The following is a 56245-nucleotide window of genomic DNA, read 5'->3' as shown; positions in this document are numbered from 1 at the left end:
TTGTCATGGCGGTCGACACCGACATCGCCGTGGTGAACGGCCCGGCCCGGTTGCAGCCAGACCTGCTGGAGATAGCCCTGCGCACGGCGGCGGCACTGCTGCTGCTCGTCGCCTGCCTCTGGCTGCCGTACGGTCCGCGGATCACGCGCGTCAGGCCGCTCCCGGGACTTGCCGTCGTCCTGGCGCTCGCCGCGACCGCGGCATCCGTCGCCAGCCCGGTCATCGACGAGCGGCACGGCTCCGGATCGGCCGCTTGCGTCAAGGGCCGCGTCGAGATCTGCCTGTGGCCCGAGGAACGGAAGTACAAGACGATGGCCCAGGACGTGTTGGCCCGGGCCGAGCACCTGCCGCCGGAACTGGCCATGCCGGAAGCGGTGCACTCCCTCGGCCTCGTCTACGTGGACCGCGGGTGGTCCGGCGGTGACTTCGACCTGGACAGTGGTTCCGTATGGGCGTTGGCTGACGGTGTGACGAGCGCGATCAGCAGGCAGACCTTCGAGGACTGCCAGGACCATGGCTATGAGGCTCAGTCGAAGGCCGACGATCACTCGATCCTCGCCTTGGAGCGGTGGCTTGAGAAGCGGCTGGCCGGTGGCGGTGAGCCGGAGTACTTCGAGACCGGAATGGCGGCATCGCAGGCGAAAGCCGTGGAAACGGGCAAGGAGATGGCTGACCGGCCCGAGTCGGAGCAGAGGGCGTGGGCCACGGCGACAGTGCGGCGCGTCCTCGAGAAGTACTGTGACTGACATCCGCGACGGCACGGACACCGGGGCGATGCCGTCGGCTTGGCGGCCCGGTCGTCCGGGCGGGCGCTTTCACCCGCCGTGCGGCGTGCGGCGGCCGGGGAGCATCCTGCTCGTGGTCCTGCTTGTCGGACTCGCCGTGGCCTGGCTGGGGGACAGGACGACGCCCCTGCCTACCGTGGAGGGTGCGCGGGGTGCGGGAACTCCGGGCTGGCGGATGCTCGCCATGTTCGCGGGAGTCCTGCCGCTGCTGTCCTTGCACAGCCGCATGGCAGGTCTTGAGGCGGTCGGCACCGCCCGCTTTCACCGCGGGAGGGCGTGGCGGCTGACGGTGCTGTGGGCCACGAGCATGGCCGTCTTCACGGGCGTCTGCGCCGTGTCTGTGGAAGGCCGGGTGCTGGAGGTCATGGCTGTCGCTCTGCCGGGCTGGACCGGGCTGGGGCTGCTGGGCGGACGACTGCTCGGCTGGCGGCAGTGCTGGATCCTGCCCGCACAGGTGCTCTGCGTCGTCGGCTACTGGGGCGTCGAGGATGGCGCGGGCGGCTACCCGTGGTGGGACTTCACCCACGCGCCGGTGGCCGAGCGGCCGATGGGTCTCGGGATCAGTCTGGGGCTGCTGGTCGCGGGGATGATTGCCTACTGGGTGACACCCTGGCGCGTGAGGAGTCTGCTCCGGCGGTGGTGACGAGCTGGGCTGACGGGCCCGGCGGTGGCGCTGGGGCTGACGTTGTCCTTCTTCCGGGCCATGCGGGTGATGCCCAGCCGTCGGGCTTGGCGGGCGACTGTGTGTAGCCGTAGGGCTGTGAGCGTCGAGCGCGGCGTGGGTTGCCTCACCGAGGTCGACTACGACCGGCTCGGCCGAGACGGATCCGCGACGTTGTCAGCGTCGCTGGCGAGGGAGCGCAGGAGGGCGGCGAGGGTGCCGGACGTGGTCGTCAGGACGGCGCTCGGGGTGTCGCTCTCACGGAGGTGGATGGAGCCGTCCGGGATGGCGGTGAGATACAGGCAGTTGCTCTCCGGTCCACCGCTGAACGATGACTTCTGCCAGTTCAGGCTGGACATTCTGGGTCTCCTAGAGGGTGTAGAGCAGGTGCTGGATCAGGGCCAAGGAGTCCTTCGCCGCAAGTGACTCAGGGGCGGCGGGCACACCGATCGGCGCGTGCGCGCGCTCCCCTAGACGGTCGAACATATTGCCGTACAAGGCAAGGTGCTCGTCGTCGGCCAGGTATAGCGGTCCAGCGGGATGGTCCAGTACGACAGAGCTCAGCTCTTGAACTGATGGGATTACGTGGAGGAACGTGCCGCTGAGTGCGGCATCCAGGTCGGCCTCGAACGGGAAGATCTGCACGGTGACGTTGGGCAGCTGGGCCATGTCGATGAGGTGGAGTAGTTGGGCGCGCAGGACTGATGTCCCGCCGAACCGCATGTGCAGTGCGGCCTCATGGATCACGGCATGCAGGGTTGGTGGGTTCTCGGCAGTCAGGATGGCCTGTCGCTCGAGGCGGAAGGCGGTTGCCTCATCGATGTCCCGGACGTCCAGCATGGGGTTGGAGAAGACCGTGCGGATGTACCCCTCGGTCTGAAGCAGGCCAGGGACGAAGAGGGTCTCGTGGTTTCGGAGGCACGTGGCGCCGGCTTCCAGTTCGGCGAGGTTCATCGCCGCCGCGCCGACGCTGCCCTTGTAGCTGCTCCACCAACCCTTGCCGCTGGCTTCGGACATCGCAACGAGGGCATCGATATAGGGCACACTTTCGCATCCCAGAGCCCGGCAGAGGTCGCGAAGCCGGTCCGACAGGATCGAGGTGCGGCCGGCCTCGATGTGGCTGAGCTGGCCACGGCCCATGTCGATCCGCTCGGCGGCCTCTCCGGCGGACAGCCCTGCTTGCTCGCGTAGCTTCCTGAGCTCGTACCCGAGTCGGCGCTGGCGTTCGCTGATGGTGGTGCGCATTCCCAAGGGGTGTCTCCTCGCTGGTCTGGCCAAAGTCTGCGCCTGGTAGGGGGAGTTGGTCCACTGATTCCGTGGATCAGGTTGCGCATGTGTGCCGTACATCCCTACCTTGAGTGTGGCGCCGGTCACTCACCGAAACCGCTCAACTCCCCCTGCCCGTAAGCCGACAGAGCACTCACCCTGCCCACCAGGCACGCGTGAGCACCGCCATCGCCCGGCGTGGGGCGCCCGAACCCCAACTCCTGACGGGAGCACCGTCATGCCATCCGACGACGACCAACCCCGCGTCCCGCACTGCCCCACCCAACTCACCTACGAGTACAGCCTCTTCGCCCCGGCCGGGGCGACCTGCCCCAAGGTCTGTCGGGACTTCGTGCGCGGCGTACTCACGACGCTCGGTCGCGAACCCCTCGTCCTGCCCGCGACCCTCTGCACCTCCGAGCTTGTCACCAATGTGCACCTGCACACCAAGGGTTCCGCCATGTTGCGGCTCTGGCTGACCCCCGCCCGCTTCCGCCTGACCGTCTTCGACGAGTGCCCCGACCTGCCGGTCACCCCCTGCCCGGCCGTCGCCACCTGCTGGGGCCGGGGTCTCACCCTCGTCGGCGAGGTCGCGGACCGGTGGGGCGTCGCGGACGGCCGTGCGGGGCGGTATGCGAAGGGGGTCTGGTTCGAGCTGGGCCGCGCGGTGGGCGGTGGCGGCGGTGAATCCTTCCGCCCTCACCGCATCGGGTGACCAGGGGCCGATTCCCCTGGTCAGCCCAGTCGACGTACCTACCGTGATCGCGTTGCTTGTGCCGCAAGGACGCCAAGCCCACACTTGAGAGGAGGTGCCGCCATGACCGCTCTTGCGCACGAGAGGCCCGAGACCATGTCAGAGACCGTGACCGAGGTCGATTCCGGGTCCACCCCTGCTGTTGAACGGGACGAGGTCCTGTGGCAGGCATGGAAGGCCATGGAACTCCCCGAGGGCTACCGCGCTGAGATCATCGAGGGAGCCATCGAGGTGTCACCCACTGGCCGCTTGTCCCATGCCCAGGTCGTCAACCGGTTGCGGGACGCGCTGGTCCCCGTTCTCGCCGACAGCGAGTACGCGGCGTACAACGACACCAATGTGGTTCGCGGTCGGAAGACCTGGATTCCCGACGTCTTGGTCGCGCCCAGGAACCTGGAACCCCACGGTGACGAAGAAGGGGTCGGAGTCAGGGCATCCGCTGTCGGCCTGATCATCGAGGTGGTCTCTCCCGGCCACGAGTGCCGCCGGCGGGACCGGGCCCGAAAGCGCCGCGAGTACGCGCGGGCCGAGATCCCCGTCTACGTGATCGTCGACGACTACGACAACCAAGGGACGGTCACCGTCCTCACCGAGCCCCGTCCCGAGAAGGCGGACTGGGTCGGAGTGCACCGCGTCTCGTACGGCACCGAGGTGACTATCGCCGAAGGCCCTGCGAAGGGCTTCACGATCACCGAGGCGATCACGGGACCGCGCCGCGCCTGAGCCGTCGGCGGTGCACGAGGTTCCGGAATCGGTGGAATTGGGGTGGTTGTCCCGGCGTCCTCTTCGTGACATGCAGCAACATGACGGTGTTGTGGCGGGCGTCGGCGGTGCATCGTGGTTACCGGCACCCCGGTCGACTTCCCCCGTTCGGTCGGGGTGCCTGCCAGCATGGGCCCAGGGGGTGTCGACAGCGGCGGGGGATGAGCTGGTGGCGCACCGGCACGGGGTTGGTGAGCTGTGTGAAGCCGGGGAGCGGGTGTACGCCCAGGCGCTGCGCGCGGGGCGCGTCTCGCGCGCGGACGTGGGTGAGGCCGGCTGCCTGATCGACCTGGCGCTGCTGCATCCCGATCCGGGCGGTGGTGCGGAGTGGCTCGTGCCGACAAGCCCGGGCGAGGTGATGTCACGCCTGCTGCGGGACGTCCAGGGGGAGTTGGCCGCGGCGCACCGTCGTACGGCGGCGGGGGCGGCCGCGTTCGCCCGCTTCGCGAGGGTTGAGGGGGCGGCGCCGAGGGCGGTGCGGGAGCCGATCAGGGTGCTGGAGGGCATACCTCGCATCAACGAGGTCCTGGACGAGGCCAACGCAGCCTGTGACTCCGAGTTGCTGAGTGTGCAGCCGGGCGGTATCCGGCCCGAGAAGGATCTGATGGCCGCGTTGCCCCGGGCGCTGGACCTGCAGCGGCGTGGTGTTCGGATACGGTCGCTGTACACGCATGTGGCACGGCATGGCCGGGGGCTGCACCACTACCTGGAGGCGGTGCGGGGGCAGGGGAGAGGCAGCGAAATCCGGACGCTCGACGAAGTCACCGAGCGACTGTTGATCTTCGACCGGACTGTCGCGTTCATCCCGGCCAATGCCGAGCGCACTCTCGCCTTGGAGCTGCGTCAGCCTGCTCTCGTCGAGTTCCTCGCCGTCATCTTCGAGCGACTGTGGCATCTAGGTGTGCCGCTGGCGGAACAGCCTCCGGTGCGGACAGACGTAGCGGGCGTCAGCCGTCGGGAGCATGCGATCGCGGCTCTCCTGGCGGAGGGTCAGATGGATACCGAGGTGGCGGCGCGGCTCGGCATCAGTGTGCGTACGTGTCGCCACCACATCGCCAAGCTGGCGGAGGCGCTGGGGAGTACGACGCGGGCGCAGTTGGGCGTCCTTATTGCGCGGGCGGGGTTGGACGTGCCGCCGCGCTAAGGGCTACCGAGGTTTTCTCAGTGAGGTTGATCGAGCGAGTACTCGAGGGCGGTCCGAGAGTCCGGTCTGTGCCCTGAACAGCGTGTGAAGGCCCCGGTAGGACGGGTCGTGTCCGCAACTCGTGCCTTCTGTAAGAGGTTTCACGTGATGCCGTACTCTGCCATGCTCGATGTTCCGCGGCCGGTCGTCCAGTACCTGGCCCGGTTGCTGGCCGTTCACCGTCGTGCGCTCGGCACACCCAGTCGCTCACGAGCCCTGGGCTCGTTCCGGCAGGCCGTGGTGGTGTTGCGCTGGTTCCGCGATCACGTCTGTGTGCACTGTCTGGCCCGCGACGCGGGCATCTCCCAGGCCACTGCCTACCGTTACCTTGGCGAAGGCATCGATGTTCTCGCCGCCGAGGTGCCCGACCTGGTCGAGGTCCTGAAGCAATGCCGTGCCAACGGGTTGCCGTTCGTCGTGTTGGACGACACCCTCGTCCGCTGTGACCGTGTGACCGGTGGGACCGAACGCGGAACCGACCTGTGGTACTCGATCCGCATCAAGACTTCGCCGGTAACGTGCAGTTCCTCGCCGCCCCGGACGGCACCCCGTTGTGGGTGTCCGACGTCGAGCCGGGCAGCGTCCACGACCTGGCCGCCGCCTGCACTGCCATCGCTCTACCCGGCGGTCCGCAGCGGCCTCCCCGTCCTGGCCGACATCGGCTACATCCGCGCAGGCGGCGGGCTGCAGATTCCCTTCAGGAAACACCCCGACCTACCCGGAGTCCTCGGCCTCGGCAACGAGACCTCCAACAAGCTCCACCGCGGACTCCGCTTCCCCGTCGAGCGGGCCATGGCCGAGCTCAAACAACGCTGGTGCACCCTGCAGTACGTCACCCTCAGCCCGAACCGGATCGGCACCATTACCCAGGCTGTCCTCCTCCTCAACAACGCCTGGCGACCTTGATCGCCGAGAAACCCTCACTGGGTCTGGTCAAGAAGTTCTGACCGGGCTATCAAATAGCCGAGTTGGGTGCGACTGCTGCTGCCGAGAATGCTGCTGAGCTTGGCGATGTGGGCACGGACTGTGCGGATGTTCATGCCGAGACGGTCGGCTATGGCCTTGTCGGCGTGCCCCTCGATGAGGAGTTCGGCGATGGCGCGCTGCCGTGTGGTGATGCCGTTGGTCGAGGGTAGCTTGGCAGCGAGGGGGTGCATGGGGGTGCCCAGTCGCCACAGTCGCTCGAAGAGCGTGACGAGGTGGGTGACCAGGGCCGGCTGTCGCAGCTCTAGGGCGACGGAACGGTCTTCGCTCGCAGGGATGAACGCCACGGTTCGGTCGAAGATAATGAGCCGCTCGGTGACTTCGTCAAGCGTGCGGACCTCCACGTCGCCGTGCAGCTGCTCGTAGTGCGCCAACGTCGCCGGGGCGTGGCGTGCCGTGTGCTGATAGAGAGTGCGTTGACGGGCACCTCGGTCGAGCAGGTCTTGGACTCGGGGCCGGACTTCGGCGAGTAGCCCGGGCGGACGCGCACCGCCGGGCTGGATGGTGAGCATTTCCTGGCAGGACAAGTCCAGGGCCTGGTTGATGGCTGACGTGATTCTGGTGAGCCCCTCCAGCACGTTGACCATCGATGTACTGGGGGAGGAGGCGTGGTTGGCCGCGCGTGCGATGAGGGGTTCGAACGTCCTGGCCAGCTCCGCCTCGCGACGGCGCTGCCTGGCGATGTCTTGCTCGATGGTTCGCAGTAGACGGGGGAGCGCTACGGCAGGGGCGGTGGGCCGTAACCACCGCATGTCCGCGATGTCGGGGTGCAGCAGACCGAAGTCGATCAAGCAAGGCGCTGCTTCAGCGTCTTGCCGATGGATGCGACCCTCGTCCAGCGCGCGGGCGTACAGACTTGAGCCGACGTCACAGAGTTCCTCGACTCCGTGGTGAGCATGAGGCCGCGCGGGCACGTCTGTTCCTCTCACGTTCACTCGCTCTGGTTCAGAATCCCTGATTGTGCGATGAGGTAGCCGAGTTGGGCGCGGCTGCCGCTGCCGAGTGTGGCGGCGAGCTTGGCGATGTGCGTGCGGCAGGTGCGGACGTTCATTCCGAGGCGGCGGGCGATGGCGTCGTCAACGTGGCCTTCGATGAGGAGCCGGGCTATGGAGCGCTGTATTCCGGTGATTCCGTCGGGGGTACGGACGTGGGGGAGATGGTCGTCCAGCGGGATGGCTCGGTTCCAGAACTCCTCGAAGACGGCTGCGAGGTACTCCACCAGGCCAGGGTGGCGCAGTTCGAGCGCGACCAGGCCGTCTTCGCGCGCGGGGACATAGGCCACCTTGCGGTCGATGATGATCAGGCGGTCGATCAGCTGCTCAAGCGTGCGGATCTCCATCTGCTCGGAGCCGGCCCGTTCTTTGTAGGCTTGGATGCCCTGGCTGTGGCGAGCTGTGTGCTGGTACAGAGTCCGTACCCGCACGCCTCGGGCCAGCAGGGGCTGGACGCGCTCCAGGGCGCGGCTGAGGATGTCGGGGCTGCGGCCGCCACCCGGCTGGAGGGTGAGCAACTCTTTGGAGCACTCGGCCGTGGCGCGACTCAGCGAATCGTCGATTCGGTGGATGCCTTCGAGGACGGTGATGGCGTGCGTGGTCGACGGGTTCTGGGCGCTGATAGCCATGAAGGGCTCAAAGGTGCCACTGAGCGCGATCGTCAGTCGCCGACGCTCCTGTATCTCCTCCTCAAGGGGGAGCAGGAGTTGAGCCAACGCGGCAGTGGGGGGAACCGGACGCAGCCACGCTGCGTCATCGGGGTCCGGGTGCAGCAGGGCGAGGTCTATGAGGCAGGGCGTCGCTGCCACTTCGGACCTGGCGATTCGCCCGGTGCGCAGCGCGCTCGCGTAGAGGCGGGTCCCTTCCTCGCACAACTCCAGGTGACCATGCGGATGCATCGCATCGTCACTGTTTGCCCGCATTTGAACACCCCCCAGGCTCATGAAATTCAGGAACATGATGCACGTACTCAGTGGTGAAACCGCAAGGACTGAGCCATTGTCGTGACTGCGGGGGAGCAAAAACAATCAAGTGAGGTCGAAGCCGCCCATGTCCAAGAAAACGCTTCGCTCGGTGCTTGCTATCGCCTTTGTTGCGGCGGCCGCTGTGGGCGTCGCGGCGCCCGCGGACCCGATCTGGGAGTCGAAGCCAGTCGCGGCCGCGCAGGACCCGATATGGCAGTCGGTCTCGGTCGCGAAGGACCCGATATGGGCTTCGGGCTCGTCCGATGCTGTCGCAAACTCGTCGACGGGGTCGGTCGCATGACGACACCACCTGACGACCGCTCCTTTCGTCGTGAAATGGCCACCGCCTACCGCTCAGGGTGGCACTTCATCGATCTCGTCACGGCGCTGCCCCGCCCAGGCGACTCGTTGATGGTCACCCTCCTCGGGCAGCCGATCGTGGTCGCGCGAGACGAGGACGACGACGACATACGGGCCTATCGCTGCCTGCGTCGACCGAGAGGCGCACCGCACCCCGTGCGCTGTGCCATCCGCTACGGAATGATCTTTGTGAACCTCGACCAGCGTGACCATCAGCTCGTCGAACCCTTGACCAGCTCCGCCACCCCCCGCAGCGCCTGACGCGATTCCCCCGTCGTTATTGATCGCTCAGGCGCTCCCCCCGCAGCGGCGCCATCGTGGACCTGAACGCGATGGCGCCGCTGTGCGTTTGCGTGCCCCCAGATCGCGCCCCGTCTCGCGCCCCTGGCCCGTGCCTCTGTCTCCCGCCCCCGGCTGGCGTTCGGCCTTGAGTGGAATAGACTCAACTTTGTGTACGTTGGTTGAGTCAGACCAGTCAGGGTGGAGGGAGCCCCTCCCCGGGTAAGGAGGAGTGCCGCACGTGGACGCCGAGCTGACGAACCGGAGCCGGGACGCGATCAACGCGGCCACCAGCCGGGCCGTGTCCGGAGGACATCCGGATCTGACCCCCACGCATCTGCTCCTCGCCCTGCTCGAAGGGCAGGACAACGAGAACATCATCGATCTGCTGGCCGCCGTCGAGGCCGACCAGGTCGCCGTGCGGTCCGGCGCCGAGCGGGTGCTCGCCGGGCTGCCCAGCGTGACCGGTTCCACTGTCGCACCGCCGCAGCCGAACCGCGAGATGCTCGCCGTCATCGCGGACGCCGCGCAGCGCGCGAAGGAGCTCGGGGACGACTACCTCTCCACCGAGCACCTGCTCATCGGTATCGCCGCCAAGGGCGGGCAGGCCGGGGACGTACTCTCCCAGCAGGGAGCCAGCGCCAAGAAGCTGCTGGACGCGTTCGAGAAGAGCAGGGGAGGGCGCCGGGTGACGACACCCGACCCGGAGGGGCAGTACAAGGCCCTGGAGAAGTTCGGCACCGACCTCACCGCCGCCGCGCGCGAGGGCAGGCTCGACCCGGTCATCGGGCGGGACCAGGAGATCCGGCGCGTGGTGCAGGTGCTCTCCCGGCGGACCAAGAACAACCCGGTGCTGATCGGCGAGCCGGGCGTCGGCAAGACCGCCGTCGTCGAAGGGCTCGCCCAGCGGATCGTCAAGGGCGACGTACCGGAGTCGCTGCGCGACAAGCGGCTGGTCTCGCTCGACCTCGGCGCGATGGTGGCCGGAGCCAAGTACCGCGGTGAGTTCGAGGAGCGGCTGAAGACCGTCCTCTCCGAGATCAAGGGGAGCGACGGGCAGGTCATCACGTTCATCGACGAGCTGCACACGGTGGTGGGGGCCGGTGCCGGTGGGGACTCGGCGATGGACGCGGGCAACATGCTGAAGCCGATGCTCGCCCGAGGCGAGCTGCGCATGGTCGGCGCCACCACGCTCGACGAGTACCGCGAGCGGATCGAGAAGGACCCCGCCCTGGAGCGCCGCTTCCAGCAGGTGCTGGTCGCCGAGCCGACCGTAGAGGACTCCATCGCCATTCTGCGCGGGCTCAAGGGGCGCTACGAGGCCCACCACAAGGTCCAGATCGCGGACAGCGCCCTGGTCGCCGCCGCCTCGCTCTCCGACCGCTACATCACCTCCCGCTTCCTGCCGGACAAGGCCATCGACCTGGTCGACGAGGCCGCGTCCCGGCTCCGTATGGAGATCGACTCCTCGCCGCTGGAGATCGACGAGCTCCAGCGTGCCGTCGACCGGTTGAAGATGGAGGAGCTGGCGATCGGCAAGGAGTCGGACGCCGCCAGCAGGCAGCGCCTGGAGAAGCTCCGGCGCGACCTCGCCGACAAGGAGGAGGAGCTGCGCGGGCTCACCGCGCGCTGGGAGAAGGAGAAGACCTCCCTCAACCGCGTCGGTGCGCTGAAGGAGCAGTTGGACGAGCTCCGTGGGCAGGCCGAACGGGCGCAGCGCGACGGCGACTTCGACACCGCGTCCAAGCTGCTTTACGGCCAGATTCCCGGCCTGGAGCGAGAGCTGGAGGAGGCCGCGGCCGCCGAGCAGGAGGTCGCCAAGGACACCATGGTCAAGGACGAGGTCGGTCCCGACGACATCGCCGATGTGGTCGGCTCCTGGACCGGCATCCCCGCCGGACGCCTCCTCGAAGGCGAGACGCAGAAGCTGCTGCGGATGGAGCAGGAGCTCGGCAGGCGGCTCATCGGGCAGAGCGAGGCCGTACAGGCCGTCTCCGACGCGGTACGGCGTACCCGCGCCGGGATCGCCGACCCGGACCGGCCCACGGGTTCCTTCCTCTTCCTCGGCCCGACCGGCGTCGGCAAGACCGAGCTCGCCAAGGCGCTCGCGGACTTCCTCTTCGACGACGAGCGGGCCATGGTCCGGATCGACATGAGCGAGTACGGCGAGAAGCACAGCGTCGCCCGGCTGGTCGGCGCGCCGCCCGGCTATGTCGGGTACGAGGAGGGCGGCCAGCTCACCGAGGCCGTACGCCGGCGCCCGTACAGCGTCGTACTCCTCGACGAGGTCGAGAAGGCGCACCCCGAGGTCTTCGACATCCTGCTGCAGGTGCTCGACGACGGACGGCTGACCGACGGGCAGGGGCGGACGGTCGACTTCCGCAACACCATCCTCGTCCTGACGTCGAACCTCGGCAGCCAGTACCTGATGGATCCGCTCACCCCGGCGGACGAGAAGAAGCGGCAGGTCCTGGGGGTCGTACGGGCCTCCTTCAAGCCCGAGTTCCTCAACCGGCTCGACGACCTCGTGGTCTTCTCGGCACTCGACAAGGACGAGCTGGCGCACATCGCCGAGCTCCAGATCAACCGCCTCGCCGAGCGCCTGGCCGAGCGCCGGCTCACCCTGGACGTCACCCCGGCCGCGCTGGCCTGGCTGGCCGAGGAGGGCAACGACCCGGCGTACGGGGCGCGGCCGCTGCGGCGCCTCATCCAGACGGCGATCGGCGACCGGCTCGCCAAGGAGATCCTCGCGGGCGAGGTCACGGACGGGGACACGGTACGGGTGGATGTGGCGGGGGACGGGCTGCTGGTGGGCCCGGCGACGGGAGTCGAGATGAAGAAGCCCCTCTAGGCCTGTCCGGGCCGGGACGGGCCTGTCCGCCTGTCGGGGCCTGTCCCGGCCATCCCGGCTATCCCCGCCATCCTGGCTAACCCGGCCTTTCGGCTTGGCGCTGAAACTCGGCCTTTTCCCGTCCAGGGTTGCGGCACCCCGCCCGGCATGGGGGAGGATGGCGGAATCCGTACGAAGGGACCAAGCACGTGAGCATCGACCCGTCCTCGATTCCGAATTTCGGGGCACAGCCCGACCCTCAGCAGGGTTCAGGACCGGCGGGCCCCGTCGTCCCCGACCAGGACCTGGTCAAGCAGCTCCTGGACCAGATGGAGCTCAAGCACGTCGTCGACGAAGAGGGTGACCTCGCGGCGCCGTGGGAGAACTTCCGCACGTACTTCATGTTCCGCGGCGAGGGTGACCAGCAGGTCTTCTCCGTGCGTACGTTCTACGACCGCCCGCACGCGATCGAGTCCAAGGCGCAGATCCTGGACGCGATCGACGACTGGAACCGGCGCACCCTGTGGCCCAAGGTCTACAGCCACACCCACGAGCAGGAGGGCGAGCCCACCACCGTCCGGCTGATCGGCGAGGCGCAGATGCTGATCGGCACCGGCGTCAGCCTGGAGCACTTCGTCTCCTCGACGGTCAGCTGGGTGCGGGCCGCGATCGAGTTCGACCGCTGGCTGCTGGAGCACCTCGGTCTGGTCGACGAGATCGACTCGGCGGAGAAGCCCGACGACGAGGACTGAGCGGGTTCTGAACCGTGGCGAGGGGCCCGGCCGACACATCGGCCGGGCNGCCGCGATCGAGTTCGACCGCTGGCTGCTGGAGCACCTCGGTCTGGTCGACGAGATCGACTCGGCGGAGAAGCCCGACGACGAGGACTGAGCGGGTTCTGACCCGGGGCGTGGGGCCCGGCCGACACATCGGCCGGGCCCCTCGTCTATTTCGTGAGAGTGGGGGCGCCAAGGGCGATCCGTGTCGCGCAGTCCTCTGACGCCGGGGTGGAGGTGATGCGGAGCCGCAGGACGCCCGAGACATCGAGGTCGACCTTTTCGGCCTTGCCGAGAACGAGGGTCTTGCTCAGCAGCACCTTGTTGTCGCCGTGCACGATCAGTTTCATCGGCCGGTCCTTCGAGGTCTCCGTGAGCCCCGTGGTGAAGTCCAGCGAGGACCACGAGCGGCCGAGGTGGTACGTGGCGGACTTGCTGCCGCTGCACACGTTGTTGAAGTCGGCGATGAGGGCCTCGGGGAACTCCTCGGTGTCGATGGTGGCGCTGCCCTGAGAGAACCACGCCTTGCCATCGAGCAGTTCCAAGTCGGTCAGCGACAGGGTGCCGGAGTCCGCCACTTCTTCGTCAGGTTGTTCGTCTGGCTCCTCGGACGCGGTGGGCGTGGGCGTGGGCGTGGGCGTGGGTGTGGGTACGGGCGTGGGCGTAGCCGTCACCGTGTGGGTCACCGCCGCCTTCGCCGGGGGCTCGCCCTCGGCGTCGCCGTCGGAGGCGAAGCGGGCGCCCGCCCAGGCGCCCACGCCCAGCAGCACCACGGCGGCCGCGGCCAGCCAGGGGAGGGCGCGGCGGCCTTTCCGCTCCGGCTCCGGGCCCGGCGCGGTTGGCGTGGACGGTGCCGGGGAGCCGACCAGCTGCGTGGGCGGATGCGGCGGCGCAGGCGGCACCGCCGTGGCGGCGGCCGGAGCCGGAGCCGTGGCCGCGCGTGCCGACGCCGCGGTGGTCGTGGTGGTCGTGATGACGGCCCGGCGCAGCTGGCGTACCCACCCCACCAGGGAGTCGGGCCGCCCGGCCGGGTCCGCGTCGAACAGGGCCAGCAGGGCGGCGATCTGCTCCGCGGGCAGCCCGTCGAGCTCCGGCAGGGCCGCGAACCGCTCCCGCAACTGCTCCGGCGCACCCGGTGGCGTGTCCCCGCTGAACAGGAAGTAGGCGATGGCACCGAAGGCGTACCGGTCCGCCGCGGCCGAGCGCCGGCCCTCGTACACCTCGGGCGCGGCGAAGCCCGGCGTGAACCACACCTCGGCCGTCTGGTGTTCGGGGGCGAGCTTGCTCAGCCCGAAGTCGACCAGCGTGGACTGCCCGTCGGCGTCCACCATGACGTTGCCGGGCGAGAGATCGCCGTGCACCACCGCGCGCCCCGACGGAGTGGCGCTGCCCGAGTGCAGCCAGTCCAGCACCTCCGCCAGCTGCTCCAGGCTGCGTACCGCCTCCCGGCGCTCGGCGGGCGTCTGGAAGGTCCGTTCGGCGCGCCAGTCCCGCAGGTCGAGACCGTCGACGTGGTTCATCACCAGGCACAGGCAGCGCCCCGCACTCTGCTCGGCCTGCCCCTCGGGGTGCGGCGGCGCCCCCTCGAAGTGCTCCCGGACCCCGACGACGCCGAGCCGGTGCACGAAGCGCAGCAGCTCGGCCTGCTCGCTCCAGGTGGCGCTGATCTTGGCGAACTGCTCGGTGGTCATGGTGGTGCGGGTGTCCAGCACCTTGACCACCACGGGCTCGGTCGCACCGGACAGTTCGAGCTCGGCGAGGTAGAGCACGGCCTCGCCACCGCGTCCGATGGACCGCCGCAGCCGGTACCGGTCCGGCGCCGACGGCGGCCCTACGTACAGACTGGTGCTCGGCCTATTACTCGACGCCACGGCAGCGTTCCCCCCGTTTTCCCTGCGGACCAGTGGACCTGTGGACCTGTGGACCATGAGAGTTCAGCCTGCCGAGTAGACATGACCATGGTCAACAGGTCAGAGGCGCCGGAGCCGCCCCGCCGCCTCGCGCAGCACGTCCGCGCGTTTGCAGAAGGCGAAGCGCACCTGGGTGCGGCCCGCTTCCGGGTCGTCGTAGAAGACGGAGTTGGGTACGGCGACCACGCCGCACCGCTGGGGGAGGGAGCGGCACAGGGTGAGGCCGTCCTTTTCGCCCAGGGCGGCGATGTCGGTGGTGATGAAGTAGGTGCCCTGGGGGCGGAAGACCTCGAAGCCCGCCGCCGTGAGGCCGTCGGCCAGGATGTCTCGCTTGGTGCGCAGGTCTTCGCGGGCGTTCGAGAAGTAGCTGTTGGGGAGGTGCAGGGCCTCCGCGACGGCGTACTGGAACGGGCCCGCCGAGACGTACGTCAGGTACTGCTTGGCCGTGCGGACCGCCGTGACCAGGTCCGGCGCCGCCGTCACCCAGCCGACCTTCCACCCGGTGAAGGAGAAGGTCTTGCCCGCCGAGGAGATGGTGACCGTACGGTCGCGCATGCCGGGGAAGGACGCGAGCGGGACGTGCTCGCCGTCGAAGACCAGGTGTTCGTAGACCTCGTCGGTGACGACGAGCAGGTCGCGGTCGACGGCCAGTTCGGCGATCGCGGTGAGCTCGGCGCTGGTGAGGACCGTGCCGGTCGGGTTGTGCGGGGTGTTGAGGAGCAGCAGGCGGGTGCGGTCGGTGACCGCGGCGCGCAGTTCGTCGAGGTCGAGGCGGAAGGAGCGGGCGCCCCCCGCGTCGGTGTGCGGGCGCAGAGTGACCGGGACGCGCCTGCCGCCCGCCAGGGCGATGCTCGCCGCGTACGAGTCGTAGTACGGCTCCAGGGCGATCACCTCGTCGCCCGGTTCGACCAGGGCGAGCAGCGAGGCCGCGATCGCCTCGGTGGCGCCCGCCGTGACCAGGACCTCGCGGTCCGGGTCGTAGGACAGGTCGTAGCGGGAGAGCTGGTGATCGGCGATGGCGGTACGCAGCTCGGGGACGCCGGGGCCCGGCGGGTACTGGTTGCCGCGGCCGTCCCGTAGCGCGCGGACCGCGGCCTCGCGGACCTCCTCGGGTCCGTCGGTGTCGGGGAAGCCCTGGCCGAGGTTGATCGCGCCGGTCTTCACCGCGAGCGCCGACATCTCGGCGAAGATCGTTGTGCCGAACTCGGCGAGCCGGCGGTTGAGCAGCGGGCGTCCGGTGGTTCCCGTGGAGGTCATGGCGGCCATCCTGCGCCGAACCTCTGGACTTCCTCAAGTCTGCTTTGGGCCCGTGGCGGCGGGGGCATTCCCTGTCCTACAAGGCCTGCCGCACCCGGCGTGCAGCGCCTCGGGGGAACGGAAGGGGAAGGTGCCATGGGGGCTTTCGTCGCATTCGTGGCGGTGGCCGGGTTGGTGGTCGTCGTCTTCGGTCTGATGTTCGGCGCGCGGGGGCGTACGGGCCGGTCGCGGCGGTCGAGCGGGTACAGCAGGACGAGCGGGACAAGCGCGTCGGGCGGCTGGTGGGGCGGTGGTGGCCACGGTGGCGGTGGAGCTTCCTGCGGCGGCGGCTCCTCGTGCGGTGGAGGAGGAGGCGGCGGAGGAGGCGGCTGCGGAGGAGGCGGCAGCTGACACGGGACAGTTGCGACGGGACGGCTGACACGGGGCAGCTGGTCCATGCGGACGCGCCCGGCGGGTCGCGCCGTCCCTGCGGGGACGGTCGTGGTAATTGCCGCCGGGCGCTCTGTCGTTGACGATCGGTACGCCACGGGTTGACGACGGAGAACAGTTGAACTGTGGGGCCCTCGGGGGGATGGAAACCCTACGAAGTTGGGTAAAAACGCTGTGGCAGCGCTCCCGTCCATGATTCCCTCTTAAGCGTCAAATCAGCCCTCGGACGACTCGTGGGCAGTAAGCCGGCGAACAGCCTCAGCGGTGTGCCTTCCGGCGCGTCCCGGTGCGTACCGGCCCAACCTCCACTGCGTGTTTGCGGAGCCGACCCATGCTCACGACCCTCAAGACCTCGTACACCGACACGCGCGCGTCCGACCTCGCCTGGGCGCTGGGGCGGGAGCCGCTCCCTGCGCTCAGCGTGCTGGACGTCGAACTCGAAGGCGCCCATGTGCAGTTGAGGCTGCTCGGCGCCTCACATCAGGTGCTGCTTGAGCAGGAGGTGGGCACCTGTTCGGAGACCGTCGCCTGCATCCCCGGCAGCAGTACGCCCTTACCGCTCGGTGTCGCCAAGCGGCTCGCCGACTGGGAGTACGAGTTCGCGGCACGCGTCGAGACCCTCTCGCCCGGCTCCTTCGCGGGCCGCGCCCAGGAGTTGCTCGCGCTGGTCGCGGACCATCCCAACGGCCTCGCCGGGGTCTTCCCCGGCAGTCCGGACGCGTTCACGGCCATGCTCGTACAGCGACACGAAGGGCAGGTGCACTGGCGGACTTGGCACGCGTACCCGCAGGAAGGGCAGTTGGTCGCCACCCGCACGCGAGTCGCCGCGCGCGTCCCGGCGCCCCTCTGAGTACGGGGCGAGCACGCTAGTTGCACACGTTCGGGTGACATGCTGCTCGCGGTCGGCGACGTAGCGTTACGAGGGTGATCGACCAGCCTGCGCTTGAGCCCACCCTGCCCGGCGCGCCCTCGCACCGGGACCCGGAGGGGGTGGCGCGGCTGCCCGTGACGCCGCGTACGGGTCGGTTCCTGGTCCTTGTGGGTGTGTTCATCTGTGCGGCCTGCGGACTGGTGTACGAACTCGAACTGGTCGCCCTGGCCTCGTACTTGATCGGCGACTCGGTCACCCAGGCCTCCGTCGTGCTCTCCGTGATGGTCTTCGCGATGGGCATCGGCTCGCTGCTGGCCAAGCGGCTGCGCTGCCGGGCCGCCGCCGGGTTCGGGGCGATCGAGGCGGTGCTGGCGCTGGTCGGCGGGTGCAGTGCGATGGCGCTGTACGCGGGCTTCGTCTGGGGCGTCGAGACCCGTGCCCTGCTGGTGGCGTTCTCGCTCGCCATCGGGGTGCTGATCGGCGCCGAGGTGCCGCTGCTGATGACGATGATCCAACGGGTGCGGCGCCAGGACGCGGGCGGCGCGGTGGCCGACCTGTTCGCCGCGGACTACGTGGGCGCGCTGGTCGGCGGCCTCGCCTTCCCCTTCCTTCTCCTGCCGCTCTTAGGGCAGTTGACCGGCGCGCTGCTCACCGGCGCGGTGAACGCCGTCGCGGGCGGCGCGCTCGTCCTGTGGCTCTTCCGGCATGACCTGACCGCGCGCTCCCGCTGGGCGCTGCTGGTCGCCAACGCGCTGGTGCTCGGCATGCTCGGCACCGCCGCCGTACTGGTCGACGACTTCGAACGGGCCGCGCGGCACACCGTGTACGGGTCCGACGTACGGGTCGCCGTACACACCGACATCCAGGAGATCGTGCTGACCGGACGCGAACACGGCACCCTGAACCTGTTCCTGGACGGCCGGCTGCGGGTCAGCGGCCGCGACGAACACCGCTACCACGAGGCACTGGTACACCCCGCGATGGACGGGCCGCGGGCGCGCGTCCTGATCCTCGGAGGCGGGGACGGGCTGGCCGCGCGCGAGGTGCTGCGGCACCCGGGCGTCCGCAGCGTCGACGTCGTCGAGCTCGACCCCGGCGTGGTCGAGCTGGCCCGTACGGACCCGGGGCTGAGCGCGCTCAACCGGCAGGCCTTCGGTGACGACCGGGTGCGGGTCGTCACCGACGACGCCTTCAGCTGGCTGCGGAAGGTGCGGGACGGGCCGCGCGCGGCGGGCGCGCGGGGCCCGTACGACGTCGTGATCTCCGACCTGCCCGACCCCGGGATCACCGAGTCCACCAAGCTCTACTCCCGCGAGTTCTTCGGCCTCGCCGCGCGGACGCTCGCCGACGACGGGCGGCTCGTGGTGCACGCGGGCCCGCTGCGCGGCCGGACACGGATCTTCTGGACGGTCGACTCCAGCGTGCGGTCGGTCGGGCTGCGCACGGTGGCCTACCGGGAGCGGGGGCGGCTCGCCGGGTTCGCCGCCGGGCCCGACCGCGCCGCCGCGTCCTCGCCCGCGGCGGGCGACTGGGGCTTCGTACTCGCCGCGCGTACGCTGCCGACGCTGGGCCTGGCCGAGGGTCTTGGGCGGCGCTCGCTGACCCGGGACACGCTCGCCGTCGGGGCGCGGGCGGCGGAGCGGACACGGGTGCCGGGGCTGCCGCCGTCGACCCTGGTGCACCCTCGCTACGCGGACTGACCCGGCCCGACTCCTCCCCTGAGGCTCCCCCGGATCCTCTCGGCTCCCCCAGGCGCATGAACAGAATCGCGGCTTCACGGGCACGAGAGGGCCGTACGTGAGTAGGCTCGGCTGACATGGAGCACGAGGCGTTCGTTCCGGTTCCGACCGAGCCCCTACGACAGGCGCTGGGGGACCCCGCGCGGGTCGCCCGCGCGATCCCGGGGCTCCAGCGTGATGCTGCCGACGCGGGGGTCGCGGGCCGCCTGAAGGTCCGCATCGCGGGCCACACCATCACCTATCGCGGCACCCTGCGCCTCACCAAGCAGCCATCCCGTGACTACACGATCGAGGGCGACGCCACGGAATCCCGTGGCGCGGGCACCGTCAAACTCGCCCTGACCCTGCGCCTGTCCCCCACGGACGACGGCACCACCCTCACCTTCTCCGGCACCGCCACCGCGGACGGCCGAGCCGCCGAACTCGAACCCGCCGCCGTCGACTCGGCCACCCGCCGCCTCCTGAACCGCTGCGCCGCGGGCCTGGCGACGGAGGCGGCACGGGGGGCGGCGGCCGACGACGACGGGGCGTCGCCGGATGCGGCTGACGTGGACGCTGACGCGCCGTCGCCGGGCATGGACGAGTGGGCGGACAACGGCGGCGCGGTGCTGGGCGGGGGAGGTGCCGCGACTGACGACCGCGCGACTGACGACCGGGCGGCGGGCGTCGGTGATGCGGAAGAGGGCGAGGAACAGGCCGAGGAAGCGGACGAGGTGGCCGAGGTCGCCGACCCGGTGGTCGATGGTGGCGCGGGTCTGGACGACGACGGTGTGGCCTCTGTGTTCGACACCGAGGTCCCGCCCCCCTCCCTCGCGCGGTTCGACGACGAGGACATGTCGCCGCCCGCCGAAGCCGCGCACGCACGACGGACCATGATCGGGCGGAGTGCGGAAGAGGTCGACCACGCGCCGCCGCGCGGCCGGTACGCGCCCGTTCCGGCGCCCGCGACCACCGTCTCCGCGAGCGACGCACTGCGCTGGGCGGCGCCCGCAGCCGCGCTTGTGGTCGCGTCGGCGATCGTCGCGGGCCGGGTGCTGCGACGCCGTAAGTAGGCGCGGTACGTCGACGCGGTACGTCGACGCGGTACGTCGACGCGGTACGTCGACGCGGTACGCCGACGTTGTACGCAGATGTGCGAGCGGTCCGGGAGTAAGAGGATCTAGGGTCGGGCGTGTGACTACACAGGACGACGAGATCACGCTGCGCGCGGGCGACGCGGAGCTCACCGTGCGGCCGGGCAACGGCTGCCGCATCAGCAACCTGCGCGTCGGCGGCACCGAGGTACTGCGGCAGGGCGAGCGGTACGGCTCGTTCCCCATGGTCCCCTGGTGCGGCCGCACCGAGAACGGCCGGTTCCTGAACGGCGCCAGGCAGCACCAGCTGCCCGTCGACGACCCGCCGCACGCCATCCACGGCACCGTCCGCGACGTGCCCTGGCGCCTCGCGCACGCGGGCGAGCGCGAGGCCGCGTTCACGTACGACCTCGTCGAGCCCTGGCCCTACCGCGGCCGCGTCACCCAGACCTTCGAGCTCGCTGAGGGCGGGAGCGAGCTCACCGTACGGCTCGGGGTCGAGACGTACGACGACTCGTTCCCGGCGCAGGTGGGCTGGCACCCCTGGTTCCGCCGCACCCTCAGCGACAACGGCGACGGCGGCAAGGACGTACAGCTCGACTTCACCCCCGCCTGGCAGGAGGAGCGCGGTGACGACCACCTCCCCACCGGCCGCCGCGTCGACCGCACCCCAGGGCCCTGGGACGACTGCTTCGGCATGCCGGACGGCGTCGACGTGACCCTGACCTGGCCCGGCGAACTGGAGCTGAAGGTCACCAGCCGCGAGCAGTGGGTCGTGATCTACGACGAACAGCCCGAGGCGGTCTGCGTGGAGCCGCAGTCGGGACCGCCGAACGGCCTCAACACCCACCCCCGCCAGGTCACCCCCATCGACCCCCTGGAAGCCTCGATGACCTGGTCCTGGCGACGCCTGTAGCAACCCGCACGAGCGCACGACCTAAGCTGGCAGTCATGAGCGACGACGTACGCAGCGACCTCCTGCGCCAGATCAAGGACAAGGCCGTGGTCCACGGCAAGGTGACCCTCTCCTCGGGCCTGGAGGCCGACTACTACGTCGACCTGCGCCGGGTCACCCTCGACGGCGCGGCCGCCCCGCTGATCGGCCAGGTCATGCTGGACCTGACCGCCGAGCTGGACTTCGACGCCGTGGGCGGCCTCACCCTGGGCGCCGACCCCGTCGCCACCTCGATGCTGCACGCCGCCGCCGCGCGCGGGAAGCAGCTCGACGCGTTCGTCGTACGCAAGGCCGCCAAGGCACACGGCATGCAGCGCCGCGTCGAGGGCCCGGGTATCGAGGGCCGCCGCGTCCTGGTCGTCGAGGACACCTCCACCACCGGCGGCTCCCCGCTGACCGCCGTCGAGGCGGCCCGCGAGGCCGGTGCCGAGGTCGTGGGCGTCGCGACGATCGTGGACCGGGCCACCGGGGCCGCCGAGAAGATCGCCGAGGGCGCCGGAGTGCCGTACCTCTTCGCCTTCTCCAAGGACGAGCTCGGCCTGGACTGAGTCCGTACCGGCCTGCACCGGCCCGTACCGAGCTCGTACCGGCCCGCATCGACCCGTACCGGCCCGTACCGAGTCCGGGGCTGGAGCCGTCGGCCGAGTCTGGAAAGATGGGGGCGACGATGACGTCGCCCCCCTCAGTGAGGGGCCCTACGGTCAGGGCCAAGCAACCCCACCCGCACATCCAAGGAGCGGACAGATGCCCATCGCAACCCCCGAGGTCTACAACGAGATGCTCGACCGGGCGAAGGCAGGCAAGTTCGCCTACCCGGCCATCAACGTCACCTCCTCCCAGACCCTGCACGCCGCACTGCGCGGCTTCGCGGAGGCGGAGAGCGACGGCATCATCCAGATCTCCACCGGTGGCGCGGAGTTCCTGGGCGGCCAGCACAGCAAGGACATGGTCACCGGCGCGGTCGCGCTCGCCGAGTTCGCGCACATCGTCGCCAAGAAGTACGGCATCACGGTCGCGCTGCACACCGACCACTGCCCCAAGGACAAGCTGGACGGCTACGTCCGCCCGCTCCTCGACATCTCCGCCGAGCGCGTCGCCAAGGGCGAGAACCCACTGTTCCAGTCGCACATGTGGGACGGCTCGGCCGAGACCCTCGCGGACAACCTGGCCATCGGCCAGGAGCTGCTCGCCAAGGCCGTCGCCGCCAAGATCATCCTTGAGGTCGAGATCACCCCGACCGGCGGCGAGGAGGACGGCGTCAGCCACGAGATCAACGACGAGCTGTACACCACCGTCGACGACGCACTGCGTACCGCCGAGGCGCTCGGTCTGGGCGACAAGGGCCGGTACCTGCTCGCCGCCTCCTTCGGCAACGTCCACGGCGTCTACAAGCCGGGCAACGTCGTGCTCCGCCCCGAGCTCCTGAAGGACCTCCAGGAGGGCGTCGGCGCCAAGTACGGCAAGACGTCCCCGTTCGACTTCGTCTTCCACGGCGGCTCCGGCTCCACGGCCGAGGAGATCGCCACGGCGCTGGAGAACGGCGTCGTGAAGATGAACCTGGACACGGACACCCAGTACGCCTTCACCCGCCCCGTCGCGGACCACATGTTCAAGAACTACGACGGTGTGCTGAAGGTCGACGGCGAGGTCGGCAACAAGAAGACCTACGACCCGCGCACCTGGGGCAAGCTCGCCGAGGCGTCGATGGCCAAGCGCGTCACGGAGGCGTGCGCGGCGCTGCGCTCGACGGGCACGAAGCTGAAGTAAGCGGCAGTGTGACAAAAGGGCTCGGTCTCCCACGAGGGAGACCGAGCCCTTCCGCTTTCTTCCTTCTCTTTTCTTCTTCCGTTTTCTGTCTACTGCTTCAGCTCGGCGTACGCGTCGGCGCTGCTGTCCTTCAGGAACTCCCAGCACCGCTCGGACTCTTCGGTCTCGTTGATCGCCCCGGCCGCGCGGGCGAGCGCGGCGAGGCAGCGCAGGAAGCCGCGGTTGGGACGGTGCTCCCAGGGGATCGGGCCGTGCCCCTTCCACCCGGAGCGGCGCAGCGCGTCCAGGCCGCGGTGGTAGCCGGTACGGGCATAGGCATACGACTCGACCACGCGCTCCGCCGCGAAGGCGTCGTCCGCGAGCATCGCCCAGGCCAGCGAGAAGGTGGGGAAGTCCGCCGCGACCTTCTCGGGCGTCGCGGACTCCTCGCCGAGGAGCCGGTACGCCTCTTCGTTCTCCGGTAGATGGGTTGGGGCGGGGCCGCCGAGCAGGTTCTCGTGAGTCGTCATGGAGGAAGTCTGCCACTGACCCGGGGCTCAAGCGGCAGCGAGTTCGGCCGCTCCGAAGGAGACGTCGAAGCGGTCGCACCAGATGCTGACGCTGGTGTACTCGCCCAGGTCGAGGTCGGCGGGCAGGGCGTAGTTCTGGTCGCCCTTGTTGCCCTTGAGCTTGCCGAGGTCCTGGTACTTCCCGTCATCGAAGACGCCCCACCCGGCCTTCCCTTCGATCACCGGGGCGTCGGTGATCCATACCCGCAGGTCCGGACCGTTGCTGGTGTCCAGACCCTCCAGACGCAGGGTGCGGGAGCCGTCCGGGAGCTCCAGGACCCGAGCCGTGCCGGTGGTCTTGTGCTCGTGCGTGACGAGCTCGCCGCCGACGAGGGTCTTGGGCTCCGCGGGCGGGGCCGGGGGCTCGGAAGCGGTGTCGCCCGCGGGCGCGTCCTTCGGGGGCGTGCCGGTCGGGGCCGGGGTCGGGGTACTCGCGGCGACCGGCAGTTCCTCCCGTACGGTCTCGTCCTGCCACAGCTTCCACGGCTGGAACCAGTACGCCCCGAACGCGGCCGCCAGCACGGCCACCGCCAGCGCCCCGATCACCACGGGTCGCCCCAGCATCTGTCGTACGCGTCCCACGCCTGCCTCCTGCTTCTGAAGTGCTCGTCTCGTCCCCCCGATTCAACGGGAGCGACGGGCCGAATGTCCGCACTCCCCGGATGACGGAATCCTTACGGCGGCCCGCGGGTCTCGGGCCTGGCGCCGACTCACGCCTAGCCTGTCGGCATGCGCGTACTAGTCACCGGCGGCGCCGGGTTCATCGGATCGCAGATCGTGGCGGAGCTCGGGGCGGGCGGGCACGAGCCCGTCGTCCTCGACGCGCTGCTGCCGTCCGCGCACGCCCCACACCCTGCCCCGCCCAAGGAGTGGCTGGTCGCGGACGTACGGGACCGCGAGGCGGTCGCGGCGGCGCTGCGCGGCGTGGACGCGGTATGCCACCAGGCGGCGATGGTCGGCCTCGGCAAGGACTTCGCCGACGCCCCCGACTACGTCGGCTGCAACGACCTGGGCACGGCGGTACTGCTGGCCGAGATGGCACGGGCCGGGGTGGACCGGCTGCTGCTCGCCGGGTCGATGGTGGTGTACGGGGAAGGCCGCTACGAGTGCCCCGCGCATGGAGTGGTGCGCCCCGGGCCACGGGCGGTGGCCGACCTGGAGGCGGGCCGCTTCGAGCCGCGCTGCCCCGGCTGCGGGGCGGAGTTGCGGCCCGGCCTGGTCGGCGAGGACGCCCCGACCGACCCCCGCAACGTGTACGCGACGACCAAGCTCGCACAGGAGCACCTGGCGGCGGCCTGGGCGCGGGCGACCGGCGGCCGGGCGGTGTCCCTGCGCTACCACAACGTGTACGGCCCCGGCATGCCCCGCGACACCCCGTACGCCGGTGTGGCCTCCCTCTTCCGCTCGGCACTGGCCCGCGGCGAGGCCCCACGTGTCTTCGAAGACGGCGGCCAGCGGCGGGACTTCGTCCACGTACGCGATGTGGCCTCGGCCAACGCGGCGGCCCTGATGGGCCTGGACGAGCTGTCACCGGGCGCGTTCGCGGCGTACAACACGGGCAGCGGTGACCCGCACACGGTCGGCGAGATGGCCCGCGAGCTGGCCGCGGCGTACGGCGGCCCCGAGCCGGTGGTCACAGGCGAGTACCGGCTGGGCGATGTCCGCCATGTGACGGCGGACTCGGCGCGGCTGCGGGCGGAGCTGGGCTGGAAGCCGGAGGTTGGATTCGGGGAGGGGATGAGGGAGTTCGCGCGGGCGCGGCTGCGGTGACCGGGTTGCAGTTCCGGCGCGTGCTTGGGGCGGGCGAGCAGGCCTACCGCTAGCGGCCAGGGGCGCAGCGAGCGCACCGGCACGGGGGCCACTCCGCGGACACCAGTGGGGGCAGGCTGTCTGAGCTGTGGACGGTCTGCTGCGGACCGAAGGTCCGGCCGCTGTCCCGAGAGATCCGGATCGTCATCAACGGGCGCTCGGTAGGCGTTTGTGCGCTCACCGCGCCTCCTCTGGACACTTGCCGACGTGCCGGTACACCACGACGGGCGCCCCCGACGTACGTTCCATGGAGCCCCGGCGCACAGGCTCAAGCGACCGGATCGGCTGCCTGCACACTGGGCATGTCTCCCCAGCGGGGGCGTAGGTCGTGTACTCCCACTGGCTCGCGTCTGTATCGCTCTTGTCCGCCATGATCGCGTCGTCCCCTCGTGCGTGTCGGTTTGGTGATCGTCCCGCTGGTCACTGGGATGTGAGAACCTCGTACATTTCCCACTTCAGGACGTCCCTCAGCGGGTACAACGTCCCTAACCGCGTCCGCGAGTTGGGGGAATGACCATGCTGAACGAGCGTCTACGGGCCGTCATGGCTGCCGGAGGCTGGACGCACCGTGACTTGGCCGAGGCGACCGGTGTGGACCCGAAGAGTGTTGAGCGGTGGGTCAACCTAGGGCGTACGCCACGGCGGGCAACGGCACTGAAGGCGGCTGAGGCCCTGGGCGAAGACGTGTACGCGCTGTGGCCGGAGCTCCGTCAAGTGAGAGCCGCACGGGCGGTCAGCCCTGAGCTTGTCGCGCTGTACGACCAGCGGGCGGACCTTCCCGTGTCCGTGTTCGTGGATCTCCTCGCAGCGGCACACGAGCGGATCGACGTGCTGGTGTACGCGGCGGTCTTCCTGCACGAGGCGTACCCCCGGCTGAACGACCTGCTACGGGAGCGGGCCAGCGAGGGGTGCGAGGTCCGGATCGCCCTGGGTGACGCCGACAGCGCCAACGTCCAACAGCGAGGCCAGGAAGAGAAGTTCGGTCACGGCATCGAGTCCCGCTGCCGCCTCGCGCTCATGCACTACCAGCCGCTGCATGAGGTGCCCGGCATTCAGATCCGGACACACGGGACGACCCTTTACAGCAGCCTCTACCGCGCCGATGACCAGGTCCTGGTGAACGCCCACGTCTGGGGAGCGAACGCGTACAAGGCGCCCGTGTGGCATCTGCGGCGCCACGGGAACGGGGGTCTGTTCGACACCTACGCGGAGAGCTTCAACGCCGTATGGGAGACGGCCCGACCAGTGGAAGGGTGAGCCCATGGCACGCACCGAGTACTACGACGACCCGAATGCGCCGAAGCCCAACAGCCTGGTCGTGGCCGCTTCCGCCGTGGTGACGGACGGAGAGGGCCGCATCCTGCTACAGCGACGCCGGGACAACGACCTGTGGGCGCTGCCGGGCGGGGGCATGGACATGGGCGACTCGCTGCCGGGCACGGCCGTCCGTGAGGTTAAGGAAGAGACCGGTCTGGATGTGGAGATCACGGGGCTGGTCGGTACGTACACCGATCCTCGCCACATCATCGCGTACAGCGACGGAGAGGTGCGCCGCCAGTTCAACGTGTGCTTCGCGGCACGCGTCGTCGGCGGAACCCTGGCCATCTCGGACGAGAGCACGGAACTCCGCTTCGTGGACCCCCGAGAACTGGACGCACTGCCCATGCACCACACCCAGCGGCTGCGCGTCGGACACTTCCTGGAGCACCGAACCTCGCCGTACCTGGGATAGCGCGAAGCCAAGCGCAGAGGTCGTCAGGCGCCGGATGGCCCACCGGCTCGGACCTGTGCCAGCACCTGGTCGGCCAACCGCTGCGGGGGTAGCTCGCCGTCCAGGAACACCGTGTCGCTGGGCAGGGCGTCGGCACCGGCCATACACGGTTCGATCCTGGCCTTGCACCAGCGCCGGACCCGCTCGTCCTGCTCGGGGTTGTCCGGGGTGAAGCTCCGGCCGTCGATCCGCTCCTCCAGGACCTCTCGGGAGACCTTGAGGAAGAAGTGGTGAACGTCGATGCCCGCGTCCTTCAGTACGCCGAAGATCTCACCGACATACCCGGGGTTGACCACGGTCATGGGGACCAGGACCGGGCGGCGGTACTCCTCGACCAGCCCTACCGCCAGGTCGCCAACCTGGCGCCGCCACAGCCGAAGATCCTGGAAGTCGCCGGTCGGCACTTCCACGATCTCGCGCAGCACATAGCCGACCATCTCCGGGTCATAGACCAGTGCTTCGGGCCAGCGTGGACGCAACTCGTCCACCAGCGTGCTCTTCCCGCTGCCGAACGCACCGTTCACCCAGACGATCAACGTCATCCTCTCCGCCCCGATGCCATGCCCGTGCGTCGGGCCCCGACATGTCGAATCAGCATGCTGTGCGGCCTGGGTGAGGCCACAGACCCTTGCCAGATCATGCCCGAAAGATCGCTGAGCAGGGCCGAACCCCGCTGCCGAGCGGGGCGCTACACCCCCGCCGCCGGAAGCGTGACCTCGAAGCAGCAGCCGCCGGATACGTTCCGTACCGCGGCCTGGCCCTGGTGGGCCTCGACGATGCCTCGGACGATCGCGAGGCCGAGGCCTGCACCGGCCGGAGGTGTGCGTGCGTGGGTGCCGCGCCAGCCCGTGTCGAAGACGCGCGGGAGGTCCTCGTCGGGGATGCCGCCGCAGCCGTCCGTCACGGAGAGGACCACGCCGTCGGGGGAGCGGTGGGCGGCCACCGCGACCGTGCCGTCCGCGGGTGTGCGGCGGATCGCGTTGATCAGGAGGTTGCCGAGGACCCGGCTCATCTCGCCGCTGTCGACCTCGATCGGCACCGCGTCGATTCGGTCGCCCACCAGTCGTACGCCGTGCTCGCGCGCCAGCGGGTCCGCGCCCGCGAGCGCGTCGCCGACCAGGTCGTAGACGGAGATCCGGGACGGGGTGAGGGCGAGTGCGCCCGCGTGGATGCGGGAGAGTTCGAAGAGGTCGCCGACCATGGCGTTGAGGCGCTCGACCTCGGTGCGGATCTGGCGTAGGTAGCGGTCGGGGTCGGCTGCCATGCCGTCCTCCAGGGCCTCGGACATGGCCCGTAGCCCGGCCAGCGGGGTCCGCAGGTCGTGGGAGATCCAGGCGACCAGTTCGCGCCGGGACTTCTCCAGGGCGCGCTCCCGCTCCCGTGACTCGGCCAGTTTGGCGCTGGTGGCCGCCAACTCTCTGGTCAGGGCGGACAGTTCGGCGGTCGCCGGGCCGGTGGGCGCGGCGAAGCTGCCGTCGTCGCCGAAGGAACGGGCCGCCAGGGTCAGTTCCTTGCTGCGGGCGACGACCCAACGGCCGAGCAGGACCGCGGTGGCCAGTGAGACCACCGCCGACATGGCGACGACGATGTTCACCACGGTCATGTCGTGCGGCGAGATGAACATCTCCCAGCAGACGAAGAGCGTCCCGGCGAGCATCGCGGTCACTGCGACGGCGGGGACCACGGACATGTGCACCACCAGCGACTGGTTCCGCAGCAGTCGCAGGGCGAGGGCCCCGAGCAGGCCCGCGAGCGCCGCGCCGAGGAAGGCGAGCAGGGCGATGACGAGAAAGTCCATCATGGGGTCAGTCCTCGGTCCGGGGCGGTGCGGGGTGGTCGCTGGTCGGCGGTACGGGACTTTGGCTGGTGGGCGGTACGGGGCCTTGGCTGGTCGGCGGTACTGGGCTTTGGCTGGTGGGCGGTACCGGGTTTTCGCTGGTGGGCGCGTCGTCCGGGACGTCCAGTCGGTAGCCCACCCCCCACACCGTCTGGATCAGCCGCGGCCTGGCCGGGTCGTCCTCGACCTTGCCGCGCAGTCTGCGGATGTGCACCGTGACGGTGGACAGATCACCGAACTCCCAGCCCCACACCTCGCGCATCAGCTCCTCGCGGCTGAAGGCCCGCCCGGGGTGCCGTAGGAAGAACGTGAGCAGGTCGAACTCGCGGATGGTGAGGGCGAGTTCGGTGTCGCCGCCCTTCGTGGCGCGGCGGGCGGCCGGGTCGACCGAGAGACCGGCCGCGGCCAGTGGCGCGGCCGGGCGCGGGACCGCCACGGCGGCCTGGCTGCGGCGGAGCACCGACTCGACCCGGAGGACGAGTTCGCGCGGGCTGAACGGCTTGGTGACGTAGTCGTCCGCACCTATCTCCAGGCCCAGGATGCGGTCGTCCTCGTCGCCACGGGCGGTGAGCATGATGACCGGCACCGGGCCTTTGGCGCGCAGCCTCCGGCAGACCTCCAGGCCGTCCATACCGGGCAGCATCAGGTCCAGGACGACCAGGTCCGGCCAGTGGGCGGCGGCGCGCTCCAGCGCGACGAGGCCGTCCTCTGCGCGGTCCACGTAGTATCCGGCGCGGTCGAGATAGCCCGCGACGACCTCGGCGACGGTGGGGTCGTCGTCCACGACGAGTACGCGCGGTGCGCGGCCCTGCGGTGGTGTCTGCATACGGCCAGCGTCGCACCGCACCCGTGCAGGTGGGGCGCTGGGGCGCTCTCGGGCTGCCGATGTCCGCGATTCGTAAGAACCTAAGGTCAGTTATGTCCGTTTCCTCTTCGTAGGGTGAGTGACGTGACCCACTCCACCTCCCCCTCGGACCCCCCACGGGTCGATGTCGTCCTGCCCTGCCTCGACGAGGCCGCCGCGCTGCCCTGGGTGCTGGAACGCATCCCAGCGGGCTGGCGGGCGATCGTCGTGGACAACGGCTCCACCGACGGATCGGCGGACGTCGCCCGCGCCCTCGGCGCCACCGTGGTGTCGGAGCCGCGGCGCGGCTTCGGAGCGGCTTGCCACGCCGGTCTGACGGCGGCCACGGCCGACATCGTCTGCTTCTGCGACTGTGACGCCTCACTCGACCCGGGCCTGCTCGAACCCTTCGTACGCGCCGTCGCGGCGGGGGACGCGGACCTGGTCATCGGCCGTCGGCGGCCCCAGACGCGTGGCGCCTGGCCGCCGCACGCGCGGGCGGGCAACTTCGCCCTGTCCCACATGCTGCACCGCCGCACGGGCGTACGGCTGCACGACATCGGCCCCCTGCGTGCGGCCCACCGCGCGTCCCTCCTGGGCCTCGGCCTCACCGACCGCCGCAGTGGGTACCCGCTGCAGATGGTCGTACGGGCGGCCGACGCGGGCTGGCGGATCGAGGAGCGGGACGTCCCCTACCTGCCCCGCACCGGCAAGTCGAAGGTCACCGGCACCTGGCGCGGCACCTGGCACGCGGTCCGCGACATGCGGCAGGTACTCGCGGAGCCACCGTGGGCGGGCGCGGCGGCGGGCCATCCCGGCGCGGCGGCAGCGGGCGACCACGGGACGGCGGCACCGGGCCGCCACGGCACCCCGGCACCGGGCCACCACGGCGCGGCGGTACCGGGCCACCACGGCACCGCGGCACCGGGCCACCAGGAAGGCTCGGCACCGGGCCACCACGGCACCCCGGCAGCGGGCCGCCACGAAGGCCCGGCACCGGGCGACCAACAGCGCTCGGCCCCGCGCCACCAGGAGCGCACGACATCGCGCCACCACGAAGGAGGCACACCGTGAGCACCACAGTGCTGGTGATCGCCAAGGAGCCGGTGCCGGGTCGGGTGAAGACCCGGCTCACCCCGCCCTGCACGCCCAGCGAGGCGGCCGGACTCGCCGAGGCCGCGCTGGTCGACACGCTGCGCGCCGTGGCGGCCGCGCCCGCAGGGCGCCGCGTGCTGGTGCTGGACGGGGCGCCGGGGGACTGGCTGCCGCCCGGCTTCGATGTCGTACCGCAGTCCGGCGGCGGGCTCGACGAACGCCTCGCCGCCGCCTTCGCGGGGTGTAGAGGACCCGCCCTGGTGGTCGGGATGGACACCCCGCAGATCACTCCGGAGCTGCTCGCCCCGGCCCTCGGGCCCGAGGCCTGGCAGGGCTGCGACGCCTGGTTCGGACCGGCCGCCGACGGGGGCTTCTGGGCGCTCGGCCTGGCCGACCCCGACCCCGGGCTGTTGCGCGGGGTGCCCATGTCCACACCCGAGACCGGCGCCGCCCAGCGGGCCCGGCTCACCGCGGCCGGGCTACGGGTACGGGACCTGGCGGTGCTGCGCGACGTCGACACCGTGGACGACGCCGAGCAGGTCGCTGCCGCGGCCCCCGGCACCCGCTTCGCGGCCGCGTTCGCCCGCCTGGCCCTGGCCACCGGTCGATGAGCGCCCCGGCACGGCCGCAGGCCCGTGGTGTCGTCTCCTGGGCCACGGACCCGTACACCGACGCCCTGCGCAACGGTCACGGCCCGCTCTTCCTGCGCCGCAACGACGGCTGGCTGCTGCCGCTGGAGGTCGAGCGCTGGTGCGCCGGTGCCGGTACGGCCGACCTGTCCGCGCTGCGCCGCTGCGAGGGGAGCGTGCTGGACATCGGCTGCGGCCCGGGACGCCTGGTAGCCGCGCTCGCCGCACGCGGCCACCGTGCCCTGGGCATCGACGTCAGCGAGGCGGCCGTCGCGCACACCCGGCGCCTCGGCGGCTCGGCGCTGCGCCGCTCGGTCTTCGACCCGCTGCCGGGCGAGGGACGCTGGGGTACGGCCCTGCTCATCGACGGCAACATAGGCATCGGGGGCGACCCCGACATCCTCCTGGCCAGGGTCGGGGAGCTCATCGCCCCCGGCGGTCTGCTCATCGCCGAGGCCGCGCCGGTCGACATCGACGAGCGGGCGCAGGTACGTGTCGACGACGGCCGGGGGGCCACCGGCGACCTCTTCCCGTGGGCCCGCCTGGGCACCTCGGCCCTGCTGGGCTACGCCCGCGCGGCGGGCTGGCGTCCCGTCGGTCAGTGGACCTGCGACGAGCGCCCCTTCGTCGCGCTGCGTCGCCACCGCAGCAGCAGCCACAGCCCGGACCCCGCGAACAGCGCGGCCGACACCAGCAGCCAGCGGGACAGGAACACGTCGGCGGGCAGCGCGGTGACCGATTCGTAGCGCGCCCCCTGCCCGGTGATCAGCGGAAACCAGACCAACAGGAGCAGCCCGGAGAGGAAGGCGGGTACCCGGACGAAGTTGACCCAGGGCAGCCGCCGCCGTCCAGACCGGCTCGCGGCGGCCCGCAGGACACGGTCGGCGACCGCGTACAGCGGCACCAGGACGAGATCGTGCACCAGCGCCGCGCCGACGAACCACACCGCGATCATCAGCCAGTCCCCGTCCAGGAGCCGCACTCCCGCGTAGCCCGCGAGCGCGAACGAGGCCAGCAGGAGCAGGAGCTGGTACGGCCCTTCGCCGTACCAGCGCCGGAACCGGCTCGCGAAGCTGCCTGCGAACCGGCTCGCGAACCGACTCATGAACCCGCTCCTGAAGCCGTACGTGCGTGACGTCATCGCAGCTCTCCAAAGCTCAGCCTGGACACCCACTTGGTGTTGAGCACTCCCGGCGCGGCCGGGACGATGATCCGCGCCGGATACCCGTGATCCGGCGACAGGTCCTCGCCGTTGACCTGGAGCGCCAGCAGCGACCGCGCGTCCCGTACCTGGTTGTCGCGCAGCGCGGCCCTACGGAAGGCCCCGCGCAGCTGGAGGGACTCCACCAGGACATCGGGCGCCGCCCGGTCCGGGTCGAACCCGGCCAGCGCGGCCAGGTCCCGCAGCCGCACCCCGCGCCACCACTGGTCGGACGTCGACCACCCCTCCACGCAGGCGATGGGCAGGGCCGCGCTGTGCAGCGACAGGTCGAGCAGATCGTCGCGTGACAGGCGGATGTCGTCGCCGCGCGGCCCGCTGAGTGTCAGCCGCCACGCCTCACCCGTGTCGGCCGGCCTGATCCCCCGCATGGCGGCCGTCTTGTTGACCTGGAAACCGTTCGGCCCGGAGCCCGGCTCGTCGCCCCCGTGCGGCGCGAGCAGCGCCGTGTGCCGCAGCGGCCCGTCGAAGTTCTGCCCCGCCGTGGTCGCGAGCAGCAGCAGCGACCCGCCGCCGACCATGCCGAGGGCGCCGCGCCGGGAGATGCTCGGCTCGGCGGGGCGCGGCGACACCAGCTCCTCGTCCTCGCCGTCGTCATTCCGCGAGCGACGGTCGCGCAGCACCCGCAGCGCCTTGGGCAGCCGCAGCCCCACATGCGCGACGAACGCGGCGAAGAACACCCAGGAGCCGTAGAAGTGCAGCGGGTAGAACGAGCCAGGGAAGACGTACTCCAACTGGATGTTGAGCACCCCGGTGAGGAACACGAACAGCGCCCCGCCGACCAGCAGCAGCAGCGAGATCCGCTCCAGCGCATGCCCCACGGACCGGGCCGGAGGCAGCGTGAACAGCTTCGGCACCACCGACCACAGCTTCGCCAGCAGCACCGGGATCAGCGCGATGCCGACCGTGACGTGCAGGCCCTGGTTGAGCCGGTAGAGCCAGTGCGGGTCGGTGGGCCAGTCGAAGAGGTAGAACCCGAGCAGGCCCTTGTCCGGTGTCTTGTCGTTGACCGGGGCCAGGTTCGGGTTGTACGCGGCGTACGACAGCAGGCCCGTCACGAAGAGGAGCGTGAGCCCTACCAGCAGCACGATGCCGAGTACGGACGTCAGCCAGGGGCCGCGCAGGGGGCTGCGCCAGAATTCGGGCTGGGTGGGGTTGGTGATCTGCGGTGTCTCGCGCATGGTCCGACGCTATGCCGGGTGATCGGCGTGGCGGGTGCTGCGACGCATGACGAAACCCTGACGGTCCAGTGACGGCGGCCGCCGCAGGGCCCGTACCCGCCGATCCCGGCCTAACGTGCACACGTGACCCCCGAAGCACCCCCTGACCCTCGACCCGGCACCCGCCCTGACCTGATCGCCGCAGGCCTCGGCGTCGTACTCGTCACGGCCGCCATCATCATCGGCACCGCCATCGACCGCCCCAACGGCACCCCCGGCAGCCTCCACCTGAACTGGCCCCCGCTGTACGCCAGATGGTCACCGCACCTGGGCCCCGGCACCCCCGCCGCACTCGCCGTGGCCACCGCCGTCATCGCGTACGGCCCGACCCTCGCCGTACGCCTGAAGTGGCGCGCCCTGGTGCTCACCGCGCTCGCGGCGTCCACGGCCTGGATCTGGTCGCTCGCACTGATCGACGGCTGGCACGACGGGATCGCCGAGCGGCTCACGACCAAGCACGAGTACCTCCAGGTCATCGACCGCTTCGACGACATCCCGGCAACCCTGCGCGACTTCACCAACCACATCCTGATGAGCTCGCCGGACAACTGGCCCGCACACACCGCGGGCCACCCGCCAGGCGCCACGCTCACCTTCGTCTACCTCGACCGCATCGGCCTGGGCGGCGGCGCCTGGGCAGGCGTCTGGTGCATCACGATCGGCGCCACCGCCGTCGCCGCCGTCCTGATCGCGCTACGCGCCCTGGCCGACGAAGAGACCGCCCGCCGCGCCGCACCGTTCCTGGTCCTGGCGCCCGCCGCGATCTGGATCGGCACATCGGCGGACGGCTACTTCGCGGCCGTCACGGCCTGGATGATCGCGCTGCTGGCCCTGGCCGCGACCCGCACGACCCGCTTTCCCGCGGCCGCCGCGCTGGGCTCCGGCCTCCTCCTCGGTCTCACCTTCATCCTCTCCTACGGCCTGACCCTGTTCGGGCTGGTCGTCGCCGCGGTCCTGCTGATCGCTCGCACCTGGCGCCCCCTGCCGCTCCTCCTGCTCGGTGCGGCGGTCCTCCCGCTCGCCCTCACCTTGGCGGGTTTCAACTACTGGGAGGCGTACCACCTGCTCGTAGAGCGCTACTACGAGGGCGCGGGCGGCAACCGCCCGTACGGCTACTTCGTCTGGTCCAACCTCGCCGGCACGGTGCTCGTCATCGGCCTCGCCACCGTCGCGGGGCTCCGCCGTACCCTGGCGGCCGTCCCCGCGGCCGTACGACGCCTGCGCACCGGCGAGACGACACCCGCCGACCGCTTGGTCGCGCTGGTCCTGGCCGCGCTGGTGGCGCTCCTCGCCGCCAACCTGTCCGGCATGAGCAAGGCGGAGACAGAGCGCATCTGGCTTCCCTTCGCGACGTTCCTGCTCCCCGCCGCCGCACTGCTGCCCGCCACCGCCCGCCGCTACTGGCTGGCCGCCCAGGCCGTACTGGCCCTGGCGATCAACCACCTGCTCTTCACAGGATGGTGAACACAGGACGCTGAACACGGGACCCCGGAGGTCGGCCACCTGTCGACCCCGGAGGTCGGCCACCTGTCGACCCCGGAGGTCGGCCACCTGCCCGCCTTGCCTTGGCGCGCGCCGCCACGGATGATGCGCTGTGGGGCCCGTGCGGTGCGTACAGCACGCGTACGCGGCCCGAGGGGACCGGGGCTCCGATACCGAGCGAGGAAGGGGCGGACCGCTACCCGGTAGTACGTATCGAGGAGACAGCGATGTCGCAGTACCCCGATGCCCCCGTAGCAGGTTCGGATACGCCGAACCTGGACTTCGCGGGCACCACCCCGTACGAGGACTACGTCCAGGCGGACGTCCTCACCCACCTCCAGCACCCGCTCTCGGACGACCCGGGCGAGATGGTCTTCCTGGTGACGACCCAGGTGATGGAGCTCTGGTTCACCGTCATCGTGCACGAGTGGGAGACCGCGTCCCGCGCCCTGCGCGAGGACGACATCCCGGTCGCGGTGGCCGCGCTCAAGCGCAGCGTCCGTGAGCTGGAGGCGCTGAACGCCTCGTGGAAGCCGCTGGGCCAGCTGACCCCCGGCCAGTTCAACTCGTACCGCTCCGCGCTCGGCGAGGGCTCCGGGTTCCAGTCCGCGATGTACCGGCGGATGGAGTTCCTGCTGGGCGAGAAGTCGGCGTCCATGCTGGTCCCGCACCGGGGCGCGCCGCGTGTCCACGCGGAGCTGGAGAAGGCGCTGCACGAGCCGAGCCTGTACGACGAGGTGCTGCGGCTGCTGGACCGGCGCGGGTACGAGGTCCCCGAGGCCGTCCTCAAGCGCGACCTGGGGCAGAAGTACGAGCCGTCGCCGGAGGTCGAGGCGATCTGGGCGGCCGTGTACGGAGACGAAAGCGAGGCGTCGGACAGCGAGCTGCTGCGGCTCGGCGAGGCGCTGACCGACGTCGGCGAACTGGTCTGGCGCTGGCGCAACGACCATCTGGTCGCGACCCGGCGCGCGATGGGTTCCAAGACCGGTACGGGCGGCTCGGCGGGTGTCGCCTGGCTGGAGAAGCGGGCCGTGAAAAACGTGTTCCCCGAGCTGTGGACGGCGCGCAGCCATGTCTGATTCCCGCTCCGAATCCCAAGAGCTGGCCCAAGAGCTGACCCAAGAGCTGGCCGGAGAACTGGCCGAGAAGGCCGCGGCGCTCGACGCCGCCGACGAACTGGCCAAGCTGCGCGAGCAGTTCGTGCTCGACGACGTCGTCTACCTGGACGGGAACTCGCTCGGGGCGCTGCCCCGCGCCGTGCCCGCGCGCCTCGCCGACGTCGTCACCCGCGAGTGGGGCGAACTGCGTATCCGCTCCTGGACCGAGTCCGGCTGGTGGACGGCACCCGAGCGGATCGGCGACCGGATCGCACCGCTGGTCGGTGCGGCGCCGGGCCAGATCGTGGTCGGCGACTCGACCAGCGTGAACGTACTCAAGGCGGTCGTGGGGGCGGTGCGGCTGGCGCATGCGCCGGGCACCGCCGATCCCGCGGCCGCCGCGGCGGCGGCACGGCTCGCCGCGCCGTCGGGTACCGCCCCACCGGCACGAGCCGTCGGCGCGGTACCGGTACGGGACGAGATCCTCGTGGACGAGGGCACCTTCCCCACCGACGGGTACATCGCCGAGTCGGCGGCCCGGCTGACCGGCTGCCGCCTGCGCGCCGTGCCCGCCGTGGAGATCGCCGCCGAGGCCGGGCCCCGTACCGCCGCCGTGCTGGTCAACCACGTCGACTACCGCACCGGACGGCAGCACGACCTGCCCGGCATCACCGCCGCCGTGCACCGGGCGGGCGCGTACGCGGTGTGGGACCTGTGCCACAGCGCGGGCGCGCTGCCCGTCGGGCTCGACGCGCACGACGTCGACTTCGCCGTCGGCTGTACGTACAAGTTCCTGAACGGGGGCCCGGGTTCGCCCGCGTACCTCTATGTGGCCGAGCGCCACCAGGCGGCCTTCGACTCGCCGCTGCCCGGCTGGAACTCGCACACCGACCCCTTCGGGATGCGGCCGGAGTACGCGCCCGCGGACGGCGCCGTGCGCGGGCGCGTCGGCACCCCCGACATCCTGTCGATGCTCGCCCTGGAGACGGCACTTGACGTCTGGGACGGGGTGTCCATCGAGGCGGTGCGCGCGAAGTCGCTCATGCTGATGGACTTCTTCCTGGAGTGTGTCGAGGCGTACGTGCCAGGTGGCCGGGTCAGCTCGATCACCCCGACCGCGCACGCCGACCGCGGCAGCCAGGTCGCGCTGCGCTGCGAGGGGGCCGCCGAGGTCATGGAGGAACTGATCGCGCGCGGCGTGGTGGGCGACTTCCGGCCACCGAACGTCCTGCGCTTCGGGTTCACACCGCTGTACGTCTCCTTCGCCGATGTACACCGGGCGGCGCGGGTTCTGGGAACCGTGCTGGGCTGATAGCGTCCGGCGGATTCGTCCCTCCGCCGTCCCGAACTGGGGTTTCGCCACAGTTCAGGACGGCGGGCGGGGCGGGCCCGTTCCGTACGCTCCCCACCGCAGAGAGGCCCGCAGCATGCCGGACGACGACGCGATCGCCCGAGACGCCGCCGAGGCGGAGTCGGCCTTCTCGCACCCCGCCGTCGCCCCCGACGCCACCGCCGCGTACGGCGACCACCCGGATCAGGTCATCGAGTTCTACGCCCCGCGGGACGTGGCTCAGGCCGCCCCCCTCGTCATCGCGCTGCACGGCGGTGCCTGGCGCTCCCCCTACGACCGGCAACACCTCACGCCGTTCGTGGACTTCCTGGCCCGCCGTGGCTTCGCCGTCGCCAACGTCGAGTACCGGCGCGGGAGTTCCCTCCCACTCCAGGGCAGCCAGGGCCCGGTCGCCGGGCGCTGGCCCGAGACCTTCGACGACGTCGCCGCCGCACTGGACGCGCTCCCCGGACTCGTACGCGAGTACGCGCCGCAGGCCGACCCGCGGCGTACGGTCATCACCGGGCACTCGGCGGGCGGCCACCTCGCCCTGTGGGCCGCGTCCCGCCACGTACTGCCCGCCGACTCGCCCTGGCACGCGCCGTATCCGGCCGGGCTGCGCGGGGTCGTCGCGCTCGCGCCGATCGCGGACCTCGCGGTGGCGGCGGAGCTGGACGTGTGCTCGGGGGCCGTGACGCAACTCCTCGGTGGTGAGGGGGAGTTCAAGGCGCGGCGGCCGCAGGCCGACCCGGCCCTGCTGCTGCCCACGGGGATCGCGACCACGCTCGTGCAGGGCCGTGACGACATCGTCGTCCCGCATGCGGTGTCCGAGGCCTATGCCGACGCGGCGGGGCGGGCGGGGGAGTTGGTGGGGCTGACGCTCCTGGAGGACGTCGGGCACTTCCCGCTGATCGACCCGGCGGCGGACGCGTGCGCGGTGGTGGCCGAGGAGATCGCCCAACTGGCCTTCTGACGGCCTGAGGTCGCTTCCTCATTGCGGACAGAACCTGACCGCAAGCGTTCCTACGGTGGTTCCAACCAGCCCGCCAAGCCCAGTGGAGGAGCCCCCATGACCGTTCTCGTCACCGGAGCCACCGGAACCGTCGGCCGCCACATCGTCGAACACCTCCTGCTCAAGGGCGAACGGGTCCGCGCCCTGACCCGCGATCCGCGACGGGCCGCGCTCCCCGATGGCGTGGAGGTCGTCCAGGGGGATCTCAGCGTCCCCGACAGCCTGGTGCCCGCCTTCGGCGGGGCCACCGCCGTCCATCTGATCACCTTCGACGGGGAGCAGTTCGCACCGCTGGAGACCGGCCCGCGCCTCGTCGAACTCGCCGAGAAGGCCGGGGTACGGCGGATCACCGTCCTGCACGGCGGCGGTCCGACGCCGCTGGAGGACGCCGTACGGGCGAGCGGGCTCGACTGGACGGTCCTGGTGCCCGTCGAGTTCATGTCCAACGCCCTGGCGTGGGCGGACGGCATCCGGGGCGCGGACGAGGTCCGCGAGCCGTTTACGGACCGGCTCAGCGCGATGGTCCACGAGTCCGACATCGGCGCGGTGGCGGCCGTGGCGCTCACCGAGGGCGGGCACGGCGGACAGGAGTACGTGATCACCGGCCCCGAGGTGCTCACCCTGCGGGACAAGGTGGACGCGATCGCGACCGCGCGCGGCCGGGCGGTCCGCCTGGTGGAGCTGACCGAGGAGCAGGCGCGCGAGCAGTGGGCGGCGCAGGGCATCCCCGCCGGCACGGTCGACTTCCTGGTCATGGTGTACGGGAACACCCCGCCCGTGGGCCGGACGGTGGCCGACACTGTGGCGCGGGTCACCGGACGTCCGGCGCGTACGTTCGTGGAGTGGGCCGAGGCGCACGCGTCAGCGTTCCGCGCGTAGCGCGTAGTACCTGCGACGGACGGCGGAAGTCCGCACCGCTGTGGACGACGGCCCGCCGCGCGCCGCCTACCGTTCGTAGCGTGAACGAGACAGCCGCGAACGAGACAGTCCAGACCCCGGCCGCGTCGGGCGCGGACGGCCCGCGCAGCGAGCTCCGGCTCCTGCGCGGAGCCCTCCGCGTGCTGCGCGAGGATCTGCTGACCGGGGCGTTCGCGCTGCGGCCCCTGCCGCCGCTGGCCGATGGCGCCGGGCCGCTGCGCTGGATACCGGCGCGGCTGCGGCCGTACGCGCGGTGGCTGCCGCATGCCTCGGTGCTGCTGGGAGCGTTCTTCCTGCTGGCCATCGGCACGGTGGCCGCTCCTGGAGCGGGTGACGGCTTCGAGGCGCTGTTCGTCGGTGTGCTCGCCGCCGCTCCCGTGGTGCTCACGCTCTTCCGGCCGGTCGCCGCCTTCTGGCTCTCGTTCGTGACCACGTTCGTAGCCATGGTGCTGGCGGGCAGTGCCGTGGCCTACCCGTGGACCGTCAGCGGCTTCCTCGCCCACCTGGTGGTGCTGGCCCAGGTGGCGCTCAGGTCGCGGCCCCGGGTCGCTGCCGAGATGTGGGGGCTGACGGTGATCTTCGGCATCGTCGCCACCCGGGGCTTCAACGACGGGTCGCACGTGGTGGTGGCGATGGGCCTGCTCTCCGCCCTCACCCTCGCCGCAGCCGTCTCCGTACGCGGCTGGACGTCCGCCCGCCACGAGGTCGCCGTCAAGGAACGCGAGGTCGTCGCCAAGGAGGAGGTGACCCTCGTCGAGCGCTCCAAGCGCACCCTCCTCGAAGAGCGCACGAACATCGCCCGCGAGCTGCACGACGTGGTCGCGCACCACATGTCGGTCGTCGCCATCCAGGCGGAGGCCGCGCCCTACCGCGTCGAGAACCCGCCGCCCGAGCTGGAGCGCGCCTTCGCCACGATCCGCGAGAACGCGGTGGCCGCGCTGACCGAACTGCGCCGGGTGCTCGGCGTCGTACGGGCTGCGGACTACGAGGCGCCGGACGCACCCCAGCCCACCCTCGCGGACCTGGACGGCCTGCTGGGCAACGTCCGCGACGCGGGGCTGACCGTCTCCAAGACCGTCACCGGGGCGGTGCGCGAGCTGCCGCCCGGGGTGGAGCTGTCCGCGTACCGCATCGTGCAGGAGGCGCTGAGCAACTCGCTGCGGCACGCGCCGGGCGCTGTGGCCGCCGTGGAGATCTCATACGTACTCGGGGGGCTCGGTCTGCGGGTGGTCAACGGCCCGCCGACCGGCCTGGTGAAGCCCTCACCAGGGGCGGGCCACGGCATCACGGGCATGCGCGAGCGCGTCTCGATGCTGAACGGCGAGATGACCGCGGCGGCGACGGACGACGGCGGTTACGAGGTCGCCGTCTTCCTCCCCGTCCCACTGCCGGCGCCGGCGCGCGAGGAGCAGGCGGCATCGCGCGAGGAGCAGCCGTCATGACGATCCGAGTGCTGATCGTCGACGACCAGATGATGGTCCGCGAGGGCTTCTCGGTCCTGCTGAACGCGATGCCCGACATCGAGGTGGTCGGCGAGGCGGTGAACGGCCACGAGGCCATCACGCAGGTCGCCGCGCTGCACCCGGACGTCGTCCTGATGGACATCCGGATGCCGGGCCTGAACGGCATCGAGGCGACCCGCGCGGTCGTCGCGTCCGACGCGGACGCCAAGGTGCTGGTCCTGACCACCTTCGACCTCGACGAGTACGTCTACGAGGCGCTGCGTGCGGGCGCGTCCGGCTTCCTCTTGAAGGACGCGTCGGCCCGCCAACTGGCCGACGGCGTACGGGTGGTGGCCGGTGGCGAGGCCCTGCTCGCGCCCACCGTCACCAAACGCCTGATCTCGGAGTTCGCCCAGCTGGCCGACCGGGCGCGGCCACCGGCCGGGGCGTACGGCGACCTCACCGAACGCGAGACGGAGGTTCTGGTGCTGATCGCGCAGGGGCGCTCCAACGCGGAGATCGCCGCGGACCTGGTCGTCGCCGAGTCCACCATCAAGACCCACGTCAGCCGCATCCTGGTGAAGTTGGGGCTACGCGACCGCACCCAGGCGGCGGTCTTCGCGTACGAAGCCCGCCTGGTCACCCCTGCCTGAGGCCCGCCTGGTCACCCCTGCCTGAGAGCCTGTTTCTGACCCCCGCTACGGGCCGGGCGTCGCCCGCGCGGCCAGGCGCGCGTTCCAGCGGTTGAGCACGTCCTGGAGTTCGTTCTTCAGGAACTCGAAGAACTCCGCGCTCTCCGCGAGGCGCCGCCCCGCGTCGGTGTCGCCGCCGACGACGTCGACCCCGTCGGTGAGTACCCGCTGCCAGCGGTCCAGGAGCTGGTCGCGGCGGGTCATGGACGCGAACCAGACGTGGTTGTGCAGCCGGTACCGCTCGCGGCGGGAGCCGGGCTCCCGCTCGCGGCTGACCAGGCTGACCTGAGCGAGATAGCGGACCGCGCCTGAGACCGCGGCCGCGCTGATCCGCAGCCGCTCGGCGAGCTCCGCGGAGGTGAGGGTGCCGCCCTCCTCGACCAGCAGGCAGGCGAACACCCGCGAGGGCATCCGCGGCATCCCGGCCTCGGTGAGCTCCGCGGCGAAGCGCTCGATGAAGGCCGCCACCGCCTGCTCGTCCCGCCGGTTCTCTTCTATGTCGCCCATGGCCACCTCGGCCTCTCCCCGTTCTGCGTTCCGCGTTCCGCGTTCCCGTGGCGATCGTAACGGTCTCTCTTGACGGTTCTTTAACTTCACAAAGTTGTGAAATAAGCGTAGCTTCTTGAGCATGACGAAGGCAATCACGGTCTCGGGGCTCCACAAGTCGTTCGGCCGGACGCATGCCTTGGACGGTCTCGACCTTGAGGTCGAGACTGGTGAGGTACACGGCTTCCTGGGGCCCAACGGCGCGGGAAAATCCACCACCATCCGGGTTCTGCTCGGGCTGCTGCGCGCCGACTCCGGCGCTGCTCAGTTGCTGGGCAAGGATCCGTGGCACGAGGCGGTCGCGCTGCATCGGCGGCTCGCGTACGTGCCCGGCGATGTGGAGCTCTGGCCGAACCTGACCGGCGGCGAGGCCATCGATCTGCTCTCGCGGCTGCGCGGTGAACTCGACAAGCGCCGTCGGGACGAGCTGATCGAGCGCTTCGACCTCGACCCGACGAAGAAGGGCCGGGCGTACTCGAAGGGCAACCGGCAGAAGGTCGCCATCGTCGCCGCGCTCGCGTCGGACGCCGAGCTGCTGCTCCTGGACGAGCCCACCGCGGGCCTGGACCCGCTGATGGAGGTCGTCTTCCAGGACATCATCGGCGAGGCCAAGGCGGCCGGGAAGACCGTGCTGCTCTCCAGCCACATCCTGGCCCAGGTCGAGAAGCTCTGCGACCGCGTCAGCATCATCCGACTCGGCAGGACCGTGCAGTCCGGCACGCTGAGCGAGATGCGCCATCTGACGCGTACGACCATCGAGGCCGAGACCGAGCGCCCGGTCACCGGGCTCGACAGCATGCCGGGCGTCCACGCGGTGCGGACCGCGGACGGCGGCCGGGTGCGGTTCGCCGTGGACGGCGCCCAGCTGGACGGCGTGGTCCGCAGGCTCACCGAGTGCGGCATCCGCAGCCTCGTCAGCCACCCGCCGACGCTCGAAGAGCTGATGCTGCGCCACTACGGGGACGAGCTGGCCGCCAACGGACACGGCGAGTCCCAGGGCGACGGAGCGGTCCGATGAGCACCGCGACCACCGCCAAGACCCCCGCGCGCAGCTCGGTCACGGGCGGCAACGCGCTGGCCGGGACCCGTACGCTGATCCGCTTCAACCTGCGCCGGGACCGCATCAGGCTCGCCGTGTGGATCCTCGCGCTGTTCCTCGGCACGGTCGGGACGGCGAGCAGCCTCACGTCCGTCTACACCACCGCCGAGGACCGCGCCTCCGCCGCCGAGACCATGGACAGCCCCGCGGGGCTCGCCCTGAACGGCCCCAGGCACTACCTGGACGACTACAACATCGGCTCGATGCTGAGCCACCAGATGCTCGGCTTCATGGCCGTGCTGGTCGGCCTGATGAGCGTCCTGATCATCACCCGGCACACCCGCGGCGAGGAGGAGACCGGCCGCGCCGAGCTGGTGCGCTCCACCGTCGTCGGGCGGCACGCGCACCTGGCCGCCGCGCTGGCCGTCGCCGTACTCGCCAACCTGGCACTCGCCCTGCTGCTCGCCCTCGGCCTGACCGGAATGGGCATCGACGGCATCGACACCGGCGGCTCGCTCCTCTACGGCTTCGCGCACGCGGCCGTCGGCATCACCTTCGCCGCCGTCGCGGCGGTCACAGCGCAGATCACCGCGCACACCCGCGCCGCGTCCGGGATGGCACTCGCCGTCATCGGCGCCGCGTACGTGCTGCGCGCGTCCGGGGACGCGGGCAGCAGCGGCGCCCTGTCCTGGCTGACCCCGATCGGCTGGATCCAGCGCACCTACCCGTACGTGGACAACCGCTGGTGGCCACTCGCTCTCTGCCTGGCGCTCGCCGTCGGCACCGCGGCCGCGGCCTTCCACCTCTCCACCCGGCGGGACGTCGGCGCGGGGCTGCGCCCGTCGCGGGGCGGCAGCCCGGTGGCGTCCGACGCGCTGACCCGGCCGTTCGGCTTCGCGCTGCGGCTGCACCGGGGCGTGCTGATCGGCTTCGGGACGGGTCTGTTCCTGATGGGCGCGATGTACGGCTCGATCCTCGGCGACGCCGAGGACCTGCTGAAGGACATCGACCAGGTACAGGACGCCCTGGAGGAGATCGGCGGCGCCACGATCATCGAGTCCTTCGCCTCCATGATCATGGTGGTGCTCTCGATGGGCGCCGCGGTGTACGTGGTGATGGCCGCGCTGCGCCCGCGCTCCGAGGAGACCGCGGGCCGCGCCGAGCCCCTGCTCGCCACTGGCCTGTCCCGCGACCGCTGGGTCGGCAGCCACCTCGCCGTGGCCCTGACGGGCGGCACGCTGGTCCTGCTCCTGTCCGGGCTCGGCTTCGGCCTCGCGGGCGCGGTGTCGGCGTCGGACGGCGGTCTCGTCCTCAAGCTCACCGGCGCGGCACTGGCCTACGCCCCAGCGGTGTGGGTGACGGTCGGCGTCGCGGTGACGATCTTCGGCTGGTTCCCGCGGGCGAGCACGGCGGCGTGGGTGGTACCGGTGTACGCGTTCGTCGTCGGGTACCTGGGGGAGCTGCTCCGGTTCCCCGACTGGCTGAACAACCTGTCGCCGTACGGCCATGTACCGCAGCTCCCGGCCGCGGAGCTGGACTGGACGCCACTGGTGATCCTCAGCGCGCTCGCGGCGGGCCTGGTGTGGCTGGGCCTCGCGGGCTTCCGCCACCGCGACCTGGAGACGAAGTAGTTCACAACTCAACCCGCAGCTCATCGAAGCCACGGATCACGAAGCCCTTCTTGCGCACCGGGTCCGCGGCGGGCCGCAGCGTCGGAGCCTGGCGCAGCAGTTCGCCGAAGGACGCGGCGAGCTCGATGCGGGCCAGCGGGGCGCCCAGGCAGTAGTGGATGCCCGCACCCAGGGACACATGGGGGTTGTCGACACGGGCGAGGTCCAGTTCCTCCGGCCGGTCGAAGACCGCGGGGTCATGGTTGGCAGAACCGAAAAGAAGCGCCACCTCCGAGCCGCGGGGGATACGGACACCGTCGATCTCCATATCCTCAAGCACCCAGCGCTCGAACAGATGCAGCGGAGTGTCGTAGCGCAACAGCTCTTCCACAGCTGTGGACAGAAGCGAGGGATCGGCGCGGAGCGCGGCCAGCTGGGCGGGGTTGCGGAACAGCGCCCACCAGGCGTTGCCGGTCGTGTTGACCGTCGCCTCGTGCCCCGCGTTCAGGAGCAGCACACAGGTGGAGATCATCTCCTGCTCGGAGAGCCGGTCACCTGAGTCGTACGCGGCGATCAGGGCCGAAACGAGATCCTCGCCCGGCTCCTTGCGCCGCTCGGCGATCAGCTCCCGCAGATACGCGGAGAACTCGACCGAGGCCGTCACGGCGCGCCGGGCGGTCTCCTCCGCCGGGTTCAGCTCGTACATCCCGCAGATATCCGCCGACCAGGGCCGGAGCAGCGCCCGGTCGCTCTCCGGTATCCCCAGCATCTGCGCGATCACCGCGACCGGCAGCGGTTCGGCGACCGTCTCGATCAGATCGCCCCCGCCGTCCGCGACGAGCCGCCCGACCAGCTGGGCCGCCAGCTCCTGGACGTACGGCCGCAGCCGCTCCACCGTGCGCGGCGTGAACGCCTTCGAGACCAGGCGGCGGATACGGGTGTGGTCGGGCGCCTCCAGGTCGAGCAGACCGTTGTCGTTGAGCACATGGAACGGCTCGTGCTCGGGCGGGGGCGGCGTACGGCCGAACTCCTCGTGGGTAAAGCGGTGCAGATAGGTACGACCCAGGCGGCGGTCACGGAGCAGAGCCGACACATCGGCGTGGTGCGGCACGAGCCACTGGCGGGTCGGCTCGTACCAGTGGGCGCGACCGCGGGCACGGAGCTCGGCGTACGCGGGGTAGGGGTCCGCGGCGAACGCGGCCGAGTCGGGTGCGAAGGCATCGTCCATACCCGGACGCTAGCCCCTCGCACGCCGACCCCGCAGGGTGTTGCCCTCCGGCGAACCGACCGCACCCCGGCTACCCGCGAGGCAACGTCAACCCCCACGCCCCCGCCCGCACCGTCCACGTACGCGTACGCACCGGCCCCGCCACCACCGCATCCGCCCGATACCGGAAGTCCGCGCCAGAGACGGTCACCGCGCGCCCCTGAGCCNGGGGCGGGGGCGGGGGTGGTAACCCCCCCCCCCGCCCACGGCACACGTGCATGCGGGCACGCGCCCCCTGGCGGTCGGCAGCGCAGGGCGAGCTCCTGAACCGTACACCTGCTGTACGGTTCGAGAATGGCGACGACACCACAGACCGTGTTCCCCGTGACGGAGGCCCGTGCCTGCCTGGGCGATCTGGCCCGCCGGGCTGCCGCGCACGAGCACATCACTCTCACCGAACGAGGCCGTCCCACTGCCGTCCTCATCTCCCCGGAGGAGCTGGAGGATCTGGAGGACTCCCTCGCCCTGGCCCGCCTGGAGCTGCGCCGGGCACGTGGCGAGAAGCGGATGCCGGTGAGCAACGACGAAGCGCGTCGGAAGTTCATCGAGGCTGCGGGGCTGTCGGAGGATCCGCGTTGAGCTGGAGGGTGGAGTGGGAGCCGGAGGCGACGGACCAGGTCGCTGGGTTCCTCAAGGGTGATCCGGCTGGGGTCGCAGCGATTCTCGATGTGTGCGATGCGCTGGAGCGGGGGCCTGTGGCGGCCGGTTCCTCGGCGTGGGGGCCGTACCACCGTCGGCTGCGGAGCGGGCCTTGGAGGATCTTGTACCGCATCGACGAGGACACCGAGACGATTCACGTTGAGCACGTGGGGCGTTCTGTCTGAAGCCGCTGACCCCAACCGGTGCCCGTGTGCTCGACCCACCATGAAGGGCCGACTCCACAACAACGGGCGCGGAACGCGCGTCGAAACGCACCCGGCGCCTCGACGCGACAGTCGACGCGCACGCCAACCGGGCCCCACTCACCGGGCAGAAAGAAAGCCACATCACGCTACGAAGCCAGACCCCTCTGGCCCCGGGTGCGGAAGGTGGCTCCCGGCTCGCGAAGATCTGAGGCTGTAGTACTTGGGTCCGACAGAGCGCCTCGGCGTCATATCGCCCCGAGCTGGCGGAATTCATGTGTAGCGCGGGGGAACAAGGATGAGAGAATGTTCGACCGCAGCTCTCCATCGAGGGAAGACGCGAGGAATTGTGTGCAGGATACGGGGAAATGCTCCCATCGGCCGCCGCGCGCCTCGTTCACCATGACGGTCCATTGGTCCGGCTCAAGGCCTGGCCAAACAAGCCAGTAGACGAATTCCCCGTTGTCCGTGGTCGCCCATGGGATGACTCGGGACCCCTCGATCTCCAGTTCCGCCGGCTTCTTCTCGAATTCCCAGAGGTCTTCCAGGTCTTCGGCCTGATACTCTGCCCATTCGATGAGGTCGTAGTTCTCGTTGGGGCAGCCGGGCTCTAGGACGTACAGATAGTCGTCCCAGTTACTTCCTCCGTAGACGCGGATGAGCTCCTTGTAGTCGGCGGGAAGCTCAACCCCAAGGCTGCGCTCGACCTCGTCCCAATCTTTCTGGCGAGGCTCGCTCGGCGCTGGGGCAACATCGAAGAGACGCGTAATGGCGCTGGTCATGGCGGAGTCCTGTTTCTGAGGATCAATGAGTCCTGACGGCAGGGAGGTTGGCTTCATTTGACGATGCGTCCGTCTGGGCCCCGCTTACCCAACACGAGGTGATACGAACAGGACAGAATCTTCCGTTAGGAATCGTCCTGCGGCCACACCACCACCCATTGCCCCTCGGCGAAGAACTGATCCAGCGACGCGCGGTCCTCTGCCCAGTAGTCACCGCAGCCGCGGGTGAACGCCTCGTCGTGGGCGAGCAGGATGAGGTAGGAGTCCACGGTTCGGCTCATCGCTAGCCTCCCATCTAAGAAGTCACTACCAGATGCCGTGGGCGTCACCTTCGTCTGGTTCCGCAACGCGCTTCCCATCTGCATTCCATCAGGGTTTCGATTGTGCGATGTGATCGTCGCACTCAACGGGCGTCTACGAAAAATCCTGGGATGCCAGATTCCGGTGGAGAAGCCGGGCGAAATGTCAGGCGTCGCTTGCTGTTCTCAGCGCTTTCAACCGCCCGCAACTCGGGATCATTTATCGCGCCCAGGAATCGAGACCACAACCTTGCGCTCTGCCACATTGATTCGGCTAACTTCCACGGTCAACACGTCACCCACATCCGTTTTTGGCCCGTACCGCTGGAGTTCGAACGCAGGAAGGAACCCAGAGACATCCCCTTCAAGTCGCAAGAAAATTCCGATTGGCGCAACTTTGACAACCCGCCCAGAGAGCGTTGCCCCCAGTCGGGTTCGCGCGAAGTCCAAAAACGAGTCATGCTGGAGTTCCTTGAGCGATAGAGACACCTGATTTCGGTACGGATCAACACTCAGAACCAATCCCGTGACTTCTTGTCCGACGCGCACAACGTCCGAAATGCGGTCAAATTGATTCCAGGAAATGTTTACTGCAGTCACGACCGCGTCGATTCCATCAAGGTCGACGAAGGCCGCAAAATCAGTGACGGCAGTAACCATCCCCCTGCAGACCAAACCCGTGGGGTAGTCACGCGCCAGCGCCTCGCCATCTGCGCCCATACCTAGAGGCACCTCCTCAATCTCTCCAGGTGATTCCACCATAGTAATTTATCCAATTCACCTTTTCAATGAGGGCGTTGAAGCGGGATATGTCATCCCGCGGGATGAGCCACTGAAATTCACCTTCCTTATTGTCGTGTGTTCGCTTATATGGAGGATCTGCATGCTCGGGGAACTCATCCCTGAACCCTGGCTTCATGACGTACTCGTGATAGCCATCCTCGTAGACTCCCTGGTCGGCATACTTCTGTGCGACCCTTTCGCTGTCGCCAAGGTAGGCGGTTCCCGCGCCGCCCTCCGTGTCAGGGTGCAGGGATGGGTCGAGCCCATTTGCCTCGAGAGACCTGTTTCCCTTGTGTGGAGCTCGATAGAGCTTGACGGGCTCGTCAGGGCATACATCCGGGGCTAGGCCAAGGTGGTCGCTTCTCTTCTGCGGATTATATACGTATGCTGCCGGATTCTCCCCGCCGGTTAGGCCGAGCGGGTCGCAGATCGTATATCGGGCGCTATCTGGGTCGTAATGCCGGAAATAGTTATAATGAAGCTCGGTTTCTGGGTCGAAGTATTGGCCGGGAAAGCGAAGAGGGGTGTAGCTCGAGCTTTTCACTACCCATGACGTCTTACCCCATAGCGTGCTGTGCTTGCGCCAGGCTAGATCGCCACTCTCGTGAATGAGCTCTTCTGGGGTTCCAATGAGATCTGTGACGATGGCGAAGAATCGCTCGTCAATCGCCTCTCGTGGCGCATCGGCCGCGAGGATGCGTTCCGTCTGGGCCAATGGACGCAGGCCCCGGTGGTCCCATGTGAGTGCGACGGGATTCGGTAGGGACTCGCTCTCCGTGGTCTCCTCGCACAGCGTCGTGCCGTCCCAGGTGAAGGTGACCTGTTCCAGGACTGTGGTGCCGTCGTTGGCCAGGCGTTGTTTGGAGATGCGGCGGCCCAGGGCGTCGTAGGCGTAGCGCCAGACTGTCCCGTCCGGGGTGGTGACCGAGCGCATGCGGTCTTCGGCGTCCCACTCGTAGCGCCAGGTGTCTGGTTTGCGGGACAGGCGGGTTTTCTGGCGGAGGGTGATGCGGCCCAAACCATCGTGTTCGTAGCGGATGTTGCCCGCGCGGGTGATGGTCGTGCCGGTGTAGTCGCGGGTGCCGACCGCCTCCTGGCCCGGGTGGGTCGTCGGCCAGGAGGCCTCCGTCTGGTTGCCTGCCTCGTCGTAGGCGTAGCGCTCCGACCAGCCCGCCGCGTGGACGGCGGTCACCCGGCCGGCCGCGTCCAGGTCGAAGGTTTTCGCGCCCGCGAGCTGATCGTCCAGGGCGGTGAGGTTGCCGTCGGCGCGGTAGGTGTAGTCGCGGCGCTGGATGCTGCGGCCCGCGCCCGTGACTTGTTGGGTGGTGAGGCGGCCCAGAGGGTCGTACTGGGACGCCAGGGTGACCGTGTCACCAATGTGGCGGGTGGTCTCCTGGCCTGCCGCGTTGTGTTCGAAGGTGAGGGTGCGGCCGGAGGTGGTGAGCGACTCCCGGCGCCCTGCGGCGTCGTAGGTCCACGTGCTGACCGCGCCCGTGGGGGTCGTGCGGCCGACCCGGCGGCCGAGCGCGTCGTACTCGTACGACATCGTGCGACCGTTGACGGTCTCGGACTTGAGGCGGCCGTACCGGTCGCGGAGGTACGTGATCGCGGCGTCCGGGTTGACGGCTTCCGCGAGTTGGTCGGTGAAGTCGTACGCGAACGTCGTGACGGTCCCGGCGGCGTCCTTGCGGACGATGCGGTCCAGTTCGTCGCGCTCGTAGCGGGTGGTCTGGCCGAGCGCGTCGGTGCGGGAGGCCAGGCGGCCTGCCGTGTCCCGCTCGTAGGTCAGGGTCCGGTTGTCGAAGTCCGTCTCGGATAGGAGGTGTCCGGCCGCGTCGTATCTGTAGGCCCAGGTCAGGCCCTGCGGATTGCGGACCTGGGTGAGGCGCAGCTCGTGGTCGTGGGCGAACTCGTAGCGCACGCCGTCCGGGCCGGTGCGGGCGCTCAGCAGGTCGAAGTGGGTGTATTCGAAGCGGGAGACCGCGCCCATCGGGTCGGTGTGGGTGAGGCAGTTCCCCTCGCCGTCATACGTCCACGACTGCTCGCTGCCGTCGGCCTCGACTCGGCGGGCGAGCTTGCCCTCCGGTGTCCATTCCAGGCGGGTGACCGCGCCGAGCGGGTCGGTCAGGGTGACCGCGCGGCCGAAGGCGTCGCGCTTGATCCGGGTGGTCGCCCCCAGTGGGTCGGTGACGGCGACGGGCAGACCAGCCGGGTTGCTGCGGATGTGGGTGGTGTGGCCGAGTGCGTCGGTCACGGCTGTGAGGTGACCGGCCTCGTTGTAGGTGTAGCGGGTGACGGCCCCGGAGGGGGCGGTCACGCTGATGCGGTTGCCCCGCTCGTCGTACTCCTGCCGGACGGAGGTCCGGTCGGGGTCGACCACGCGGACCGGGAGACCGAGGGGGTTGTACTCCGCTGTCGCCTCGCGGCCGTCGGGCCGTACGACCGTGGTCAGGCGGCCGGACGCGTCGTACTCGAAACGGGCCGTGCGACCGAGGGGATCGGTCCAGTGCAGCAGCCGGTTGTAGCGGTCGTGCTCGTAGCGGGTGACGGCGCCGAGCGGGTCGGTCTCCTGGACGACCTGGTGGACGTCGTTCACGACGTACCGGCGGACCGCGCCGTCGGCGGTCGTCGCGGTGGTGACCCGCAGCCCGGTCTCCGGGTCGGCGTTCGTGTAGTCGAGGCCCAGGGTCATATGGCCCGCCGCGCCGCCCTCCGCGACGCACCGGTCCTGGTCGTCGTACTCGTACGTGTACGCGCTGCCGTTGCTGTCCGTCCAAGAGGTGACGCGGCCGCGCTCGTCGTACATGAACTGCAGTGGCAAACCGGAGGAGTTGGTGACCGAGGTGAGGTGGCCGTCGGTGTAGGCGTAGCGCAGGATCTCCTGGTCGGAGCCTTCCGGGGCCGCGCCCGCCAGGTGCAGGGCGGTGATGCGGCCCTCGGCGGTCGTGAACTTCAGGTGGTAGCCGCCCTGGTGGTTGATCGAGGCCGGGGCTCCAGACTCGTCGTACTCGAAGGTGATCCAGTTGCCGTTGCGGTCGTCGATCTGTGCGAGGAGCGCTACGACCGCGTCGTGCGGGGTGAAATGGGACACGCGGCCGGTGTCCGGGTCGGTGACGGTGTAGTCACCGTCGGGGCTGCGGTCCAGGGGCCAGCGCGGGCCGTGGCTCGGCATGACGGGGACGCCGGGCGCGGGGTGCGGGTAGCGCAGCAGCAGGCCGTCCTCGCACACGAACACGACGCCCTCGGGGCCGATCTCCAGCCGCTGGTCCGCGGTGGAGGACCAGGAGGGGCCGAACCACCGCCCGGCACGGTAGTTGGAGGCGACCCGGCGGCGGAAGACGACAGGAAGCGTGCCGGGCAGGGCGATGTCCGTCTGCGGCAGGTACATCACGCCGGTGGCGAGGTCGATCGGGTCCGTGTTCCCGCTCTCGACCTTCTGCCGGGAGTACTGCGGCGGATCGGTGTTGGCGGCCCGCTGTGCCGCGCTCTCAGCGGCGTCCGTGCCCGTGTGCCGGAGGGCGTTGTTCATCCCCGCGCGCAGCCCGCCGCGTGCGAGGCCCGTTCCCTTGGTGCCGAAAAGTTCGGGGATCAGGCGGCCGAGGAACTCGGAGGGGTCGCCCTTGGCCGCGTCCCAGGCGCTCTTGAGGGCGCGGTCCGGGTTGGCGACGGTGGAGGCGAGGCCGGCGAGCGTCGTGTTGACGCCCTTGGCGTACTCGGCGGGGTGGGTCAGGTTGTACGGGTCCGTCGGGTTGACCGTCCGGACGAAGTTGAGCAGGCCCGCCGTGCCCTTGGCCGCGCCGCCGAGCAGGTGCATGCCCTCCACGTTGGTCGCGACTGCCCAGCTCTCGAACTCGGCCTTCAGCTTGGCCCGGCCGGTGGGTTCCTCCGGCGCGTGCGCCATCGCCGCCGTGACGGCCGTCTTCGCGGCTTTCGCGGCCTCGTTGCGCGCCTTACGGGCGTCGGCGAGGATCTCGCGCGCTCTGGCCCGCTTGGCCTTGGCCGGGCCCGGGTCGGAGAACTCCCCCGGATCCGGCAGCGGACTGTCGCTGTTCCGAGCCGCGTTGTAGGCGACGACCTTCTTGTTGTACGCCTTCTCGGCCGTCCGGGAGTCGCTCTCGCCCTCCTTGTAGAGGGCGATCGCCTCCCGTGCCTTGCCCTGCGCGCTGACCACGGCCTTGGAGTACGTCTCCAGCGCCTTGGCCGCGTCCTCGCACGCGTCCGCGGCCCGCAGCCAGTCCTTCGGAAGCGGCTTGAACTTCTTGCGGAACGTCCCGGCCGCCTCGCCCTTCCAGTGACCCCCGTCGAGCTTCCTCAGCCCGCCGCCGACCAGGTCGAACGCCTTGTGGAAGTCCCGCAGGTTCTTCACCGTGGCGGCGATCTTCTCCGGGTTGCCGTGGACCAGCTCGTTCGCTTCCTCGGTCTGCCCGAGCTGCTTCTCACTGACCTCGGCCCCGAGCGAGGACGCGGTCTCGTCGCCCCAGTCCTCGACGACCTCGGCCAACGCGTCCTGACCGTAGTGCCGCAGGCCCTGCCCGGTCTTGTCGGTGACATAGTCGACGCCTTCGCCCAGGACTTCCTTGCCTTTGTCGATGCCCTTGTCGACTGTGTCGACCGCCTTGTCGACGCCCTTGCCCACAAGATCGCCGACCACTCCGAAGTCCGGCATCAGCGGCTCTCCCCCCACCGCGGCTGCTCGGCCTGGTCGATCGTCGCCTGGTCGGGGTCCAGGGTTTCCTTGAGCTGCTCGTCTATCCCGTCACGCGCCCTCGGGTCCAGCACCCCCGAGCGCTCCATCGAGTCGAGCAAGGAGTCCTCGACGTCGTACGCGGTGTTCTTCCAGGTCTGCTTGATCTCTTGGTTGGCCTCCTTGAACGACTCCGGGCTCCAGTCCGGGTTGTCCCACGTGTGCTGGTCGCGGATCGCGTCCCAGCTCATCTTCTTGACCTCGTCCTCGGACAGGTGCGGATTGCCGTTGGCGGAATTGACCACGATCTTCAGCGAATCCTTGACGTACTGCTCCTGCTCCGCGAACGCTCCCACCGACAACCCGAGCGCCTGGGCCACCACGTTGCCCTTCAGGGAGAGCGCCTGAACGCCCCACTCCCACCGGTCGCAGAACGTCCCGAACTCCGACGCCAGCCCGCTGTGCCCCAACTCCAGACCCGACAACCCCAGTTCCGAGAACCCGCGGCCGACCGACGCCTCGCCGATCATGCCGAGGTCCTTCAACTCTGAGTGCGCCAGGTTGATGCCCTTCGCGATGTCCGCGAGCGCCCCCGGCGGCAGATGGATATCCGCGTTGCTCTCCGTCATTCCGTTCCCCCGTGCTCGCCGTGCGTTCCGTACGCCCCGTGCTCGCCGTTCGTTCCGTACGGCCCGTGTCGTGGCTGCTCCCCGAGATCCACCGCGACCTCGTCCGGCACGATCCCCGCCACCGGCGGGAACACCACGCCGTCCTCGCTGCCCGCGTCCAGCGCCACCCCCGCCGGCCCCGGCAGCATCGGCACCATCACATCCAGCAACCGCGCACCCAGGATCGTGCGGTACGTCCACTCCCGCCCCGCGTCCCCCTGCGCGACCGCGAAGCGGGCCAGCGCCTCCTCGTCCGAGAACGCGCAGATCCACCGCACACCGCTGAAATCCGCCGTCCACAGAGAGTCGTGCGCGTCAAACGGCACCAGCACCGCCGTCCGCCGGAACTCTCCCAGCAATCGCGCAAACTCCCGCCTTGCGGCGGTTAGTTCGTCAACCGGTGTCGCGGTCGGTGCAGTCGTCTGCATGGCTGCGGCCGGTGCATCCGACGGTTGCTCAGTGGGTGCGGCAGGCGCCGGTGCGTCGGCCAGATCAGCCAGATCGGCCAGCCTCGAACGGCGAGCCTTCGGTATGTCGTCCCCGTGCTCAGTCACCGCCGCATGCTGTCACGCGCACATTCCCACGAGCAACGAACAAAAGGGCGATTCCTGCCACATGGGCCAGTCGTCACGGTGATCCCGGCCAACGCCTGCGGCGGCCACCCGGAAGCTGGCTCAGCGCGCGCAGCTCTGGGCGGGCCGGGGGAACGGCCCCTCGGTGGGTGGGCTGTCCACGATCTGGCGGGCGAGATCGGTGAGCTTGATCTGGTTTCTGCGGGCGTGGTGGCGCAGTAGCGTGAACGCGTCGTCCACGCTGCAGTTCAGCCGCTCGGTCAGGATGCCCTTGGCCTGCTCGATGACGACTCTGCTGTCCAGCGCGGTCTGCAGCTGCCTGCCTCGGGTCAGCGCGTGGTCCAGCGCCTTGCGGTGGGCCAGGCCGACGGCCGCGGCGGTGGCCAGCGCGCGGCACCAGCGGACCTCCTCCGGGTGCAGCGAGCCGCGCTGGTGGTAGAGGATGAGCGAGCCGATGGCGCGGTCCCCCTGCCGGATCGGGAGTGCCGTGACGGCGGTGAAACCCGCTTCCAGGGCGCGCCGGCTGAAGCGGGGCCAGCGGGTGTGGGTGTGCGGGTGGGCCATCGGGATGTCGGTCAGCGGTGTGCTGGTGCGCCAGGTGTCGTGGCAGGGGCCCTCGCCCAACTCGGCCTGGGCGCGCTCCAGTTTGCAGGCGGAATCGTTGGAAGCGGCGATCTGCCGGGGCCGGTCGGGAGTGCCGCTGAGACTGCAGGCGGCGGCCTGAACATGCGGTACAACCATCACGCACTGAGTGAGCCGCCGCAGGAATCGGGCGTCATCCTCGCCGCGTACCGGCGCGTCGGTCAGGGCGAGCAGAGACAGCGCCTCGGGGTATCGCGGGGGGAGAGAGCGGTCGGTACACATCGAACGTCCTGAGCCTGGGGGGTGGCTGGGCGGTTGGGTGGACAGGTGGGCGGCTGCCGAATGCGCTCGACAGCCGCCTCTCAGCAGGTAACCACAGAGAGGCGTCCTGTCACTACAGGGCGTCAGCCGTTGGGGATGATTCCGGACTTGCCAGGTTCAGACATATGACGCAGACGTATGCGGTCTGCCGGAGTTGTTCGTTATCGAAACGGGTTCGCTCAATTGGTTAAGAACGGCTAGCGCGGCGGGATGATAGTGGTGTAAGACGAGTGGCGTTGCCCTGGACCCCGGTGACATCGCAGCGAGTACGGCACTGGGGGTCCGCCTTGTACGTCGACGACGACGCCTTTGGCATGCGGGAACGAATTCTGGGGGAAGCGGCCGTACTTGAGCTGCATGGGGAGATCGACTTCCTGGCGACCGCGGAACTGACGCCGCGTATCGAGGCCCTGACCGCACATCAGGCGGCAGACCTGATCGTCGATCTGACCCGAGTGTCCTTCATGGACGCGGGCGGCTTACGGCTGCTGGTCAGGGTGCGGGACCATGTCGCCTGCCGCGGCGGCGAGCTGCGGGTCGTGCGAGGGGCCCCGCGGGTCATGCGGCTGTTCCGGATCACCGGACTGGAGTACACCTTCGCCTTCGTCGACTGCCTTCCTGGGCAGTCCCGTTCGGGCGGGGACGACGACAACCGACCCCCACCCGGCCTGGCCGCGGCCTGAGGGCAGGGGCCGGGGCGGAGCCGG

51 protein-coding genes and 3 pseudogenes (1 of these 54 only partly in view) are annotated in these 56245 nt (G+C 70.1%); 32 read left to right on the top strand and 22 right to left on the bottom strand.

Features of this window, described 5'->3' with window-relative positions; translation table 11 throughout:
* Positions 1–746: the 3' portion of a hypothetical protein gene (locus U9R90_RS16005; RefSeq protein ID WP_411057110.1), read on the top strand. It extends 496 nt beyond the left edge of the window; 746 of the gene's 1242 nt are visible here — the last part of the coding sequence; its start codon lies beyond the left edge, outside the window; it ends in the stop codon at positions 744–746.
* Complete coding sequence (locus U9R90_RS16000; protein WP_411057109.1) at positions 739–1428, top strand: hypothetical protein; 690 nt, start codon at positions 739–741, stop codon at positions 1426–1428. Before U9R90_RS16005 ends, U9R90_RS16000 begins: the two co-directional genes overlap by 8 nt.
* A gap of 158 nt (positions 1429–1586) precedes the next feature.
* Here U9R90_RS16000 and U9R90_RS15995 read toward each other — a convergent pair whose 3' ends face one another.
* Positions 1587–1805, bottom strand: coding sequence for a DUF397 domain-containing protein (locus U9R90_RS15995; RefSeq protein ID WP_411057108.1), 219 nt, complete (start codon positions 1803–1805; stop codon positions 1587–1589).
* A 10-nt stretch (positions 1806–1815) separates the two neighbouring features.
* Complete coding sequence (locus U9R90_RS15990) at positions 1816–2691, bottom strand: helix-turn-helix domain-containing protein (protein ID WP_411057107.1); 876 nt, start codon at positions 2689–2691, stop codon at positions 1816–1818.
* Positions 2692–2950: 259 nt separating this feature from the next.
* Between U9R90_RS15990 and U9R90_RS15985 the strand changes: the two genes are divergently transcribed.
* The 4 genes and pseudogenes from U9R90_RS15985 (at position 2951) to U9R90_RS15970 (ending at position 6317) form a co-directional block, all read left to right on the top strand.
* Complete coding sequence (locus U9R90_RS15985) at positions 2951–3427, top strand: ATP-binding protein (protein WP_411057106.1); 477 nt, start codon at positions 2951–2953, stop codon at positions 3425–3427.
* Between the two features lie 102 nt (positions 3428–3529).
* On the top strand, positions 3530–4189 hold the full coding sequence (locus U9R90_RS15980; RefSeq protein WP_411057105.1) for a Uma2 family endonuclease: 660 nt from the start codon (positions 3530–3532) through the stop codon (positions 4187–4189).
* Between the two features lie 181 nt (positions 4190–4370).
* Positions 4371–5372: a LuxR C-terminal-related transcriptional regulator gene (locus tag U9R90_RS15975; protein ID WP_411057104.1), complete on the top strand. Its 1002-nt coding sequence runs from the start codon at positions 4371–4373 to the stop codon at positions 5370–5372.
* A gap of 144 nt (positions 5373–5516) precedes the next feature.
* Positions 5517–6317 (top strand): annotated as a pseudogene (locus tag U9R90_RS15970) (transposase family protein).
* 14 nt (positions 6318–6331) lie between these two features.
* Here U9R90_RS15970 and U9R90_RS15965 read toward each other — a convergent pair.
* The gene (locus U9R90_RS15965; RefSeq protein ID WP_411057103.1) at positions 6332–7186 is read right to left on the bottom strand and encodes a LuxR C-terminal-related transcriptional regulator; all 855 of its coding nucleotides are present in this window, start codon (positions 7184–7186) and stop codon (positions 6332–6334) included.
* 140 nt (positions 7187–7326) lie between these two features.
* Positions 7327–8310 (bottom strand): helix-turn-helix transcriptional regulator, encoded by a 984-nt coding sequence (locus U9R90_RS15960; protein ID WP_411057102.1) that lies wholly within the window; start codon positions 8308–8310, stop codon positions 7327–7329.
* Between the two features lie 339 nt (positions 8311–8649).
* Between U9R90_RS15960 and U9R90_RS15955 the strand changes: the two genes are divergently transcribed.
* The 3 genes from U9R90_RS15955 to U9R90_RS15945 all read left to right on the top strand — a co-directional run bounded on the left by U9R90_RS15955 (position 8650) and on the right by U9R90_RS15945 (position 12573).
* A complete protein-coding gene (locus U9R90_RS15955; protein ID WP_411057757.1) occupies positions 8650–8973 on the top strand; it encodes a (2Fe-2S)-binding protein in 324 nt (107 codons plus the stop codon).
* Positions 8974–9232: 259 nt separating this feature from the next.
* A complete protein-coding gene (gene clpB / locus U9R90_RS15950; RefSeq protein ID WP_411057101.1) occupies positions 9233–11842 on the top strand; it encodes an ATP-dependent chaperone ClpB in 2610 nt (869 codons plus the stop codon).
* 188 nt (positions 11843–12030) lie between these two features.
* Positions 12031–12573 (top strand): YbjN domain-containing protein, encoded by a 543-nt coding sequence (locus U9R90_RS15945; RefSeq protein ID WP_411057100.1) that lies wholly within the window; start codon positions 12031–12033, stop codon positions 12571–12573.
* Positions 12574–12767: 194 nt separating this feature from the next.
* Here the strand turns inward: U9R90_RS15945 and U9R90_RS15940 are convergent, their stop codons facing one another.
* Together U9R90_RS15940 and U9R90_RS15935 are read right to left on the bottom strand one after the other, a co-directional pair.
* Positions 12768–14468: a protein kinase domain-containing protein gene (locus tag U9R90_RS15940; protein WP_411057099.1), complete on the bottom strand. Its 1701-nt coding sequence runs from the start codon at positions 14466–14468 to the stop codon at positions 12768–12770.
* A 99-nt stretch (positions 14469–14567) separates the two neighbouring features.
* Positions 14568–15773, bottom strand: a complete 1206-nt coding sequence (locus tag U9R90_RS15935; RefSeq protein WP_411057098.1) for a pyridoxal phosphate-dependent aminotransferase — start codon at positions 15771–15773, stop codon at positions 14568–14570.
* A 751-nt stretch (positions 15774–16524) separates the two neighbouring features.
* On the opposite strand from U9R90_RS15935, the gene U9R90_RS15930 reads away from it, so the two are divergent.
* The 6 genes from U9R90_RS15930 to fbaA all read left to right on the top strand — a co-directional run bounded on the left by U9R90_RS15930 (position 16525) and on the right by fbaA (position 22598).
* A complete protein-coding gene (locus tag U9R90_RS15930; RefSeq protein ID WP_411057097.1) occupies positions 16525–17043 on the top strand; it encodes a DUF2617 family protein in 519 nt (172 codons plus the stop codon).
* Positions 17044–17117: 74 nt separating this feature from the next.
* Positions 17118–18764, top strand: a complete 1647-nt coding sequence (locus U9R90_RS15925; protein WP_411057096.1) for a polyamine aminopropyltransferase — start codon at positions 17118–17120, stop codon at positions 18762–18764.
* A gap of 116 nt (positions 18765–18880) precedes the next feature.
* Entirely contained in the window at positions 18881–19855 is a 975-nt protein-coding gene (locus U9R90_RS15920) for an SRPBCC domain-containing protein (RefSeq protein ID WP_411057095.1), read from the top strand.
* 121 nt (positions 19856–19976) lie between these two features.
* A complete protein-coding gene (locus U9R90_RS15915; RefSeq protein WP_411057094.1) occupies positions 19977–20792 on the top strand; it encodes an aldose 1-epimerase in 816 nt (271 codons plus the stop codon).
* 35 nt (positions 20793–20827) lie between these two features.
* On the top strand, positions 20828–21379 hold the full coding sequence (gene pyrE / locus U9R90_RS15910; RefSeq protein WP_411057093.1) for an orotate phosphoribosyltransferase: 552 nt from the start codon (positions 20828–20830) through the stop codon (positions 21377–21379).
* Positions 21380–21575: 196 nt separating this feature from the next.
* Complete coding sequence (gene fbaA, locus U9R90_RS15905) at positions 21576–22598, top strand: class II fructose-bisphosphate aldolase (protein ID WP_411057092.1); 1023 nt, start codon at positions 21576–21578, stop codon at positions 22596–22598.
* Positions 22599–22687: 89 nt separating this feature from the next.
* On the opposite strand, the gene U9R90_RS15900 is transcribed toward fbaA, so the two are convergent.
* Positions 22688–23107 (bottom strand): DUF3151 domain-containing protein, encoded by a 420-nt coding sequence (locus tag U9R90_RS15900; RefSeq protein ID WP_411057091.1) that lies wholly within the window; start codon positions 23105–23107, stop codon positions 22688–22690.
* A gap of 27 nt (positions 23108–23134) precedes the next feature.
* Positions 23135–23728, bottom strand: coding sequence for a DM13 domain-containing protein (locus U9R90_RS15895; RefSeq protein ID WP_411057090.1), 594 nt, complete (start codon positions 23726–23728; stop codon positions 23135–23137).
* Between the two features lie 147 nt (positions 23729–23875).
* Here U9R90_RS15895 and U9R90_RS15890 point away from each other — a divergent pair, with 147 nt between their 5' ends.
* The 3 genes from U9R90_RS15890 (at position 23876) to U9R90_RS15880 (ending at position 26687) form a co-directional block, all read left to right on the top strand.
* The gene (locus tag U9R90_RS15890) at positions 23876–24916 is read left to right on the top strand and encodes an NAD-dependent epimerase/dehydratase family protein (protein WP_411057089.1); all 1041 of its coding nucleotides are present in this window, start codon (positions 23876–23878) and stop codon (positions 24914–24916) included.
* A gap of 555 nt (positions 24917–25471) precedes the next feature.
* Positions 25472–26212, top strand: a complete 741-nt coding sequence (locus U9R90_RS15885; protein WP_411057088.1) for a helix-turn-helix domain-containing protein — start codon at positions 25472–25474, stop codon at positions 26210–26212.
* Positions 26213–26216: 4 nt separating this feature from the next.
* A complete protein-coding gene (locus tag U9R90_RS15880) occupies positions 26217–26687 on the top strand; it encodes an NUDIX domain-containing protein (protein WP_411057087.1) in 471 nt (156 codons plus the stop codon).
* A gap of 23 nt (positions 26688–26710) precedes the next feature.
* Here U9R90_RS15880 and U9R90_RS15875 read toward each other — a convergent pair whose 3' ends face one another.
* The 3 genes from U9R90_RS15875 to U9R90_RS15865 form a co-directional block, all read right to left on the bottom strand.
* Positions 26711–27262: an AAA family ATPase gene (locus U9R90_RS15875; protein ID WP_411057756.1), complete on the bottom strand. Its 552-nt coding sequence runs from the start codon at positions 27260–27262 to the stop codon at positions 26711–26713.
* 152 nt (positions 27263–27414) lie between these two features.
* Positions 27415–28527 (bottom strand): sensor histidine kinase, encoded by a 1113-nt coding sequence (locus U9R90_RS15870; protein WP_411057086.1) that lies wholly within the window; start codon positions 28525–28527, stop codon positions 27415–27417.
* 4 nt (positions 28528–28531) lie between these two features.
* Positions 28532–29389 carry a response regulator gene (locus U9R90_RS15865; protein ID WP_411057085.1) on the bottom strand — a complete coding sequence of 286 codons (858 nt, stop codon included), beginning with the start codon at positions 29387–29389 and terminating at the stop codon, positions 28532–28534.
* 114 nt (positions 29390–29503) lie between these two features.
* On the opposite strand from U9R90_RS15865, the pseudogene U9R90_RS15860 reads away from it, so the two are divergent.
* The 3 genes and pseudogenes from U9R90_RS15860 to U9R90_RS15850 all read left to right on the top strand — a co-directional run.
* Positions 29504–30196, top strand: a pseudogene (locus tag U9R90_RS15860) (glycosyltransferase family 2 protein); the annotation flags it as partial.
* Between the two features lie 281 nt (positions 30197–30477).
* Positions 30478–31113 carry a DUF2064 domain-containing protein gene (locus tag U9R90_RS15855; RefSeq protein ID WP_411057084.1) on the top strand — a complete coding sequence of 212 codons (636 nt, stop codon included), beginning with the start codon at positions 30478–30480 and terminating at the stop codon, positions 31111–31113.
* Entirely contained in the window at positions 31110–31877 is a 768-nt protein-coding gene (locus U9R90_RS15850; protein ID WP_411057083.1) for a class I SAM-dependent methyltransferase, read from the top strand. Before U9R90_RS15855 ends, U9R90_RS15850 begins: the two co-directional genes overlap by 4 nt.
* 391 nt (positions 31878–32268) lie before the next feature.
* Here U9R90_RS15850 and U9R90_RS15845 read toward each other — a convergent pair whose 3' ends face one another.
* Positions 32269–33531, bottom strand: a complete 1263-nt coding sequence (locus tag U9R90_RS15845) for a molybdopterin-dependent oxidoreductase (protein ID WP_411057082.1) — start codon at positions 33529–33531, stop codon at positions 32269–32271.
* Positions 33532–33654: 123 nt separating this feature from the next.
* Between U9R90_RS15845 and U9R90_RS15840 the strand changes: the two genes are divergently transcribed.
* The 7 genes from U9R90_RS15840 to U9R90_RS15810 all read left to right on the top strand — a co-directional run bounded on the left by U9R90_RS15840 (position 33655) and on the right by U9R90_RS15810 (position 41504).
* Positions 33655–35034 carry a hypothetical protein gene (locus U9R90_RS15840; RefSeq protein WP_411057081.1) on the top strand — a complete coding sequence of 460 codons (1380 nt, stop codon included), beginning with the start codon at positions 33655–33657 and terminating at the stop codon, positions 35032–35034.
* Positions 35035–35279: 245 nt separating this feature from the next.
* Entirely contained in the window at positions 35280–36131 is an 852-nt protein-coding gene (locus tag U9R90_RS15835) for a tryptophan 2,3-dioxygenase family protein (protein WP_411057080.1), read from the top strand.
* The gene (locus tag U9R90_RS15830; protein WP_411057079.1) at positions 36124–37461 is read left to right on the top strand and encodes a kynureninase; all 1338 of its coding nucleotides are present in this window, start codon (positions 36124–36126) and stop codon (positions 37459–37461) included. The genes U9R90_RS15835 and U9R90_RS15830 overlap by 8 nt, the downstream gene beginning before the upstream one ends.
* Positions 37462–37576: 115 nt before the next feature.
* Entirely contained in the window at positions 37577–38452 is an 876-nt protein-coding gene (locus U9R90_RS15825; RefSeq protein ID WP_411057078.1) for an alpha/beta hydrolase, read from the top strand.
* A gap of 96 nt (positions 38453–38548) precedes the next feature.
* Positions 38549–39370 (top strand): NAD(P)H-binding protein, encoded by an 822-nt coding sequence (locus U9R90_RS15820; RefSeq protein WP_411057077.1) that lies wholly within the window; start codon positions 38549–38551, stop codon positions 39368–39370.
* Positions 39371–39450: 80 nt separating this feature from the next.
* A complete protein-coding gene (locus tag U9R90_RS15815; protein ID WP_411057076.1) occupies positions 39451–40851 on the top strand; it encodes a sensor histidine kinase in 1401 nt (466 codons plus the stop codon).
* Complete coding sequence (locus tag U9R90_RS15810) at positions 40848–41504, top strand: response regulator (protein ID WP_411057075.1); 657 nt, start codon at positions 40848–40850, stop codon at positions 41502–41504. The genes U9R90_RS15815 and U9R90_RS15810 overlap by 4 nt, the downstream gene beginning before the upstream one ends.
* Before the next feature lie 45 nt (positions 41505–41549).
* Here the strand turns inward: U9R90_RS15810 and U9R90_RS15805 are convergent, their stop codons facing one another.
* A complete protein-coding gene (locus tag U9R90_RS15805; RefSeq protein WP_411057074.1) occupies positions 41550–42050 on the bottom strand; it encodes a GbsR/MarR family transcriptional regulator in 501 nt (166 codons plus the stop codon).
* A gap of 121 nt (positions 42051–42171) precedes the next feature.
* Between U9R90_RS15805 and U9R90_RS15800 the strand changes: the two genes are divergently transcribed.
* Complete coding sequence (locus U9R90_RS15800) at positions 42172–43107, top strand: ATP-binding cassette domain-containing protein (RefSeq protein ID WP_411057073.1); 936 nt, start codon at positions 42172–42174, stop codon at positions 43105–43107.
* Positions 43104–44759, top strand: a complete 1656-nt coding sequence (locus U9R90_RS15795) for an ABC transporter permease (protein WP_411057072.1) — start codon at positions 43104–43106, stop codon at positions 44757–44759. Before U9R90_RS15800 ends, U9R90_RS15795 begins: the two co-directional genes overlap by 4 nt.
* A 1-nt stretch (position 44760) precedes the next feature.
* On the opposite strand, the gene U9R90_RS15790 is transcribed toward U9R90_RS15795, so the two are convergent.
* Positions 44761–45966, bottom strand: a complete 1206-nt coding sequence (locus tag U9R90_RS15790) for a cytochrome P450 (RefSeq protein WP_411057071.1) — start codon at positions 45964–45966, stop codon at positions 44761–44763.
* Positions 45967–46036: 70 nt separating this feature from the next.
* Positions 46037–46165: pseudogene (locus U9R90_RS15785) on the bottom strand (diacylglycerol kinase); the annotation flags it as partial.
* 134 nt (positions 46166–46299) lie between these two features.
* On the opposite strand from U9R90_RS15785, the gene U9R90_RS15780 reads away from it, so the two are divergent.
* Positions 46300–46584, top strand: coding sequence for a type II toxin-antitoxin system prevent-host-death family antitoxin (locus U9R90_RS15780; RefSeq protein WP_411057070.1), 285 nt, complete (start codon positions 46300–46302; stop codon positions 46582–46584).
* A 511-nt stretch (positions 46585–47095) separates the two neighbouring features.
* Here U9R90_RS15780 and U9R90_RS15775 read toward each other — a convergent pair.
* From U9R90_RS15775 to U9R90_RS15745, 7 genes are all read right to left on the bottom strand, one after another.
* A complete protein-coding gene (locus tag U9R90_RS15775) occupies positions 47096–47629 on the bottom strand; it encodes an SMI1/KNR4 family protein (protein WP_411057069.1) in 534 nt (177 codons plus the stop codon).
* A 125-nt stretch (positions 47630–47754) separates the two neighbouring features.
* Positions 47755–47910 (bottom strand): hypothetical protein, encoded by a 156-nt coding sequence (locus tag U9R90_RS15770; protein WP_411057068.1) that lies wholly within the window; start codon positions 47908–47910, stop codon positions 47755–47757.
* 234 nt (positions 47911–48144) lie between these two features.
* The gene (locus tag U9R90_RS15765; RefSeq protein WP_411057067.1) at positions 48145–48648 is read right to left on the bottom strand and encodes a S1 RNA-binding domain-containing protein; all 504 of its coding nucleotides are present in this window, start codon (positions 48646–48648) and stop codon (positions 48145–48147) included.
* Positions 48649–48664: 16 nt separating this feature from the next.
* Positions 48665–53377: a putative T7SS-secreted protein gene (locus U9R90_RS15760; RefSeq protein ID WP_411057066.1), complete on the bottom strand. Its 4713-nt coding sequence runs from the start codon at positions 53375–53377 to the stop codon at positions 48665–48667.
* A complete protein-coding gene (locus U9R90_RS15755) occupies positions 53377–54024 on the bottom strand; it encodes a hypothetical protein (RefSeq protein WP_411057065.1) in 648 nt (215 codons plus the stop codon). Before U9R90_RS15755 ends, U9R90_RS15760 begins: the two co-directional genes overlap by 1 nt.
* On the bottom strand, positions 54021–54617 hold the full coding sequence (locus tag U9R90_RS15750; protein WP_411057064.1) for an SseB family protein: 597 nt from the start codon (positions 54615–54617) through the stop codon (positions 54021–54023). The genes U9R90_RS15755 and U9R90_RS15750 overlap by 4 nt, the downstream gene beginning before the upstream one ends.
* 120 nt (positions 54618–54737) lie before the next feature.
* Positions 54738–55499, bottom strand: a complete 762-nt coding sequence (locus tag U9R90_RS15745) for an ANTAR domain-containing response regulator (protein ID WP_411057063.1) — start codon at positions 55497–55499, stop codon at positions 54738–54740.
* A 353-nt stretch (positions 55500–55852) separates the two neighbouring features.
* On the opposite strand from U9R90_RS15745, the gene U9R90_RS15740 reads away from it, so the two are divergent.
* Positions 55853–56221, top strand: a complete 369-nt coding sequence (locus tag U9R90_RS15740) for an STAS domain-containing protein (RefSeq protein WP_411057062.1) — start codon at positions 55853–55855, stop codon at positions 56219–56221.
* The last annotated feature ends 24 nt before the right edge of the window (positions 56222–56245 follow it).

Source organism: Streptomyces sp. E11-3, assembly GCF_046540415.1.
GTDB lineage: Bacteria > Actinomycetota > Actinomycetes > Streptomycetales > Streptomycetaceae > Streptomyces.
Note: the sequence above shows the minus strand (reverse complement) of the source record. Positions and strands in the feature narration are given on the sequence as shown.

Bases quoted from the DNA above. Each gene is read 5' to 3' on its own strand.
- U9R90_RS15995 (WP_411057108.1), bottom strand. From the start codon at position 1,805: ATGTCCAGCCTGAACTGGCAGAAGTCATCGTTCAGCGGTGGACCGGAG.
- U9R90_RS15990 (WP_411057107.1), bottom strand. From the start codon at position 2,691: ATGCGCACCACCATCAGCGAACGCCAGCGCCGACTCGGGTACGAGCTC.
- U9R90_RS15985 (WP_411057106.1), top strand. From the start codon at position 2,951: ATGCCATCCGACGACGACCAACCCCGCGTCCCGCACTGCCCCACCCAA.
- U9R90_RS15980 (WP_411057105.1), top strand. From the start codon at position 3,530: ATGACCGCTCTTGCGCACGAGAGGCCCGAGACCATGTCAGAGACCGTG.
- U9R90_RS15960 (WP_411057102.1), bottom strand. From the start codon at position 8,310: ATGCGGGCAAACAGTGACGATGCGATGCATCCGCATGGTCACCTGGAG.
- U9R90_RS15955 (WP_411057757.1), top strand. From the start codon at position 8,650: ATGACGACACCACCTGACGACCGCTCCTTTCGTCGTGAAATGGCCACC.
- U9R90_RS15935 (WP_411057098.1), bottom strand. From the start codon at position 15,773: ATGGCCGCCATGACCTCCACGGGAACCACCGGACGCCCGCTGCTCAAC.
- U9R90_RS15930 (WP_411057097.1), top strand. From the start codon at position 16,525: ATGCTCACGACCCTCAAGACCTCGTACACCGACACGCGCGCGTCCGAC.
- U9R90_RS15920 (WP_411057095.1), top strand. From the start codon at position 18,881: ATGGAGCACGAGGCGTTCGTTCCGGTTCCGACCGAGCCCCTACGACAG.
- pyrE (WP_411057093.1), top strand. From the start codon at position 20,828: ATGAGCGACGACGTACGCAGCGACCTCCTGCGCCAGATCAAGGACAAG.
- fbaA (WP_411057092.1), top strand. From the start codon at position 21,576: ATGCCCATCGCAACCCCCGAGGTCTACAACGAGATGCTCGACCGGGCG.
- U9R90_RS15900 (WP_411057091.1), bottom strand. From the start codon at position 23,107: ATGACGACTCACGAGAACCTGCTCGGCGGCCCCGCCCCAACCCATCTA.
- U9R90_RS15890 (WP_411057089.1), top strand. From the start codon at position 23,876: ATGCGCGTACTAGTCACCGGCGGCGCCGGGTTCATCGGATCGCAGATC.
- U9R90_RS15885 (WP_411057088.1), top strand. From the start codon at position 25,472: ATGCTGAACGAGCGTCTACGGGCCGTCATGGCTGCCGGAGGCTGGACG.
- U9R90_RS15880 (WP_411057087.1), top strand. From the start codon at position 26,217: ATGGCACGCACCGAGTACTACGACGACCCGAATGCGCCGAAGCCCAAC.
- U9R90_RS15870 (WP_411057086.1), bottom strand. From the start codon at position 28,527: ATGATGGACTTTCTCGTCATCGCCCTGCTCGCCTTCCTCGGCGCGGCG.
- U9R90_RS15865 (WP_411057085.1), bottom strand. From the start codon at position 29,389: ATGCAGACACCACCGCAGGGCCGCGCACCGCGCGTACTCGTCGTGGAC.
- U9R90_RS15850 (WP_411057083.1), top strand. From the start codon at position 31,110: ATGAGCGCCCCGGCACGGCCGCAGGCCCGTGGTGTCGTCTCCTGGGCC.
- U9R90_RS15845 (WP_411057082.1), bottom strand. From the start codon at position 33,531: ATGCGCGAGACACCGCAGATCACCAACCCCACCCAGCCCGAATTCTGG.
- U9R90_RS15835 (WP_411057080.1), top strand. From the start codon at position 35,280: ATGTCGCAGTACCCCGATGCCCCCGTAGCAGGTTCGGATACGCCGAAC.
- U9R90_RS15830 (WP_411057079.1), top strand. From the start codon at position 36,124: ATGTCTGATTCCCGCTCCGAATCCCAAGAGCTGGCCCAAGAGCTGACC.
- U9R90_RS15825 (WP_411057078.1), top strand. From the start codon at position 37,577: ATGCCGGACGACGACGCGATCGCCCGAGACGCCGCCGAGGCGGAGTCG.
- U9R90_RS15820 (WP_411057077.1), top strand. From the start codon at position 38,549: ATGACCGTTCTCGTCACCGGAGCCACCGGAACCGTCGGCCGCCACATC.
- U9R90_RS15810 (WP_411057075.1), top strand. From the start codon at position 40,848: ATGACGATCCGAGTGCTGATCGTCGACGACCAGATGATGGTCCGCGAG.
- U9R90_RS15805 (WP_411057074.1), bottom strand. From the start codon at position 42,050: ATGGGCGACATAGAAGAGAACCGGCGGGACGAGCAGGCGGTGGCGGCC.
- U9R90_RS15800 (WP_411057073.1), top strand. From the start codon at position 42,172: ATGACGAAGGCAATCACGGTCTCGGGGCTCCACAAGTCGTTCGGCCGG.
- U9R90_RS15795 (WP_411057072.1), top strand. From the start codon at position 43,104: ATGAGCACCGCGACCACCGCCAAGACCCCCGCGCGCAGCTCGGTCACG.
- U9R90_RS15790 (WP_411057071.1), bottom strand. From the start codon at position 45,966: ATGGACGATGCCTTCGCACCCGACTCGGCCGCGTTCGCCGCGGACCCC.
- U9R90_RS15780 (WP_411057070.1), top strand. From the start codon at position 46,300: ATGGCGACGACACCACAGACCGTGTTCCCCGTGACGGAGGCCCGTGCC.
- U9R90_RS15775 (WP_411057069.1), bottom strand. From the start codon at position 47,629: ATGACCAGCGCCATTACGCGTCTCTTCGATGTTGCCCCAGCGCCGAGC.
- U9R90_RS15770 (WP_411057068.1), bottom strand. From the start codon at position 47,910: ATGAGCCGAACCGTGGACTCCTACCTCATCCTGCTCGCCCACGACGAG.
- U9R90_RS15765 (WP_411057067.1), bottom strand. From the start codon at position 48,648: ATGGGCGCAGATGGCGAGGCGCTGGCGCGTGACTACCCCACGGGTTTG.
- U9R90_RS15760 (WP_411057066.1), bottom strand. From the start codon at position 53,377: ATGCCGGACTTCGGAGTGGTCGGCGATCTTGTGGGCAAGGGCGTCGAC.
- U9R90_RS15755 (WP_411057065.1), bottom strand. From the start codon at position 54,024: ATGACGGAGAGCAACGCGGATATCCATCTGCCGCCGGGGGCGCTCGCG.
- U9R90_RS15745 (WP_411057063.1), bottom strand. From the start codon at position 55,499: ATGTGTACCGACCGCTCTCTCCCCCCGCGATACCCCGAGGCGCTGTCT.
- U9R90_RS15740 (WP_411057062.1), top strand. From the start codon at position 55,853: ATGCGGGAACGAATTCTGGGGGAAGCGGCCGTACTTGAGCTGCATGGG.